Origin of the sequence: Streptomyces sp. NPDC020597, assembly GCF_044335095.1 — a bacterium.
Lineage (GTDB): Bacteria > Actinomycetota > Actinomycetes > Streptomycetales > Streptomycetaceae > Streptomyces.
The window spans coordinates 226,672-281,782 of sequence record NZ_JBIRUL010000010.1; the positions used below are offsets into that span (position 1 = coordinate 226,672).

At 73.9% G+C, this 55,111-nt stretch carries 51 protein-coding genes and 1 riboswitch (2 of these 52 running past the window's edge); of the genes, 24 read left to right on the plus strand and 27 right to left on the minus strand.

The genetic code is table 11. The features are described from left to right. The 3 genes in view from ACH4ZA_RS19995 to ACH4ZA_RS20005 are tightly spaced (at most 39 nt apart) and all read left to right on the plus strand, a layout consistent with a single transcriptional unit that may run on beyond the window. Window positions 1-281 carry the end of a GNAT family N-acetyltransferase gene (locus ACH4ZA_RS19995; protein ID WP_398430694.1) on the plus strand. It extends 502 nt beyond the left edge of the window, so 281 of the gene's 783 nt are visible here — the last part of the coding sequence; its start codon lies beyond the left edge, outside the window; it ends in the stop codon at window positions 279-281. Beyond that, a complete protein-coding gene (locus tag ACH4ZA_RS20000; protein ID WP_398430695.1) occupies window positions 278-1,237 on the plus strand; it encodes a lysophospholipid acyltransferase family protein in 960 nt (319 codons plus the stop codon). Before ACH4ZA_RS19995 ends, ACH4ZA_RS20000 begins: the two co-directional genes overlap by 4 nt. Before the next feature lie 39 nt (window positions 1,238-1,276). After that, the gene (locus ACH4ZA_RS20005) at window positions 1,277-2,362 is read left to right on the plus strand and encodes an NAD-dependent epimerase/dehydratase family protein (protein WP_398430696.1); all 1,086 of its coding nucleotides are present in this window, start codon (window positions 1,277-1,279) and stop codon (window positions 2,360-2,362) included. 6 nt (window positions 2,363-2,368) lie between these two features. Here ACH4ZA_RS20005 and ACH4ZA_RS20010 read toward each other — a convergent pair whose 3' ends face one another. After that, window positions 2,369-3,412, minus strand: a complete 1,044-nt coding sequence (locus tag ACH4ZA_RS20010; RefSeq protein WP_398430697.1) for an LLM class flavin-dependent oxidoreductase — start codon at window positions 3,410-3,412, stop codon at window positions 2,369-2,371. A 66-nt stretch (window positions 3,413-3,478) separates the two neighbouring features. Then, complete coding sequence (rpmF, locus tag ACH4ZA_RS20015; RefSeq protein WP_398430698.1) at window positions 3,479-3,649, minus strand: 50S ribosomal protein L32; 171 nt, start codon at window positions 3,647-3,649, stop codon at window positions 3,479-3,481. A 184-nt stretch (window positions 3,650-3,833) separates the two neighbouring features. Between rpmF and ACH4ZA_RS20020 the strand changes: the two genes are divergently transcribed. Then, window positions 3,834-4,325, plus strand: a complete 492-nt coding sequence (locus ACH4ZA_RS20020; protein ID WP_398430700.1) for a hypothetical protein — start codon at window positions 3,834-3,836, stop codon at window positions 4,323-4,325. Window positions 4,326-4,364: 39 nt separating this feature from the next. Here the strand turns inward: ACH4ZA_RS20020 and ACH4ZA_RS20025 are convergent, their stop codons facing one another. Then, window positions 4,365-4,580, minus strand: coding sequence for a dodecin (locus ACH4ZA_RS20025; protein WP_398430702.1), 216 nt, complete (start codon window positions 4,578-4,580; stop codon window positions 4,365-4,367). Window positions 4,581-4,808: 228 nt separating this feature from the next. Here ACH4ZA_RS20025 and ACH4ZA_RS20030 point away from each other — a divergent pair, with 228 nt between their 5' ends. Next, window positions 4,809-6,068, plus strand: a complete 1,260-nt coding sequence (locus tag ACH4ZA_RS20030) for an extracellular solute-binding protein (protein ID WP_398430703.1) — start codon at window positions 4,809-4,811, stop codon at window positions 6,066-6,068. Here the strand turns inward: ACH4ZA_RS20030 and ACH4ZA_RS20035 are convergent. Beyond that, entirely contained in the window at window positions 6,040-7,473 is a 1,434-nt protein-coding gene (locus ACH4ZA_RS20035; RefSeq protein WP_398430704.1) for a pyridoxal phosphate-dependent decarboxylase family protein, read from the minus strand. The genes ACH4ZA_RS20030 and ACH4ZA_RS20035 overlap by 29 nt on opposite strands. Before the next feature lie 125 nt (window positions 7,474-7,598). Between ACH4ZA_RS20035 and ACH4ZA_RS20040 the strand changes: the two genes are divergently transcribed. Together ACH4ZA_RS20040 and ACH4ZA_RS20045 are read left to right on the plus strand one after the other, a co-directional pair. Next, the gene (locus ACH4ZA_RS20040; RefSeq protein WP_398430705.1) at window positions 7,599-8,069 is read left to right on the plus strand and encodes an Lrp/AsnC family transcriptional regulator; all 471 of its coding nucleotides are present in this window, start codon (window positions 7,599-7,601) and stop codon (window positions 8,067-8,069) included. Window positions 8,070-8,261: 192 nt separating this feature from the next. Beyond that, window positions 8,262-8,762, plus strand: coding sequence for an Lrp/AsnC family transcriptional regulator (locus ACH4ZA_RS20045; protein ID WP_398430706.1), 501 nt, complete (start codon window positions 8,262-8,264; stop codon window positions 8,760-8,762). Window positions 8,763-8,774: 12 nt separating this feature from the next. On the opposite strand, the gene ACH4ZA_RS20050 is transcribed toward ACH4ZA_RS20045, so the two are convergent. Beyond that, the gene (locus tag ACH4ZA_RS20050) at window positions 8,775-10,478 is read right to left on the minus strand and encodes an aldehyde dehydrogenase family protein (RefSeq protein ID WP_398430707.1); all 1,704 of its coding nucleotides are present in this window, start codon (window positions 10,476-10,478) and stop codon (window positions 8,775-8,777) included. Window positions 10,479-10,947: 469 nt separating this feature from the next. Here ACH4ZA_RS20050 and ACH4ZA_RS20055 point away from each other — a divergent pair, with 469 nt between their 5' ends. Further along, the gene (locus ACH4ZA_RS20055; protein WP_398430708.1) at window positions 10,948-11,625 is read left to right on the plus strand and encodes a hypothetical protein; all 678 of its coding nucleotides are present in this window, start codon (window positions 10,948-10,950) and stop codon (window positions 11,623-11,625) included. A gap of 20 nt (window positions 11,626-11,645) precedes the next feature. Here the strand turns inward: ACH4ZA_RS20055 and egtD are convergent, their stop codons facing one another. The 4 genes from egtD to egtA are packed head-to-tail and all read right to left on the minus strand — an operon-like array spanning window position 11,646 to window position 16,088. After that, window positions 11,646-12,626 carry an L-histidine N(alpha)-methyltransferase gene (gene egtD / locus ACH4ZA_RS20060; protein WP_398430710.1) on the minus strand — a complete coding sequence of 327 codons (981 nt, stop codon included), beginning with the start codon at window positions 12,624-12,626 and terminating at the stop codon, window positions 11,646-11,648. Then, entirely contained in the window at window positions 12,623-13,417 is a 795-nt protein-coding gene (gene egtC, locus ACH4ZA_RS20065) for an ergothioneine biosynthesis protein EgtC (protein WP_398430711.1), read from the minus strand. The genes egtD and egtC overlap by 4 nt, the downstream gene beginning before the upstream one ends. After that, a complete protein-coding gene (gene egtB / locus ACH4ZA_RS20070; protein WP_398430712.1) occupies window positions 13,417-14,790 on the minus strand; it encodes an ergothioneine biosynthesis protein EgtB in 1,374 nt (457 codons plus the stop codon). The genes egtC and egtB overlap by 1 nt, the downstream gene beginning before the upstream one ends. Further along, entirely contained in the window at window positions 14,787-16,088 is a 1,302-nt protein-coding gene (egtA, locus tag ACH4ZA_RS20075; protein WP_398430713.1) for an ergothioneine biosynthesis glutamate--cysteine ligase EgtA, read from the minus strand. Before egtA ends, egtB begins: the two co-directional genes overlap by 4 nt. Before the next feature lie 386 nt (window positions 16,089-16,474). Here egtA and ACH4ZA_RS20080 point away from each other — a divergent pair, with 386 nt between their 5' ends. Continuing rightward, the gene (locus ACH4ZA_RS20080; protein WP_398430714.1) at window positions 16,475-17,401 is read left to right on the plus strand and encodes a TIGR02452 family protein; all 927 of its coding nucleotides are present in this window, start codon (window positions 16,475-16,477) and stop codon (window positions 17,399-17,401) included. On the opposite strand, the gene ACH4ZA_RS20085 is transcribed toward ACH4ZA_RS20080, so the two are convergent. The 4 genes from ACH4ZA_RS20085 to ACH4ZA_RS20100 form a co-directional block, all read right to left on the minus strand. Further along, window positions 17,386-17,832, minus strand: coding sequence for a type II toxin-antitoxin system PemK/MazF family toxin (locus ACH4ZA_RS20085; RefSeq protein WP_057581011.1), 447 nt, complete (start codon window positions 17,830-17,832; stop codon window positions 17,386-17,388). The two genes, ACH4ZA_RS20080 and ACH4ZA_RS20085, sit on opposite strands and share 16 nt — an antisense overlap. Before the next feature lie 46 nt (window positions 17,833-17,878). After that, window positions 17,879-19,360: a flotillin family protein gene (locus ACH4ZA_RS20090; protein WP_398430715.1), complete on the minus strand. Its 1,482-nt coding sequence runs from the start codon at window positions 19,358-19,360 to the stop codon at window positions 17,879-17,881. 154 nt (window positions 19,361-19,514) lie between these two features. Continuing rightward, window positions 19,515-19,733: a hypothetical protein gene (locus ACH4ZA_RS20095; RefSeq protein WP_398430716.1), complete on the minus strand. Its 219-nt coding sequence runs from the start codon at window positions 19,731-19,733 to the stop codon at window positions 19,515-19,517. A gap of 2 nt (window positions 19,734-19,735) precedes the next feature. Beyond that, window positions 19,736-21,181: an amidase gene (locus ACH4ZA_RS20100; protein WP_398430718.1), complete on the minus strand. Its 1,446-nt coding sequence runs from the start codon at window positions 21,179-21,181 to the stop codon at window positions 19,736-19,738. Between the two features lie 255 nt (window positions 21,182-21,436). Between ACH4ZA_RS20100 and ACH4ZA_RS20105 the strand changes: the two genes are divergently transcribed. From ACH4ZA_RS20105 to cobM, 3 genes are all read left to right on the plus strand, one after another. Continuing rightward, complete coding sequence (locus tag ACH4ZA_RS20105) at window positions 21,437-22,825, plus strand: glycoside hydrolase family 43 protein (RefSeq protein ID WP_398430719.1); 1,389 nt, start codon at window positions 21,437-21,439, stop codon at window positions 22,823-22,825. A 147-nt stretch (window positions 22,826-22,972) separates the two neighbouring features. Next, a complete protein-coding gene (cbiE, locus tag ACH4ZA_RS20110; RefSeq protein WP_398430721.1) occupies window positions 22,973-24,241 on the plus strand; it encodes a precorrin-6y C5,15-methyltransferase (decarboxylating) subunit CbiE in 1,269 nt (422 codons plus the stop codon). Beyond that, window positions 24,238-24,987 (plus strand): precorrin-4 C(11)-methyltransferase, encoded by a 750-nt coding sequence (cobM, locus tag ACH4ZA_RS20115; protein WP_398430723.1) that lies wholly within the window; start codon window positions 24,238-24,240, stop codon window positions 24,985-24,987. Before cbiE ends, cobM begins: the two co-directional genes overlap by 4 nt. A 137-nt stretch (window positions 24,988-25,124) precedes the next feature. Here cobM and ACH4ZA_RS20120 read toward each other — a convergent pair whose 3' ends face one another. Continuing rightward, on the minus strand, window positions 25,125-26,267 hold the full coding sequence (locus tag ACH4ZA_RS20120; RefSeq protein ID WP_398430724.1) for a cobalt-precorrin-5B (C(1))-methyltransferase: 1,143 nt from the start codon (window positions 26,265-26,267) through the stop codon (window positions 25,125-25,127). 176 nt (window positions 26,268-26,443) lie between these two features. On the opposite strand from ACH4ZA_RS20120, the gene ACH4ZA_RS20125 reads away from it, so the two are divergent. Next, entirely contained in the window at window positions 26,444-27,703 is a 1,260-nt protein-coding gene (locus ACH4ZA_RS20125; protein ID WP_398430725.1) for an RNA-guided endonuclease InsQ/TnpB family protein, read from the plus strand. Continuing rightward, complete coding sequence (locus ACH4ZA_RS20130) at window positions 27,691-28,443, plus strand: cobalt-precorrin-6A reductase (RefSeq protein ID WP_398430726.1); 753 nt, start codon at window positions 27,691-27,693, stop codon at window positions 28,441-28,443. The genes ACH4ZA_RS20125 and ACH4ZA_RS20130 overlap by 13 nt, the downstream gene beginning before the upstream one ends. A 99-nt stretch (window positions 28,444-28,542) precedes the next feature. Here ACH4ZA_RS20130 and ACH4ZA_RS20135 read toward each other — a convergent pair whose 3' ends face one another. From ACH4ZA_RS20135 to cobG, 3 genes are read right to left on the minus strand one after another with little or no spacing between them, the layout of a single operon-like run. Next, window positions 28,543-30,036 carry a precorrin-2 C(20)-methyltransferase gene (locus ACH4ZA_RS20135; RefSeq protein WP_398430729.1) on the minus strand — a complete coding sequence of 498 codons (1,494 nt, stop codon included), beginning with the start codon at window positions 30,034-30,036 and terminating at the stop codon, window positions 28,543-28,545. Beyond that, window positions 30,033-30,704, minus strand: coding sequence for a precorrin-8X methylmutase (locus tag ACH4ZA_RS20140; protein WP_398430731.1), 672 nt, complete (start codon window positions 30,702-30,704; stop codon window positions 30,033-30,035). The genes ACH4ZA_RS20135 and ACH4ZA_RS20140 overlap by 4 nt, the downstream gene beginning before the upstream one ends. Then, window positions 30,701-31,990, minus strand: coding sequence for a precorrin-3B synthase (gene cobG, locus ACH4ZA_RS20145; RefSeq protein ID WP_398430834.1), 1,290 nt, complete (start codon window positions 31,988-31,990; stop codon window positions 30,701-30,703). Before cobG ends, ACH4ZA_RS20140 begins: the two co-directional genes overlap by 4 nt. A gap of 102 nt (window positions 31,991-32,092) precedes the next feature. After that, a riboswitch (cobalamin riboswitch) is annotated at window positions 32,093-32,169 on the plus strand. A 53-nt stretch (window positions 32,170-32,222) separates the two neighbouring features. Here cobG and cobN point away from each other — a divergent pair. After that, window positions 32,223-35,819 (plus strand): cobaltochelatase subunit CobN, encoded by a 3,597-nt coding sequence (gene cobN, locus ACH4ZA_RS20150; protein WP_398430733.1) that lies wholly within the window; start codon window positions 32,223-32,225, stop codon window positions 35,817-35,819. Window positions 35,820-35,843: 24 nt separating this feature from the next. Here cobN and ACH4ZA_RS20155 read toward each other — a convergent pair whose 3' ends face one another. Then, window positions 35,844-36,965 (minus strand): PP2C family protein-serine/threonine phosphatase, encoded by a 1,122-nt coding sequence (locus ACH4ZA_RS20155; protein ID WP_398430736.1) that lies wholly within the window; start codon window positions 36,963-36,965, stop codon window positions 35,844-35,846. 378 nt (window positions 36,966-37,343) lie between these two features. On the opposite strand from ACH4ZA_RS20155, the gene ACH4ZA_RS20160 reads away from it, so the two are divergent. Beyond that, complete coding sequence (locus ACH4ZA_RS20160; protein WP_398430738.1) at window positions 37,344-37,820, plus strand: hypothetical protein; 477 nt, start codon at window positions 37,344-37,346, stop codon at window positions 37,818-37,820. A 19-nt stretch (window positions 37,821-37,839) separates the two neighbouring features. Here the strand turns inward: ACH4ZA_RS20160 and ACH4ZA_RS20165 are convergent, their stop codons facing one another. Continuing rightward, on the minus strand, window positions 37,840-38,295 hold the full coding sequence (locus tag ACH4ZA_RS20165; RefSeq protein WP_398430741.1) for a MarR family winged helix-turn-helix transcriptional regulator: 456 nt from the start codon (window positions 38,293-38,295) through the stop codon (window positions 37,840-37,842). A gap of 120 nt (window positions 38,296-38,415) precedes the next feature. Here ACH4ZA_RS20165 and ACH4ZA_RS20170 point away from each other — a divergent pair, with 120 nt between their 5' ends. Beyond that, entirely contained in the window at window positions 38,416-39,873 is a 1,458-nt protein-coding gene (locus ACH4ZA_RS20170; RefSeq protein ID WP_398430742.1) for an MFS transporter, read from the plus strand. 163 nt (window positions 39,874-40,036) lie between these two features. Here ACH4ZA_RS20170 and ACH4ZA_RS20175 read toward each other — a convergent pair whose 3' ends face one another. Then, window positions 40,037-41,035, minus strand: a complete 999-nt coding sequence (locus ACH4ZA_RS20175; protein WP_398430743.1) for a helix-turn-helix domain-containing protein — start codon at window positions 41,033-41,035, stop codon at window positions 40,037-40,039. 55 nt (window positions 41,036-41,090) lie between these two features. Further along, window positions 41,091-42,065, minus strand: a complete 975-nt coding sequence (locus ACH4ZA_RS20180; RefSeq protein WP_398430744.1) for an alpha/beta hydrolase — start codon at window positions 42,063-42,065, stop codon at window positions 41,091-41,093. Window positions 42,066-42,286: 221 nt separating this feature from the next. Between ACH4ZA_RS20180 and ACH4ZA_RS20185 the strand changes: the two genes are divergently transcribed. Next, the gene (locus ACH4ZA_RS20185; protein WP_398430746.1) at window positions 42,287-43,258 is read left to right on the plus strand and encodes a TerC family protein; all 972 of its coding nucleotides are present in this window, start codon (window positions 42,287-42,289) and stop codon (window positions 43,256-43,258) included. A 75-nt stretch (window positions 43,259-43,333) separates the two neighbouring features. Here ACH4ZA_RS20185 and ACH4ZA_RS20190 read toward each other — a convergent pair whose 3' ends face one another. After that, entirely contained in the window at window positions 43,334-44,290 is a 957-nt protein-coding gene (locus tag ACH4ZA_RS20190) for an FkbM family methyltransferase (RefSeq protein ID WP_398430748.1), read from the minus strand. Between the two features lie 316 nt (window positions 44,291-44,606). Continuing rightward, window positions 44,607-45,170 (minus strand): NAD(P)H-dependent oxidoreductase, encoded by a 564-nt coding sequence (locus ACH4ZA_RS20195; RefSeq protein WP_319194474.1) that lies wholly within the window; start codon window positions 45,168-45,170, stop codon window positions 44,607-44,609. A 99-nt stretch (window positions 45,171-45,269) separates the two neighbouring features. On the opposite strand from ACH4ZA_RS20195, the gene ACH4ZA_RS20200 reads away from it, so the two are divergent. From ACH4ZA_RS20200 to ACH4ZA_RS20215, 4 genes are all read left to right on the plus strand, one after another. Next, window positions 45,270-45,959 (plus strand): TetR/AcrR family transcriptional regulator, encoded by a 690-nt coding sequence (locus tag ACH4ZA_RS20200; protein WP_398430750.1) that lies wholly within the window; start codon window positions 45,270-45,272, stop codon window positions 45,957-45,959. Between the two features lie 125 nt (window positions 45,960-46,084). Next, on the plus strand, window positions 46,085-47,134 hold the full coding sequence (locus ACH4ZA_RS20205; protein WP_398430751.1) for a LacI family DNA-binding transcriptional regulator: 1,050 nt from the start codon (window positions 46,085-46,087) through the stop codon (window positions 47,132-47,134). 25 nt (window positions 47,135-47,159) lie between these two features. Next, window positions 47,160-48,338: a 4-hydroxybenzoate 3-monooxygenase gene (locus ACH4ZA_RS20210; RefSeq protein ID WP_398430752.1), complete on the plus strand. Its 1,179-nt coding sequence runs from the start codon at window positions 47,160-47,162 to the stop codon at window positions 48,336-48,338. A 39-nt stretch (window positions 48,339-48,377) separates the two neighbouring features. Then, window positions 48,378-49,814 carry an aldehyde dehydrogenase family protein gene (locus tag ACH4ZA_RS20215; RefSeq protein ID WP_398430753.1) on the plus strand — a complete coding sequence of 479 codons (1,437 nt, stop codon included), beginning with the start codon at window positions 48,378-48,380 and terminating at the stop codon, window positions 49,812-49,814. 40 nt (window positions 49,815-49,854) lie between these two features. On the opposite strand, the gene trxA is transcribed toward ACH4ZA_RS20215, so the two are convergent. After that, window positions 49,855-50,259, minus strand: coding sequence for a thioredoxin (gene trxA / locus ACH4ZA_RS20220; RefSeq protein ID WP_398430754.1), 405 nt, complete (start codon window positions 50,257-50,259; stop codon window positions 49,855-49,857). Between the two features lie 143 nt (window positions 50,260-50,402). Here trxA and ACH4ZA_RS20225 point away from each other — a divergent pair, with 143 nt between their 5' ends. Continuing rightward, window positions 50,403-51,821, plus strand: a complete 1,419-nt coding sequence (locus ACH4ZA_RS20225) for a dihydrolipoyl dehydrogenase family protein (RefSeq protein ID WP_398430755.1) — start codon at window positions 50,403-50,405, stop codon at window positions 51,819-51,821. 1 nt (window position 51,822) lies between these two features. Here ACH4ZA_RS20225 and ACH4ZA_RS20230 read toward each other — a convergent pair whose 3' ends face one another. Then, window positions 51,823-52,467 (minus strand): peptide deformylase, encoded by a 645-nt coding sequence (locus ACH4ZA_RS20230; protein ID WP_398430757.1) that lies wholly within the window; start codon window positions 52,465-52,467, stop codon window positions 51,823-51,825. 161 nt (window positions 52,468-52,628) lie between these two features. Between ACH4ZA_RS20230 and ACH4ZA_RS20235 the strand changes: the two genes are divergently transcribed. Then, window positions 52,629-54,029 carry a PepSY-associated TM helix domain-containing protein gene (locus tag ACH4ZA_RS20235; protein ID WP_398430759.1) on the plus strand — a complete coding sequence of 467 codons (1,401 nt, stop codon included), beginning with the start codon at window positions 52,629-52,631 and terminating at the stop codon, window positions 54,027-54,029. A gap of 107 nt (window positions 54,030-54,136) precedes the next feature. On the opposite strand, the gene ACH4ZA_RS20240 is transcribed toward ACH4ZA_RS20235, so the two are convergent. Together ACH4ZA_RS20240 and ACH4ZA_RS20245 are read right to left on the minus strand one after the other, a co-directional pair. Beyond that, window positions 54,137-54,508, minus strand: a complete 372-nt coding sequence (locus ACH4ZA_RS20240; RefSeq protein ID WP_398430760.1) for a tetratricopeptide repeat protein — start codon at window positions 54,506-54,508, stop codon at window positions 54,137-54,139. A gap of 152 nt (window positions 54,509-54,660) precedes the next feature. After that, a protein-coding gene (locus tag ACH4ZA_RS20245) for a MarR family winged helix-turn-helix transcriptional regulator (RefSeq protein ID WP_398430761.1) crosses the window boundary here: on the minus strand, window positions 54,661-55,111 show its 3' portion. Its footprint extends 29 nt past the window's final position; 451 of the gene's 480 nt are visible here — the last part of the coding sequence; its start codon lies beyond the right edge, outside the window; it ends in the stop codon at window positions 54,661-54,663.

Genomic DNA, 55,111 nt, shown 5'->3' on the forward strand with positions numbered 1-55,111 from the left:
GCGTCTGGGAGCGGGTGCGCGTGAAGCACCTGGCGCCCGAGGAGTTCCGGGTGCGGCCGCTGCGCCCGTGGACGCCTTCCCCGGCCGCGTCGGCCGCCGCGGCCGGACGCACCGAGCTGCCCGCCCTGCTGCGCGGCTACGTCCGCCTCGGCGCCTGGGTGTGCGGGGAGCCCGCCCACGACCCCGACTTCGGCGTCGCCGATCTGTACGTGCTGCTGCCGATGAACCGCGTCGACCCGCGCTACCTGCGGCACTTCCTCTCCCTCGTGCCCGCCGCGTGAGCGTCTGGCTGCCGGCGGCGCCCTGCACTCCGCGGGCGTGCGTGCGAGGGACGGCGTCCCGTACGGGCGTGGCGAGAGCCGTGCTGCGGCTCACGGCGGTCGCCGTGCTGGTGCTGGTGGGAGTGGCGCTGTCGCCGCTCGGCGGGCTGATCCCGGCGGGCGCGGTGCGACGGTGGAGCCGCACCGTCGTCCGGGCGGCCGGGGTGCGCGTCCGGGTGACCGGCGCGAGCGCGCCGGCCGCCGGGGGAGTGCTCCTCGTCGCCAACCACATCTCCTGGCTGGACGTCCCGCTGCTGGCGGGCGTCCGCCCGGCGCGGATGCTCGCCAAGGCCGAGATCCGGCGCTGGCCGGTGGCGGGCGCGCTGGCCGCGCGCGGCGGCGTGCTGTTCATCGACCGCGACCGGCTGCGCGCCCTGCCCGCCACGGTGGAACGGATCACGCAGGTGCTGCGCTCCGGCCGGGCGGTCGCCGTGTTCCCGGAGGGGAGCACCTGGTGCGGCCGGGCGCAGGGGCACTTCCGCAGGGCGGTGTTCCAGGCCGCGCTGGACGCCGGCGCCCAGGTCCAGCCGGTGCGCATCGGCTACCGCGACGACGGCGGGTCGGTCAGCACGGCGGCCGCCTTCGTCGGCGACGACTCCCTGCTCGCCTCGCTGTGGCGGGTGGCGTCCACCCGGGGTCTGGTGGCCGAGGTCGAGGTGCTGACCGCCCTCGCGGCGGACGGTCACCCGGACCGCAGGACGCTGGCCGCGGCGGCCGGGGCCGGGGTGCTGGACGCGCCACGTGAGCGGCCCCCGTCCGAACCGGCCGCCCCTGCCACCGTCCGGCACGGCCCCCGCGGCCCACGGCGGGCGGTCGCCGGCGGGGGCCGGGGAGGAGGCCGGCGGCGGACGGCCGCGCGGCGGCAGCCGGCCGTCGGGGCGATTCCCGGCAACACGGTTACGGCCGCGCCGAGTTGATGGGATCATGACGCGTCCCGACCTCCGAGGGGAGCGCGCGTGAGCACGGATCCGGCCGGCACGTCGGTGCTGGTGACGGGCGGCAGCGGCTTCGTGGCCGCGCATCTCGTCCAGCAGCTCCTGGTCCGCGGCCACCGTGTGCACACCACCGTGCGCTCCACGGCGAACGCGGCCAAGTGCGGCCCGCTGCACGCCCTCCAGGACGCCTTCCCCGGCCGCCTCGAACTCTTCGAGGCCGACCTGCTGGCCGAGGGCTCCTTCGACGCGGCGATGCGGGCCTGCTCGGTGGTGTTCCACGTCGCCTCACCGTTCCTGATGCCGGAGAAGATCAAGGACGGGCGGCGGGACGTCGTAGAGCCCGCTCTGCGCGGCACCCGCAACGTCGTGGCGTCGATCGAGCGCACGCCGACGGTCCGCCGGCTCGTCCTCACCTCCACGGTGGGCGCGATCTTCGGCGACTACGCCGACGTACGGGAGATGGACGGCGGGACGCTGTCGGAGAAGTACGTCAACACCACCAGCACGGTGGAGAACAACCCGTACCACTACGCCAAGACGGTCGCCGAGCAGGCGGCCTGGGAGGCCGAGGCCGCACAGCACCGCTGGCGCATGGTCTCCCTCAACCCCGGCCTGATCCTGGGGCCTTCGCTCACCCCGGCCTCCGACTCGGGCAGCCTGTTCCTGCTGGACGAACTGTTCAAGGGCTACTTCTTCTACGGCGCCCCGGACTTCAGTTTCACTACGGTGGACGTGCGGGACGTGGCCGCGGCCCACATCGCGGCCGCCGAACACCCGGACGCCCACGGCCGGTACATCCTCGCCGCCGAGGAGATGACCTCCTTCCACCGGATGGCGAAGATCCTCCGGGAGCAGTACCCGAGGAACCTGCGCCTGCCCCGGACGGCCCTTCCGCACTGGCCGGTCCGCGTCCTCGGCCCCGCCTTCGGCCTGTCGCAGGCCTACATCCGCAGCCACCTCGGCATCCGCTTCCGCGTCGACAACCGCAGAAGCATCGACGAACTGGGACTCGTCTACCGTCCGATCGAGGAGACCGTGACGGACCACTACCGGGCCTGGCGGGAGCAGCGCGCCCGCCGGAGCAGCGCGCCCGGCGGCGCCCGGTGAGCGGTCCTACGCGTGCGGGAGCGCGGCCGCCCGGTGCGGGGCGTCGCCGCGCTCCCGGTCGACGACCGCGGCCAGCCGCCGGTACGACTCCAGCAGCGCGGCCCGGTCGTAGGTGCTGGTCGTGACCAGCACCTCCTGCGCGCCCGTCTCCTCGAGCACGGTCTCGAGCTCCCGGGCGACCTGTTCCTCGTCGCCGACGACGCCGCCGGTGAGCCCGGCCTCGTAGTAGTCGCGTGCTTTGGCGGTCATCGGTCGCCTCTCGGCCTCCTCGGCGGGCGGCAGCGGAGGGAACGTCCCCTGGGTCCGCGAGTACGCCATGGACCAGGCCTCCGGCACCAGCAGCCGGCGCGCGGCCTGCGCGGTCTCGGCCACCGCGACCGTCCCCGAGACGACGACGTACGGCTCCGCCGCCCAGGGCGAGGGCCGAAAACCCGCGCGGTAGCGGTCGACGACGCGCCGCATCCTCGCGCGGTCGCGGAGGTCCCCGACCACCAGCGGCAGGCCCGCGCGGGCGGCGATCGCCGCGCCCTCGCCCAGCGCCAGCACGAACGGCGGCACGGTCAGGCCCTCCGACGGCCGGGCACGGACCCCCGTGGGCGAGGCGCCGGTGAACCAGTCGAGCAGTTCCCGCAGTTGCCCGGCGAAGTCGTCGGCGTCGTCCTTGTCCCGGCCCAGCGCCCTGCGCACCCCGTCGGTGAAGCCCACCGAACGCCCGAGCCCCATGTCGATGCGGCCCGGGAACAGGGACTCCAGGACGCCGAACTGCTCGGCCACGACCAGCGGGCGGTGGTTGGGCAGCATCACCCCGCCGGTGCCGACGCGGATGGTGTGGGTCGCGCCGGCAACGGCGGCCGCAAGGACGGTCGGCGCGGACCCCGCGACCCCCGGCACGCCGTGGTGCTCCGACACCCAGAACCGGTGGTAGCCGAGCCGCTCGGCCTCCTGCGCCAACGCCACGGTGTCCCGCAGCGCCTGCGCGCCGGTGTGGCCCTCGCGGATGCGCGAGCGGTCGAGGACGGAGAAGCGGGTCGAGGCGATCACGGAGCTCATACAGGGTTCAACGCCTGGCGGCCCACGGGATTCCTCGGCCCCGGCGCGCCGGATTCGGCCCGGGTGTCAGTCCGCGGGGTGCAGCAGGCCGCGCTCGTACGCCTTCAGCAGGCGCTGGGGGACGAGGTGACGCACACCGTCGACGGTGACCGGCATCAGGGCCGGTGCGGTCGCCTTCCACCGGGCCCGGCGGTGGCGGGTGTTGCTGCGGGACGTCTTCCGTTTGGGAACGGCCATGGGAACCTCCTCGGTCGGCTCGCGGTGAGCTTCGGCGAGGACGCTATATGAAAATGGTTCCCATGTGCAATTGACGATCGCGGCGTCATCGAAGGAAGACCTCGGACGGTCGTGGGTACGGTCGTGGGGCGGTCGGCGGCGACCGAAGTCCGTCCCTCGGCGGCGCCTGGCTAGGGTGGACGGCGTGAACGAGAGCAGCGGGCGGCCCCTGGCCGTGTTCGACCTGGACAACACCCTCGCCGACACGGCCCACCGGCAGCGTTTCCTGGAGCGCAGGCCGCGCGACTGGGACGCGTTCTTCGCGGCCGCGCCCAACGACCCGCCGATCCCCGAAGGCATCGCGCTGGCGCTCTCCAGCGCCGAGGAGTGCGAGGTTGTGTACCTCACCGGCCGGCCCGAGCGCTGCCGGCGCGACACGCTGGAGTGGCTCGCCGAGCACGGGCTGCCGAAGGGGCGCGTGCACATGCGCCGCAACGGCGACCGCCGGCCGGCCCGGCTCACCAAGCTGGAGATCCTGCGCGGGCTCGCCCGCGACCGGACCGTGCGCGTCCTGGTGGACGACGACGAACTGGTCTGCGCGGACGCCGAACGGGCCGGGTTCACCGTCGTGCGGGCGCGCTGGGCCGCTCCTTCGGGCGAGCTGCGCCAGGCGCAGGAGGGTGAGGGCCGCACCTGAGCGGCCCGGCCGCCCGGTCCGTCCCGTCCGCCGCGCCGCTCAGTCCGTCTCGTCCAGGCGGAAGCCGACCTTCAGGCCCACCTGCCAGTGCGCGATGTCGCCCTCCTCGATCTGACCGCGCACCTGGGTCACCTCGAACCAGTCCAGGTTGCGCAACGTCTGCGAGGCGCGGGCGAGTCCGTTGCGGACGGCCTGGTCGACGCCGTCCGGCGACGTGCCGACGATCTCCGTGACCCGGTAGGTGTGGTTCGACATCGGGGCGCTCCTCTCGATCGTGACGGCGTCGTCACGTGTGTCACGCGTCACTCCACCGTGCCCCAAGCTGCGGCGGAGCGCGAGGCGTCGGCGCGGACGGGCGGGTTCCGGGTGGATCCTCTTGACCCCCGCATTGGTCCATACCAAAATCCGGGACACCCGTTCGAGCGCTGCGCTCGTCCCCCATGTCGGGCCCCCGCCCTGTCCGCCAGACAGAACAGGACCCCCGTGCGACGTCGCCTCTTCGTCCCCCTCTGCGTGTCCGCCGCCCTCCTGACCGCCTGCGGGGTGCTGCCCGGCACGGGCGGACCCGACCGGAGCACCGTCACGGTGTGGCTGATGAAGGACAGCGCCTCGCAGGAGTTCCTGGACCGGTTCACCGCGGACTTCGAACACGACCATCCCGACCTCGACCTCGACGTCCGCATCCAGGAGTGGACCGGCATCGGCGACAAGGTGGAGGCCGCCCTGGAATCCGACGGCGAGAACGGGCCGGACGTCATCGAGGTGGGCAACACCCAGGTCCCCCGGTACGTCGTCGGGCGCGGGCTGCTCGATCTCACTCTGGAATCGGCGGCGAAGTGGGGCAGGGACGACTGGCTGCCCGGTCTCGCCGAACCGGGGCAGCAGCGCTTCCACCAGTACGGCATCCCCTGGTACGCGGCCAACCGGGTGGTGATCTACCGCAAGGACCTCTTCGAGCAGGCCGGCGTCACCGTCCTGCCCCGCACCCGCGCCGAGTGGCTCGACGCCACCGAGAAACTGAACGCGGACGGCCGGCAGGGCATCTACCTCGCCGGTCAGGACTGGTACACCCTCTCCGGGTTCATCTGGGACGAGGGCGGCGACCTCGCCACCGAGGACGGTGGGCGCTGGCAGGGCGCCCTCGACACGAAGGCCGCCCTGCGCGGCATGGACTTCTACCGGCGCCTGCAGTCGCTCGGCAGGGGCCCGGTCGCCGCCGACGAGGAACATCCGCCCCAGGCAGGGGTGTTCGCAGCGGGAAGGGTGGCGCAGATCGTGGCCGTGCCCGGACTGGCGCGCGCCGTGCTGGAGCAGAACCCGGCCCTGGAGGGCGAGTTGGGCTTCTTCCCGGTGCCCGGCAAGAGCGCGGCACGGCCCGGCGCCGTCTTCACCGGCGGATCCGATCTCGTCGTCCCCCGCAACACCGGCGACCGCGAGGGCGCCGTCGCCGTGGTCGCCGCGCTGACCGGCGCCGCATGGGACACCGAGCTGGCCCGCACCATGAACTACGTGCCCAACAAGGCCAAGCTGGCCGGAGCCGTCGCAGGGGAGGAGGGCGTCGCGGCCATGGCGGCCGGGGCCGCGCAGGGCCGCGCGACCCCCAGCACGCCCGAGTGGGCCGCCGTCGAGGCGGACAACCCGATCAAGGGCTACATGACGAAGGTGCTCACCGGAGCCGACCCGGCGACCGAGGCGCGCCGCGCCTCCGGCCGGATCACCCGGGCCCTGTCGACGAGCTCCTGACCGCGTCTCCACCAGGTCCGTGCGCCCCCTGCCCGAAGCGGTCGCCGCGGAGCGTCTGGAGCACCTCGATCACGTCGTGCGCACGGGTGTCGGGGTTCACGAAGGCCATGCGCAGGACGGTCCTGCCGTTCCACCGGGTCGGCACGCACAGCGTGGCGCCCGTCCGGGCGGCCTGCGCGGACCACGCCGCGTAGTCCCGCGCGCCCCATCCCGGTCGCTCGAAGAGGACGACGGACAGGTCGGGCTCGGCCACCAGACGCAGGTGGTCGCTCGCCCGGACGGCGTCGGCGACCTGCCGGCTGACGGTCAGAGTCCGCTCGACGGCCGCCGCGTAGCGGTCGGTGCCGTGGACGGCCAGGCTGAACCAGAACGGCAGGCCGCGGGCGCGGCGGCTGAGGTGGAGCGCCAGGTCCGACGGGTTGTGGACATCGCGGTCGATGGCGTCGAGGTAGTGCGCCGACTGGCTGTGCGCGGCGCGAGCCGGGGCGGGGTCGCGGTAGAGCAGCGCGCAGCAGTCGTACGGCGCGAACAGCCACTTGTGGGGATCGACGATGAAGCTGTCGGCGCGTTCGATGCCGGCGTAGCGGTGGCGGACGCTGTCAGCGGCCAGCCCGGCTCCGCCGTAGGCGCCGTCGACGTGCAGCCACACGCCATGGCGTTCACACGCGTCGGCGACGGCGTCGAGCTCGTCGACCAGGCCGGCGTTCGTGGTCCCCGCGGTCGCCACGACGGCGAACACCCCGTCGGCGGCGTCGAGGGCGGCGCTCACGGCGGCTCCGGTGAGGCGCCCGTGCCGGTCCACGGGCGCGGTGACCACCTCCACGTCCATGGTGCGAGCCGCGGACCCGATCGAGGAGTGCGCGCTGTCGGCGCACACGATCTTCCAGCCACCGGCCGGGCGGGGCCGCTCGCAGGCGGCGCGGGCCGCGACGAGCGCGGAGAGGTTGCCCATGGTGCCGCCGCTGACGAAGCATCCCGCAGCGGTGGCGGGCCAGCCGAGGAGCCGGGTGAGCCACGCGAGCGCCTCGTTCTCGGCGTGGATGGCTCCGGCCCCGGCCTCCCAGGTGCCCGCGAAGATGTTCGTCGCGCCGGTGACGGCTTCGAAGGCGAGCGCGGCCCGGGTGGGGGCGGCGGGGATGTAGGCCAGGTTCGTGGGCCCGTTCTGGGCGCGGGTGGCCGGCGCCAACACGCGGTCGAACAGCCCGAGCGCGGCGGCGGCGCCGATGCCGGGGGCGGTGACGGTGCCGCCTGCGGCCTCGGCCAGGTCGGCTGCGGGGCGGGCGCCCGTCACCGGATCCGGGTCCTGCTTCAGACGGTTCCAGGCGTACCGCACGGCAGCCGAGACCACCTCGTCCTCGTCACCCCACACCCGGTCCGAGGCCGGGGGGACGCTCTTCACTGACATGCCATCGCATGGTGCTTTCTGCATGGCAGAAACCTAGAAACGGTCATCAGTATGCGCAATACGCGGCAAATGTATTGAGCATAATGCTCAATGCCTTCCCTTCGGGTCATGGCATACTGGGCATCATGCGAAACGTGGACGCCGTCGACGCCCGCATCCTCCTCGCGCTCGACGCGGACCCGCAGGCGACCACGGTCGCCCTGGCCGACCGGCTCGGCCTCGCCCGCAACACGGTGCAGAGCCGGCTGAAGCGACTCGAGGAGAGCGGCCACCTCAAGGAACCCAGCCGCCGCGTCGACCCCGCCGCGCTGGGCTACCCCCTGCTCGCCCTGATCACCCTGTCGATCAGCCAGAGGGTCGGACGGCCCACCCGCGAGGGCATCCTGCGCATCCCCGAGGTCGTCGAACTCCTCGTCACCACCGGCGACGCGGACCTCCTCGCCAGGGTCGTCGCCCGTGACACGACAGACCTCCACCGCATCACCAACCACCTCCTCGAGGTCCCCGGGGTCGTCCGCTCCAACACCGCCATCGTGCTGATGGAACTGCAGCCCCTCAGCGTGCGCCCGCTCCTGCAACGCCACACCGGTCCGTGATCCACGCCGGAGCCCCCCGGCCCCCCGGCCCCCCGGCCCCTCCGGCCTCTGCGGGCCCCCTTCCGGCGCGCGGAACGCAGGCGGCCTTATCTGGACACTTGACAGGAGAAGGGCGGCGATCCCTCAATATGTGTTCAGCAGCGCCACCGAACCGGTGATGAACTGCCGGAACCGATGGCCCGGGAGGACAAGATGTCCGAGGGAATCTCGCCGCCGACGGCAGCGGCCGCACGGGACGCCGTCCCGCTCGACGACATCGACCGCCAGATCATCGGCCGGCTCCTCCGGGACGGCCGGATCTCGGTCCGCTCACTCGCCGAGCAGGTGCACATCTCCCGGGCCAACGCCTACACCCGCATCGGCCGACTCGTCGCCGAGGACGTCATCACGGGCTTCACCGCGCAGCTCGACGCCCAGCGAGCGGGCCTGGGCACGAGCGCCTACATCACGATGGGCATCGACCAGAACGCCTGGCGTGACATCTCGCGCGAACTGCGCCGCATCCCCTACGTGGAGCATGTCGCCCTCGTCACCGGCGACTTCGACGTCCTGGTGCTGGTGCGCGCCCCGGACAACCTCGCCCTGCGCAAGGTCGTGCTGGAGAGCATCCAGGGGGTGCCGGGCGTGCGCTCCACCCGCACCTGGCTCGTCTTCGACGAGGTGCGGGGACGCGGCGCCGCCTGGACCGACTGAGGACCCGCGGCTTCACCGGTCCACCAGCCCGGCGGCGGCCTCGGCGCGCCTCACGGGCGCCGGGACGGGACCCGTCGGCGCGGCGTGCCTGCGAGAGCGCACCACGCGGAACCGCCCGGTGACGAAGTGGGCTCCCCCGCCCGGCAGATCCGCGAGAGCCGAGGACGGGTCGGCCGGCAGATCGTCCAGGTTCTCCACCAGCGGCACCCCGGCGTCGAGCGCCGCCGTCTCGGCCGCCGCGAGGACCAGCGTGTCGGTGGAGTGCACCGAGGCGTAGAGCGCGCCGTGCCGCGCCACCGTGCGCCGCAGGAGCGCCAGGCTGTGCGAGGTGGATTCGGTGCCGACCAGGAAGGAGATCGGTCCGGGCCACTCCCGCGTGTAGACCTGCTCGTCCGAGGCGCGCAGCCGCACCAGCAGCGGGCTGCGCAGCTCGGCGCCCGGATGACGCGGATGGGGCACCGGGCCGGAGGCGTGCACGACCGGGCCGTACCGCGCGGCCTCGGTCAGCGCGGCGCGCACCTCGTCGGCGGTGGTCGCGCCCAGCACCCCCGCCGCGCGCGTGGGGTGTCCGAGCAGCCGGTCCACGGCCTCCCCGAGGTCGGCGCCCAGGTCGCGCAGCGTCTTGTGGCCCTCCTCGGTGCCGAAGCCGTGCTCCGGCACCAGGATGTTCTGCGGGGTGGTGCGCACCGTCCCGTTGCACAGACAGCAGGAGAGGGCGAGCCCCCGGACCAGGCCCGGGTAGTCGTCGGTCGAGTCCACGACCACGGTGTTCAGCCCGGTCCGGCTGGCGAACACGGTGGCCTGCGCGGCGTGCCGCTCCAGCCAGTCCGCGACGCGCGCGGAGCCGGTGAAGTCGACGATCCGTACGGCCGGATCGGTGGCCAGCCGGAGGTGCACCCGCCGCTCAGGCTCGGCCACGGCGAGCGTGACGAGGTTCGGGTCGTGACCGGCCTCCTCCAGCACCTGCCGGGCGACCCGCACGGTGATCGCCAGCGGCAGCACCGAACGCGGATGCGGGGCGACGACGACGGGGTTGCCGGTGACCAGGCTGGCGAACAGGCCCGGGTAACCGTTCCAGAGCGGGAAGTCGGGGCAGCCGATGAGCAGCGACACGCCGCGGGGCACCAGGGTGCAGGTGCCCCGCAGTGCGAGCGGTGGCCCGCCGCGTCGTCCCGCGCTCTCCCAGTGCAGACCGGACGGGACCCGCTCGGACTCGGCGAGGGCCTGGGCCACCACCTCGAGCGCACGGTCCTGCGCGCGCGGCCCGGCGGCGTGCAGTGCGGCCCCCAGAGGCTGACCGGTGGTGTGGTGCACCGCGAGGGCCAGCTCGTGACTGCGGGTGTTGAGCCGCCGCAGGATCTCCACGGCGAGCCCGGCACGCCGACGAGGACCCGCGGCCCGCCAGCCGGCCGCCGCCCGCGCGGCGGCCGCGACCAGCTCCGGGGGTTCACAGCGGGGATAGGCGATGGCCAGGCCGAGCCCGTACGGCGACGACTCCGTGCGCACCCGGGCGACTTCGCCGGGCTGCACCAGGTCGAAGGGCCGCCCCAGCAGCGAGCCGAACACCTTTCCCGCGGTACGGGTCGACCGCATGCCCGCGTCGGCCGCGTCCTGGACGGTCGCCTCGGCGAAGGGGCGGTGGCACTCACCGGCGGCGAGGGCGCTGACGGCGCTGTGCAGCAGCTCGCGGTGACGCTCGTAGGGGCCGGGGCGCACGGCCGTCAGCCTCGCCGGCTCGCTGCGAGCGCGCCGGCGCCGAACCGCACCGGCGTCCGGCGCACCAGGGGCTGTTCGCGGCCCGGCACACGGGCGGGCGGCTGGGACAGGGACGCACGGACACGCACCATGCTCGACTCGCTTCTGCAGCGCTGGGGCCCGAGGTCTGCCGTCGGGCGTTCGACAGGGAAATCGTGATGACGGGAAGCCGATTGCTCAACCGCTGGGCGATTTCGGCTACAGATCGCCGAAAAGAGGGGTCCGAGCGGCAAACCGTCTCCCGGGGAATCCCCCGGGACCTCCGCCGCGAGACGAACGGCACGCCGTTCGCGGCACACCGGGGAACCCTCGTGATCACGAAGCGGACACAGCGGCCTTCCCGCGTCCTCGCCGGGGCCGGGGCCGGGCAGACTGCTCGCCGCCCGCACCGTGGGACGTCCGCGGGCCGGCCGTGACGAACGAGGAAACCATGCACACCACCGCGACCCGACTCCGCCGCGGGGCGATGACGGCCTGCGCAGCGGCGGCCCTCGCCCTGCTCTGCGCCGGCTGCTCGAAGGCGTCCGAGTCCACGCAGACGGCAGGCTGCCGTGCCGACGACGCATGGCAGGGACGGCAGAAGGCGGCCTGGTTGCGCGGCGCGGTCTCCTTCCGGACGGCCGGGGGCGCTGCCACGCCGTCCGCGAGGATGTCGGTCGTCGTGGGCGCACCGCGGACGGCCGACGCCCGGCGGCTGTGCCTTCCGCTCGACGTGCAGGTCGAGTTCTGGACCCTGACGACCACGACCACGCCCGGGACCGCGACGACGCGGACCGAGTGGTCGTCCGTCAGGCGCTACCGCCTCTTCGCGGACGGTGGCAGGACCTGGACCGTCGGCTTCCCCGGTGACCTTCCCGCCGGCCGGGACGGCGTGTGCGTCGGGGTGCTCGCGGCCGTGTACGCGGGTGACCCCCTGACCGGACGAGAACTGCCCCGGGTGACACCGGCCCCGTCGGACGACGAGGACACGCCGGTACGGTTCGTCACCGACCGGGTCGGCGCGTACCGGCTGTTCCCGCCGCCCGATCCCGCCCGGTGCGCCCCGGGCCCGTCCACCGTCGGCCCCTCGCCCACCGGGGGACCGGGCTGGGACCCCTTCCATCCGTGACCGGCGGTGTGCGGGCCGACTCAGTGGGCGGTGGCGAGGGCGAGCATGAAGCCCGCGGTCGGGTCGGACCAGAGCTCACGGGTGTGGAGGCCCGCCGCCGTCATCTCCTCCTGCAGTCCGGACACGGTGAACTTGGCGCTGCGCTCGGTGATCCATTCCTCTCCGCGCTCGAACTGCACCGCCAGGTCGAGCTCCCGGATCTTCACCAGCTGCTCGGCTCGACTGCGCAGCCTCATCTCGATGAGGCTCTCGGCGCTGTTCCACACCGATACGTGGTCGAAGGCGTCCGGGTCGAAGTCGGCGTCCAGTTCGTGGTTCAGGACGTGCAGCAGGTTCTTGTCGAACTCGGCCGTGACGCCCTGTGCGTCGTCATAGGCGGCGATCATCTCGTCCTCCGGCTTGACCAGGTCGGCGCCGAGCAGAAGGAAGTCCTCGGGCCGCATGATGTCCCGGAGCCCGCGGAGGAAGGGGCCGCGGGCCGGGCGCCGGAAGTTCCCCAGCGTGCTGCCGAGGAAGGCGATGAGCCGTGGGCCCTCCTCGGGCAGCGCCGGCAGCACGAGCGGAGCCGTGAAGTCGGCACGGAGGGCGTGCAGACGGATCCCCGGGTAGTCCTCGACGAGTTGGGCGCCGGCCTGCTGGAGTGCGTCCGCGCTGACGTCGACGGGCACGTAGTTCAGGCCGGCCGGGCCCAGCGCCTCGATGACCAGCTTGGACTTCGTCGAACTCCCGGACCCGAGCTCGATCATGCTGCGTGCCCCGGTCTGCGCCGCCACGTCCTGGGCGTGGAGCTGGAGCAGTCCCAGTTCCGCCCTCCACAAGGGGTACTCCGGGAGCTGGGTGATCTCCTCGAAGAGCTCGCTGCCCCGGGCGTCGTAGAACCAGGTGGGCGCCGTGGACTTGGGGGTGCTGGTCAGTCCGCCGCGGATGTCGGCGCGCAGAGCCCTGGCGTAGTGCTCGGCGTCGAGGGTGTCGGTGTAGCCGTAGGCGCGGGTGCCGGTCATGACTGCCTTTCCTCGGATGGTGCGGACGCCGTGTCCGCGCTCGGGTCCTTGAGGGGGGTGAGCGCGACGTCGGCGCTGCTCGCCACGAGCAGGGTCCGGTCCGGGACCTCCTGCCAGCGCGGATCGTCGTCGTACGGTTCGGAGGCCACGACGGCCGTGCCCCTGCCTGGGTCCGCCAGGTACCAGAGGGTGTCGCCCCAGGCGGTGGCGGTGACCGTCGACCCGTCGGTGAGGAGCAGGTTGAGCCGGGAGCCGGGGGCCGCGACGGCGACCTCGAGGACGGTGTCGGTCAGCGCCTGGCCCGCCGGGTCCCCTGCGCGCAGCCGGGCGAGGAGCAGCGCCCACACGAACGCGGAGTCGTTGCGCGCCTCCATCGACAGCAGGTCGGCGGCGGGCAGGGTCCGGGTCAGCGGCTCCAGCGAGCGGGGCCAGCCCGCGACCGCCCCGTTGTGACTGAACAGCCAGGGGCCCGCCGCGTACGGGGCGGCCGCGGCCTCCGCGTCGGCCCCGGCCAGGGTGGCGTCGCGGACGGCGGCCAGCACGGCCCGGCTGCGTACGACCCGGGCCAGGTCGGCGAAGGACAGGTCCGCCCAGATGGGCCCGGCCCTGCGGTAGCGGGCCGGCGCCGGGTCGCCCTCGGCGTACCAGCCCACCCCGAAGCCGTCGGCGTTGACCGTGCCGTGGCGCTGCCGTCGCGGCGCCCACGACTGGCGGTACAGCGCGTGCGGCGGATCGACCAGGAGCCTGCCGAGCGCCTCCTCGGGCCCCAGGTAGGCGAGGTGACGGCACATCAGACGGCCCCCGGGCGGGCCGTGCGGAAGCCGGAGAAGATCTGCCGCCGGATCGGGTAGTCCCAGTTGCGGAAGGTGCCCCGGCAGGCGACCGGGTCCACCGCGAACGAACCGCCGCGCAGCACCTTGTGGTCGGGCCCGAAGAACACCTCCGAGTACTCCTTGTACGGGAACGCCCGGAAGCCCGGGTAGGGAAGGAAGTCGCTGGACGTCCACTCCCAGACGTCGCCGATCAACTGCCGTACGCCGAGCGGGGAGGCGCCGGCCGGATAGCTGCCCGCCGGGGCCGGACGCAGATGGCGCTGGCCCAGATTGGCGTGTTCCGGCGCGGGGTCGGCGTCGCCCCACGGGTAGCGCATCGAGCCGCCGGTCGCCGGGTCGAAGCGGGCCGCCTTCTCCCACTCGGTCTCGGTGGGCAGCCGGCGTCCGGCCCAGCGGGCGTAGGCGTCGGCCTCGTACCAGCACACGTGCAGGACCGGCTCGTCGGGCGGCACGACCTCGGTGACGCCGAACCGGCGGCGCAGCCACTGCCCGCCGTCACGGTGCCAGAACAGCGGCGCGTGGATGCCGTGCCCGCGGATGTGCGCCCAGCCCTCCCTCGTCCACCAGCGTTCCTCGTCGTAACCGCCGTCCTCGATGAACGCCTGGTAGGCCGCGTTCGTCACGGGGGTCGTGTCGATGTGGAAGGGCGCCACCTCGCGCCGGTGGGCGGGGCGCTCGTTGTCCAGGGCCCAGGGCTCGCCGGACGTGCCCATGGTGAACGGGCCGCCGGGGACCAGCACTTCGGCCGGGCCGGTGAACAGCGGGACGGGGTCGGGGTCGGGGGCGGTGAGCACCGGCGGCCCCGTGCGGAGCTGATGGGTGATCAGCATGGTCTCGTCGTGCTGCTGTTCGTGCTGCGCGATCATCCCGAAGGCGAAGCCGGACTCGGTGAGCCGGGTGCCGTGGAAGTCGGCCGACTCCAGCACGTCGGTGACCCGGCCGCGCACCTCCGCCGCGTACCGCCGGGCCTCGGCGGGCGGCAGCAGGGGCAGCGTGGGGCGCTCGGCGCGCGAGTGCTCGAAGGCGTCGTACAGGCCGTCTATCTCGGGGCGCATCGCCTCCCGGCCGGCCACCGCGCGCAGCAGCCACAGTTCCTCCTGGTTGCCGATGTGGGCGAGGTCCCACACCAGCGGGGACATCAGCGGGGAGTGCTGGGCGGTGAGGTCGGGTTCCTCCACGCAGGTGGTCAGCAGCGTCGTGCGGGCGCGGGCCGTCGTGAGCGAGGCGAGTGCGCGGGCGCGCAGCACGTCCGGGTCCGGGGCGGCCGTGTCCGAGGCGGGCGCGGCGGCCGCGTCGGTTGCGCGCTCCGCGTCCAGGGCGGGCTCGGTCATGGGCGGAGGTCCTTCCCGTGCGCGCGGGCGTCCGTGCCGCGCAGGCGGTCGAGCTGGTCGTCGGCGGGGGTGCGCCCCTTGAGGACGTAGCGGTCCCGGTAGGCCGTCACGGCCTCCAGCACGGTGTCGTCGACGCCGAGACGGGGCAGGGCCCGCAGGGCGGCGGCGAAGCAGGCGATCGCCGTCTCGTGCAGTTCGGGGTCGGTCAGCGCGTGCCGGGCCGCGTCGATCCACAGCGGATTGTGCGGGGCCGGCAGCGGCCGGGCCCGCTCGGCCAGCGGCTTGACCGCGCGGTAGGCGAACTCGGCGGCCTCCGGGTCCTCGAACAGGGCCGTCGTCACGGCGAGCGGCACGAGCCAGCCGTCGTCGCCGGGCTGTGCGTCGATCATGCGCAGTTCCAGGTGGCCGCGCGGTCTGACCGGGGGGAACAAGGTGGTGAGGTGGTAGTCGAGATCCTCCCGGGTCGGTTCGCCCGTTCGGGTCCACTGCCGGAAGGTGAGGCGGTCGGGCACCTCCCAGGCGCCCTCGTTCCGCCGCACGCACATCACCGGCGCGTCCAGCACGTGCCGCGCCCAGGCCTCGCGCGGATCGCCGTTCATGGCGGGCCCGCCCGCGCGGCCGGCGCCGATCTCCATCCACAGCAGCTGCCGCGTGGAGCGCCAGCCGGTGGGGACGCCGCCGAGCAGCGGTGAGTTGGCGAACGCCGCCACGAGCACCGCGCCCAGGGTGTGCGACAGCCACCAGCGCCGGCCGTGCCCGAGCGGGCCCGGCTCCTCGTAGCCGGCGTCCAGGCAGACCTGCACGGACGCGGAGGTGCACATCATGGCGCGGCCCGCCGGACCCGTGCGGTCCAGGCAGGCCTCCATGGCGTCGTAGCGCGGCTCGTGCAGGAACCGGCGCGGGGTGTGCCAGGGGTCGGTGCCCATGCCGGCGAGGGCGAGCCCCTGCTCGCGCAGGGTCGCGCGGACCGCGGCCAGATCGGCGGAGACGGTGTGCACGCACTCCATGAGGGAGGCGGCGGGCGGCGAGCTCAGCTCCAGCTGGCCGCCGGGTTCGACGGTGAGCGGAGAGCCGAGGGGCACGTCCCGCAGGGCGGCGTAGGCCGCTTCCAGTCGTTCGGGTGTGACGGGGAGCCGCGGCGCGCGCAGATCGTGGACGAGCCATTCCAGCTCGACCCCGACGGTGCGGGGTGGGCCGGTCTTGAAGCAGATTCCCCTGACCAGCGCCTCCACCTCGGCTTCGGTGAGGGCGCTGCGCGGCTCCGCTCCGTTCGTACAGTCGCTGACCGAGTCGGACATGTCGGGATCCTCCTGAGATTCCACCATGCCACCGGTCCGTCCTCGGTGCGGCCGGACCGGCAGAGCTTGTTCCACCCAAGACCCTGGATTCGATTCGCACAAGGGTGCACATCGGCACTTTCAGGACAGTGAAGCCCGGGTTCCGTGGCGATTCCCCACCGGTTCACCGCCGGTTTCCCGCTGCCTCGGAGCTGCTTCCCCGGCGGGCCCGGAGCATGCGCCACCCGGGCGAGGCGCCGAAAAATCTTGTTGCACACGATGTCCGGGATCGCTCACGATGCGTGCATGAACTCGACGGGGGAGACGCGCGGCATGAGGCGCGAGGTCGGGTGCGGGGCGGGCGTGACCGCGCGGCGCGCGCTCATGGAGTCCACGGGGGTGGCGCCATGAGCACGCGACTGCGCGGCATCGCCCGGGAGACGGAGCGGATCGTGGCCGCCGGCGGCTACCGCGCGTCCGACGGGCGCGAGGTGTCCCTCACCGCGGCGGTCGAGGCCGCTCGGGCCGGCACGCGCACAGTGGGACCGGAACCGGTCCACGTGCCCGCGGCCCCGCCGGCGGACCTGCGCGTCGAGGTCACCGGCGAGAGCAGCCTGGAGGCCGCCCGCCGACTGGTCGGCGCGTCCGTACACGGAGAGCCGGCTCTCGGGCTCGGGGGCGGGCCGGTCGCCGACGGGACGGCGGACCTCGGGGGAGGGGCGGACCTCGGGGGAGAGCCGGTTGCCGTCCTCAACTTCGCGTCCGCGCGCAATCCCGGCGGCGGCTTCCTCAACGGGGCCCAGGCGCAAGAAGAGGCGCTGTGCCGGGCCTCCGCGCTGTACACGTGCCTGCTGGAGGCCCGGGGGTTCTACGACCACCACCGCGCCCACCGCGACCCGCTCTACACGGACCGAGTGATCCACTCACCGGCCGTGCCCGTCTTCCGCGACGACCGGGGCCGCCTGCTGGACGAGCCCTACGCCGTCGGCTTCCTGACGGCCGCCGCGCCGAACGCGGGCGTGGTGCTGCGCACGACGCCGCGACGGGCCGGCGAGCTGCCGCCCGCCCTGTCCGCCCGCGCCGAACGGGTCCTGGAGACGGCCGCCGCGCACGGCTACCGCCGCCTGGTGCTGGGCGCGTGGGGCTGCGGGGTGTTCCGCAACGACCCCGCACAGGTGGCGGAGGCCTTCCGGGCGCTGCTGGCGGCCGGCGGACGCTTCGAGCACCGGTTCGCCCACGTCGTCTTCGGGGTGCTGGACCGGACGCCGGGCGGCACGGTCCGCGCCGCCTTCGAGCACGCGTTCGGCCGAACGGGTGATCAGGTCCAGCCGTAGCGCTCGTGGAGACGCTGCCGCACCAGGTTGAACCGCATCCGGTCCAGCGCGCAGGCCTCACGGCGCATGCCGTCCTCGTGCAGCCGCAGCACACGGTCGACGTCCACCCAGGAGTCGCGGCCGGTCCGGTCCCACGGTCCGCTGCCGATGGCCACCCACTCCCGGTCGCCGTCGTGCCGCTTGCTGGAGAGCTGCACGGCCAGGAAGGTGCCGCCCGGCTCCCGGGCGACGACGAGCACCGGACGGTCCTTGCCCCGGCCGTCGTTCTCCTCGAACGGCACCCAGGTCCACACGATCTCGCCGGGGTCCGGGTCGCCGTCGTGCGCGGGGGAGTACTCGGTGCGCACCCGGCCGACCTCACGCGGGTCGGCCTCGACGGTGGCGGTGGGGCCGGAACGGCCCGGGACGTCTGCATCGGTAAACGCGGTCACGGGGGCACCTTAAGCGGTGCCCCCGTGACCGTGCCTCACCGGTGTGTCAGCTCTCCTCGACCGGGACCTTCTGCGAGGACGGTCCCTTCGACCCGTTCAGCGACGGAGTCCCGCCGGCCGGCTGGCCGTTCTGGTTCATCGAGGCGAGCAGCTGCCGGGCCAGCCCGAGTCCCGTCCCGCCCATGGTGAGCGCCTTGGCGAACACGTCCGCCATGCCGTCGGCGCCGTTGAGCAGCACCATGTTGTCGACGTTGCCGAAGGCGGACGCGCCCGCCTTCACGATCTCCGGCCAGTTCTCGGCGAGTTGCTGGGCGACGACCGCTTCCTGGTTCTCGGCGAGCGCGGCGGCCCGGGCCTTGATCGCCTCCGCCTCCGCGAGACCCTGTGCCCTCGCCGCCTCGGCCGCCGCCAGACCTCGGGCCTGCGCGGACGCCGCCTCGGCCTCACCGGTGGCCCGGGTGGCGGCCGCGGAGGCCTCACCCCGGGTCCTGGTCGCCTCGGCCTCGGCGCCCGCGGCCTGCTTGACGCGGTTCGCCTCGGCGATCGCCGCGAGCTCCGTCTCCTTGGCCTTGGCCTGGGCCGCGGAGATCCGTGCGTCGCGTTCGGCCTCGGCCAGCGTGCGCTTCTCGTACGCCTGGGCGTCCGCGGGCTTGCGGACGTCCGCCTGGAGTTGCTGCTCCCGCCGGTGCGCCTCGAGTTCGGCGACCCGGGTCTCCTGGACGACGACCTCCTGCCGGGCGGCGGCGTCGGCGAGCGGTCCGGCCTGACGGGCCTTGGCGCCCGCCTTGTCGCGCTCGGCCTGGTAGCCGGCCTGGAGGATCTCGCTGTCCCGGGTGGCCTCCGCCATCCGGGCGAACGAGGCCTGCTCCGCCTCGGTGGCGAGCCGGTTCGCCTCCGCCTGGGCGATGCGCGCGTCCCGTTGCACGGCCGCCGCGTGCGGCATCGCCATGTTCTTGATGTACCCGGTCGGGTCCTCGATCTCGTGGATCTGCAGCGAGTCCACGATCAGGCCCAGCTTCTCCATCTCCGTGCCGCATGCGGCACGGGTCTGCCCGGTGAGCTTGTCCCGGTCGCGGATCATGTCCTCGACCGTCAACCCGCCCACGATGGAACGCAGATGACCGGCGAACACGTTGTGCACCCGCTCCGACATCAGCTTCTGCTGGTCGAGGAAGCGCCGGGCCGCGTTGGCGATCGACACGAAGTCGTCGCCCACCTTGAAGATGACCACGCCCCGCACCCGGAGCGGAATGCCCTGGTGCGTCACGCAGTCCACCTGCAGTTCGGTCTCGTTCAGGTCGAGCGACAGCTTGCGCACCACCTGCACGCCGGGCATCACCAGTGTTCCGCGCCCGGTGACGATGCGGAAACCCATGCCCGCCTCGAGGCCTTCGGTGCGGTGGTTGGAGCCGGAGATGACGAGAGCCTCGTTGGGCTCCGCGACCCGCCACATCATCTTGAACAGACCGATCAGCGCGAGGACGGCGACAACCGCCACCCCCGCAACGACGCCGACAACCATCGGCATACGCCCCCTTGTGATGGTGCCCTTTCGGCACCGAACGAAGGGAGTCTGCGCCTCGCCGGCCCCGGGTTGAAGTCATCGGCGCATCCTTGTTGCAATCTTGACGCTTACGTTCCCGAAGCCGCACGAAACGGCTCTCACCTGGGGCGCGATGGGCTCAACTGTCGTACGCGCGGGTGACGTAGACCGATCGCGGCGGCAGGTGCTCCACCACCATCACGACGGTGCCGCACTCGATGCGAGCCGTGCCGTCCGCCGCGTAGGCGAGGAAGTGCTCGGCCCCGCCGCGCACCCGGACCATGACCTCGCCGACGAGCCCCGGACCGATCGTCCCGGTGACCCGCCCCATGAGCCCGACCATCGCCGCGTCGTCCATGGTCACAGGGTACGGGGGGAAGAGGGCCGTCCGGCCGGGGAGTCGGCGGCCGCCTCGTGCGGCCATTGCTCGTGCCAGCGCAGCCTCGCCTCCAGCTGGGCGGCGAGCGAGAGCAGCAGCGGCTCGCTGTGCGCCGGTCCGAGCAGCTGCGCCCCGACCGGCAGGCCGCCGGGCGTGAAGCCCGCGGGGACGTTGACGCCGGGCCAGCCCAGCACGTTCCACGGCCAGGCGTACGGACAGGCGGCGATCATGGCGCGGTCGGTGGCGATCCCGCTCAGCTCCAGCATGGCCCCGATGCGCGGCGGGGGAGCGGCCGTCGTCGGCGCGAGGACCACGTCGTAACCGTCGAAGAAGGCGCCGACGCGGCGGTGCAGGACCGCCTCGGCGCGCCGGGCCGCCCGCAGCGGCGCCCCGCCGAGCAGCCTGCCGAGCCGGGCGGCCCCGCGGGTGCGCCGGTCCAGGAGCGCGGGGAAGGGCGCGTCGGCGACCCACTCGGCGATGCCCGCGGTCGCCCGGGGCACGAAGGTGAGGCCGATCTGCCCGTACGGCGGGTCGGCCTCCTCGACCGTGTGGCCCAATGCGGCCAGCTCGTCGGCGAGTTCGAGGACCCGGGCGCGCACCTCGGGCCGCAGCCGGGCCGCCACGGCGGTGAACGGCGGTTTCAGCGACAGCGCGATCCGCAGCCTGCCGGGGTCGCGGCGCACCGCCGCCGAGGCGTCGACGGCCGGCGGCCGGTGCGGGTCGCGTGCGTGGTTGCCCGCTGCCGCGTCGAGCAGCAGGGCCGCGTCGGCGACGGTCCTGGCCAGGGTGCCGTTGACGGTGATGCCCTGGAAGGACTCGCCGCGTGGCCATGTCGAGATGCGGCCCCGCTGCGGTTTGACGCCGATCAGGTGCGTCCAGGAGGCGGGGATGCGGACGGAGCCGGCCCCGTCCGAACCGAGTGCGGCCGGCACCAGTCCCGCCGCCACCGCCGCGGCCGAACCGCCCGAGGATCCGCCGGGCGTGTGCCCGGGATTCCACGGGTTGCGGGTGGCGCCGAAGGCCGGGCCCTCGGTGAACGGCCACTGCCCGAGCTCGCAGGTGTTGGTCTTGCCCACGACGACGGCTCCGGCCGCCCGCAGCCGGCGGACCGCCTCGCCGTCCTCGGCGACGGGAGGGTGGTCGCCGGCGCAGCCGAACGCGGTCGGCTCGCCCGCCACGTCCATGTCGTCCTTGACGGCGACCGGGACCCCGAGCAGCGGGCGGCGCACGCCGGACGCCAGCTCCCGGTCGGCGGCCTCGGCCTCGGCGAGCGCGGCCTCGGCCCGCACCACCCGGAAGGCGTTGAGGACGCCCTGGCTCGCCTCGATCCGGGCGAGGGTCTGCTCGACGAGCGTGCGCGACGACACCTCGCCTGCGGCCAGGGCGTGTGCGGTGTCCGTCAGACCTGCGGCACGGTCGGGCGTCATACGGGGGGCACCTCCGGGACGACGTTGTCTACCGCACGGTAACGTGCGGCCGCCGGAGAGCGGAACGGCGCACACGGCATGGAGTCGGGCGTCCCGGTCGGAGCGGGCGGACCTTCCGCGACGACACAGCCGCCTCACAGGCGCCGCGCGTTCCTGCGCAAGGGATTGACGTGTTCCTGCCCCACCCCTAGCTTCTGATCGACTTTCCGGACCTTGTTCGGGATGTCGAACTCTGAGCCGTAGGAGAGCCGCACCATGACGACACGTCCCCCCGCCCCGTCCCGCCGTGCCCTGCTGCGAGCGATGGCCGTCCTGCCCGCCGCCGCGTTCGTGCTCGGCGAGACCCCCGGCCTGCTCGGCACGGCTCTCGCGGCCGCGCCCGCCGCCGGATCGGCCACCCGCTACACCATCGTGCCGTTCCTCGACAGCAACGACGGGACGGTGAACGTCTACCAGTCCGACGACGCCACCGACTTCCGGCTGGTGCAGGCCTCCGCGTACACCCCGCCCAGCAACCGCATCCGCGACGCGAGCGTCTTCAAGCACACCAACGGCTACTACTACATCACCTACACCACCCACACCTGGCAGGACGCCAGCACCACCATCGGCTTCGCCCGCAGCTCCGACCGGGTCAACTGGTCGTTCCTGTACGACTACACGGTCCCGATCGCGGGCCTCTCCCGCGCCTGGGCGCCGGAGTTCTTCGTCGACAGCGACGGCAGCGTCAACGTCATCGTGTCCTGCTCGACGACCAACGACGAGTGGATCTTCACGCCGTACCTGCTCAAGGCCACCAACTCCGCGCTCACCGCCTGGAGTTCACCGGTCGCCCTGTCCGGCATCGGCGCCAACCACATCGACACGTACATCGTGAAGACCGGGTCCACCTACCACGCGTTCACCAAGAACGAGACGGCGAAGTACATCGAGTACGCCACGGCGTCCAACCTCACCGGCCCCTACACGATCAAGAAGACCGGCGACTGGGCCGGCTGGGGCAGCTACCGCGAGGGCCCGACCGTCATCCAGCTCGACAACGGCGCCTGGCGGATCTTCTTCGACGGCTACGGCGACCACAAGTACTACTACAGCGACAGCTACGACTCCTTCGCGACCTGGAGCGCCCCCAAGGCGCTGCCCGGCATCTCGGGCACGGCGCGCCACTTCACGGTCATCAAGGAGACGGTGGCCGGTGGCCCGGCCCTGACCAGGAACGCCACGCGCTCCCTGCGCTCGGGCAACTACACCACCCGCTACTGGCAGGAGCAGTCGGCCCTGCTCAACCTGCCGGTGGTGACCGGCTCCAGCACCACCGCCGAGAAGCAGGCGGCCACCTTCACCGTCGTCGCCGGGCTCGCCGACGCGAACGCCTACTCACTGCGCGACGCGGCCGGCAACTACCTGCGCCACTACTCCTTCCGCGGACGCTTCGACGCCAACGACGGCACGTCGACCTTCGCCAAGGACGCCACCTTCATCGCCCGCACCGGCACGGTCGCGGGCTCCGTCCGCTTCGAGTCGTACAACTATCCCGGCTACTACCTCCGCCACTACAACTACGAGCTGCGCGTGGAGCCCTCCGACGGCACGGACCTCTTCCGGCAGGACAGCTCCTTCGTGCCGGTGACAGCCTGGTCCTGACGGTGACAGTCGGGTCCTGAGCTGCACCGCCGCGGCCGCGCGGCAGGAGGCGGGCGGTGGCACCCGGGCGGGAACGCCCGGGCCACCGCCCAGTAGAGTGCGCCCCTGTCGTCCCCGAGCCGTCCACGAACCCCGAGGTAGCGCGCAGTGACCCCCGCACGACCAGGACCGTCGCCCGCCGTCACCGTCGTCGGGATCGGAGCGGACGGCTGGGCGGGCCTCCCGGACGCCTCCCGCGACGCGCTCGGCGCGGCCGAGGTCCTCATCGGCGGCCCGCGCCAGCTCGACCTCCTGCCGCCCGGCTGCGCCGGACTGCGCGTCCGCTGGCCCTCGCCGCTGCGACCCGCCGTCCCCGGCCTCCTCGCCGCGCACGCCGGCCGCCGCATCGCCGTCCTCGCCAGCGGCGACCCCATGTTCCACGGCATCGGACGCGCCCTCGCCGAGGAACTCGGCCCCGCGGGGCTGCACGTGCTGCCGCACCCCTCCTCGGTCTCCCTCGCCGCCGCCCGGCTCGGCTGGCCGCTCGAGGACGCCGAGGTCGTCACCCTCGTCGGCCGCCCCACCGCCCGCCTCGCCGCCGCCCTGCACACCGGCCGGCGGCTCCTCGTCCTCGGCGCCGACGCCGCCGCCCCCGCGGAGATCGCCGCCCTGCTGCGCGACCGGGGATTCGGGCCGAGCCCGATGCGGGTCCTGGAGCAACTCGGCGGCGCGAGGGAACACACGACCGCTCCGCGCACGGCCGACGACTGGCCCGTCGACGGACCGCCCGGCGACCCGCTCAACATCGTCGCCGTCGAGTGCCGCCGCGCCCCCGACGCCCTCCGGCTCGGCGCGGGTCCCGGGCTGCCGGACGAGGCGTACGAGCACGACGGACAGCTCACCAAGCGGCACGTCCGCGCGGCCACGCTCGGCGCCCTCGCCCCCGCCCCCGGCGAGCTGCTGTGGGACGTCGGCGGCGGATCGGGGTCCATCGCGATCGAGTGGATGCGCACGCACCCCTCGTGCCGCGCGGTCACCGTCGAACGCGACCCGGCGAGGGCCGCGCGCATCGTCCGCAACGCCGACCGGCTCGGAGTGCCCGGCCTGCGCGTGGCGACCGGCGCGGCGCCCGCGGCCCTCGCCGAACTGCCGCAGCCCGACGCGGTGTTCGTCGGCGGCGGGCTCACCGCGCCCGGCCTCCTCGACGCGTGCTGGCAAGCGCTGCCGGCCGGCGGGCGACTGGTCGCCAACACCGTGACGCTGGAATCGGAGGCGCTGCTCGCCGAGGCCCACCGGCGTCACGGAGGCGAGCTGGTGCGGCTCGCGGTGGCGCACGCCGTCCCCGTCGGCGCATTCACCGGCTGGCGGCAGGCGATGCCGGTGACCCAGTGGGCCGTCCACAAGACCCTCGACACCTCCGCGGGAGAAGACCGATGACCGTGTACTTCATCGGCGCCGGGCCCGGCGCCGCCGACCTGATCACGGTGCGTGGCGCACGCACGCTGGCCGCCTGCCGGGTCTGTCTGTACGCGGGCAGCCTGGTCCCGCGCGAGCTGCTCGCCGAATGCCCGCCGGACGCGCGGCTGGTGGACACCGCCGAGCTGGACCTCGACCGGATCACCGCCGAGCTGGTACGCGCCCACGAGGAGGGGCACGACGTGGCGCGGCTGCACTCCGGGGACCCCTCGGTGTTCAGCGCCGTCGCCGAGCAGATGCGGCGGCTGGACGCGGCCGGCGTGCCCTACGAGGTCGTCCCCGGCGTGCCGGCCTTCGCCGCCGCGGCCGCCGCCCTCAAACGCGAGCTGACCGTGCCGACCGTCGGCCAGACCGTCATCCTCACCCGGATCGCCCACCGCGCCACCGCCATGCCCGAGGGCGAGGACCTGGCCACCCTCGGGCGCAGCGGCGCGCTGATCGTGCTGCACCTCGCGGCCCGGTACGTGGACCGGGTGGTCGGCGAGCTCCTTCCGCACTACGGCGCCGACTGCCCCGCCGCCGTCGTCGCCTACGCCTCCCGTCCCGAGGAGCTGATCATCCGCGGCACGCTCGACGAGATCGCCGGCAAGGTGAAGGAGGCCGGGGTGCTGCGCACGGCCGTCATCATGGTGGGCCGGACGCTCGGAGCGGAGCAGTTCCGCGACAGCCACCTCTACTCCCCGGACCGCGACCGCCACGCCTGCTGAACGCCCGCCGCCCGAAAGCGCGCGGCGCGGCGCGAAGGTATGCGGCGTGCGGCGAGGCGCACGCGCCGGCCGTGGCGCACGCGTCGGCCGTGGCGTCGGCTGAGTTTACGGATGCGTGGGTGCGCGGGCCCGCGGGTCTACGGTCCGGCCACCGTGCTGCGGCCCACCACCGCCCCCGCGCGGTCGATGCAGATGACGTCGACCGCGACCGGGGCCCCGCGCAGCACGGCCAGCGCCTCGTCGCGGGCGGTCGTCGCGACCAGGTCGCCGAGCGGTACGCCGGCCGCGGCGCACAGCTGGAGCGCGGCGAGCCCCGTGTTGGCGTCGGCCACCTCCGCGGCGAGCGCCGGGTCCGCGCCGCCGCGCCGGGCCAGTTCGGCGAGGAAGGCCTTGTCGACCTGGGAGCGGGCGGAGTGCAGGTCGAGGTGACCCGCGGCGAGCTTGGAGAGCTTGGCGAAGCCGCCGCAGATCGTCAGCCGGTCCACGGGGTGGCGGCGGACGTACTTCAGGACCGCGCCGGCGAAGTCGCCCATGTCGAGCAGGGCGTCCTCGGGCAGCGGGTACTCGGCGAGGACCGTCCGCTCCGACGTCGACCCCGTGCACCCGGCGACGTGCGTGCGGCCCGACGCCCGCGCCACGTCCACGCCCCGCCGGATGGAGTCGATCCACGCCGAGCAGGAGTACGGCACGACGATCCCGGTCGTGCCGAGGATGGACAGCCCGCCGAGGATGCCCAGCCGGGGGTTCCAGGTGGAGCGGGCGATCTCCTCGCCGTGGTCCACGGAGAGCGTGATCTCGACGTCCCCGGCGCCGCCGTGCCGGGCCGCCGTCTCGGCCACGTGGTCGCGCATCATCTCGCGGGGGACCGGGTTGACGGCGGGTTCCCCGACCGGCAGGGGCAGTCCTGGGCGGGTGACCGTGCCCACGCCGGGCCCCGCCCGGAACACCACCCCGGCCCCGGCCGGCAGCAGCCGCACCGTGGCCCGTACCAGCGCCCCGTGCGTGACGTCCGGATCGTCGCCGGCGTCCTTCACGATGCCGGCCATCGCGTACTCGGCCGTCAGCTCCTCGGCCGCCAGCGCGAACGCCGGCGTCTGCCCCTTCGGCAGCGTGATGGTCACCGGGTCGGGGAACCCGCCGGTCAGCAGAGCGGTGTAGGCGGCCGTGGTGGCCGCCGTCGCGCAGGCGCCGGTCGTCCAGCCGGGCCGCAGACCGGTGTGCTTGAGTTGGGCGCCGCGGCCGCCCTTCGGGCCGCCCGCGCCTGCCACGTCACTGCTCATCGGGGCTCTCCTTCCTGGATACCCCCGGCTTCAGCCGCGGGCGGGGGTACCTTCCGCTGGGGAGAACCGAAGCTCCTGCGGAGCAGGGCAGGAAGAGCCCGTTCGCTGCCAGGGCGGACCGACGTTCGCCGGCTACCCCACCCGGGGCTCACACGGGAGGTGATAGAATGTGAGGCATGGCGCAGCAGGTCAAGCGGGCTTTCAAGTACCGCTTCTACCCCACGGGCGAGCAGGCGGCCGAGCTGTCGCGCACGTTCGGCTGCGCCCGGCTCGTCTACAACAAGGCGCTGGAGGAACGCACTCGCGCGTGGTACGGCGAGCAGCGCCGTGTCTCCTACGTGCAGTCCTCCGCCGCGCTCACGGAGTGGAAGAAGACCGAGGAACTCGCCTTCCTGACCGAGGTGTCCTCCGTCCCGCTCCAGCAGGCGCTGCGCCATCTCCAGACGGCGTTCGCCCACTTCTTCGCCAAGCGGGCGAAGTACCCCCGGTTCAAGAGCCGGAAGAAGTCCCGGGCGTCGGCCGAGTACACCCGCAGCGCCTTCACGTGGCGCGACGGGCGACTGACCCTGGCGAAGATGGCGGAGCCCCTGGACGTCCGCTGGTCGCGTCCGCTCCCGCACGGCTCTGCGCCGACCACGGTGACGGTGTCCCGCGACGCTGCGGGACGCTGGTTCGTGTCGCTGCTGTGCGAGGACGTCGTCGCCGCGGCCCCCGCGACCACGGCGGCGGTCGGAGTCGACGCCGGGATCACGTCGCTGGTGACCCTGTCCACCGGGGAGAAGATCGCCAACCCCCGGCACGAGCGCCGCGACCGCGCCCGCCTGGCCCGCGCGCAGCGGGAGGTGTCGCGCAAGGCGAAGGGCTCGGCGAACCGGGACAAGGCCCGGCGCAAGGCTGCCAAGGTCCATGCGCGGATCGCCGACCGGCGCCGCGACTTCCTGCACAAGCTGTCGACTCGACTCGTCCGTGAGAACCAAACGGTCGTGATCGAGGACCTCACCGTCCGCAACCTGCTGAACAACGGCAGGCTCGCGCGCGCCGTCTCGGACGCGGCCTGGACGGACCTGCGCTCCATGCTGGAGTACAAGTGCGCCTGGTACGGGCGTGAACTCGTCGTGATCGACCGCTGGTTCCCCAGCTCGAAGCTGTGCGGGGCCTGCGGCACGGTCGCGGCGAGACTGCCGCTGAACGTCCGCGCGTGGACGTGCGAGCACTGCGGCGCCGTGCACGACCGCGACGTGAACGCGGCGCGCAACATCCTGGCCGCCGGGCTGGCGGCGTCTGCCTGTGGAGACGGTGTAAGACCTCAACGGGAGTCCTCCCGGACGGGGCGGTCGTCGGTGAAGCAGGAACCCCAGCGGGCGACCGCTGGAATCCCCCGCCTTCAGGCGGGGGAGGAAGTCAAGATCGGATCCGGACTCTCGTGCACGTACTGATTCTCGGCGGAACCACGGAGGCCCGCCGCCTCGCCGAGCTGCTGCACGGCACGCCCGGCCTGGAGCTGACCAGCTCCCTGGCCGGACGGGTGGCCAGTCCCCGGCTGCCGCCGGGCGAGGTCCGCGTCGGTGGCTTCGGCGGGACCGAAGGGCTGACGGCCTGGTTGCGCGAGCGGGCCGTCGACGCGCTCATCGACGCCACCCACCCCTTCGCCGGGACCATCAGCTTCCACGCGGCGCGGGCCGCCGCCACCGCCCATGTTCCCCTGCTCGCCCTGCGCCGCCCCGGCTGGGTCCCCGTGGAGGGCGACCGCTGGCACGAGGCGGACTCGCTGGAGCACGCGGCGCGGCTGCTGCCCGCGCTCGGCCGCCGTGTGTTCCTCACGACGGGACGGATGGGCCTGCCCGCGTTCGCCGCCCTGGACGGACCGTGGTTCCTCGTGCGGTCCGTCGACCCGCCCGAGGCCCCGCACCCGCCGCACTGCGAGATCGTGCTCGACCGCGGCCCCTTCAGCCTGGACGGGGAGCGTGAGCTGCTGCGCCGCCACCGCATCGACGTCGTGGTGACGAAGGACAGCGGAGGAGCGGCGACCGCGCCGAAGCTGACCGCGGCCCGTGAGGCCGGGCTGCCCGTGGTCGTGGTCCGGCGGCCGGCCGTCCCGGAGGGCGTGCCCGAGGTCGGGGTGCCCGAGCAGGCGGCCCGCTGGGTGGCGGAGCGCATCGCCGCCACCCGCCCCTGACATCCCGCCCTGCTCACGCCCCACCCCTGCCGTCCACGCGGGAGACGTGCTCGCGCAGGGTGGGCGCCGCGGCGCCGGTCGCCCGGCGCCGCCGCGCTCTCACGCCTCGGGGTACCGGCGAGGGGTCCAGACGATCTGCTCGCCGTCCCCCCGCCGCACGGCCCGGGTCTGCGAGGAGCCCACCAGCAGGATCGTCCGCATGTCGACCACGGCGGGGTCCAGATCGGCCAGCCGCACGATCCGCACCCGCTCCCCGGGGCCGCCGACGTCCCGCGCGACCACGACCGGGGTGTCCGGCGCCCGGTGCTCCAGCAGCAGCTCGCGTGCCTTGCCCACCTGCCAGGTGCGGCTGTGCGAGCCCGGGTTGTACAGGGCCAGCACCAGGTCCGCCGAGGCCGCCGCGCGCAGCCGCTCGGCGATCACCTCCCACGGCTTGAGCCGGTCGGAGAGGGAGATCGTGGCGTAGTCGTGGCCGAGCGGGGCGCCCGCTCGGGCGGCGGCCGCGTTGGCGGCGGTCACCCCCGGCAGCACCCGCACCGGCACGTCCGCGTACTCGGGCTGCGAGGCGACCTCCAGGACGGCGGTCGCCATCGCGAACACCCCGGGGTCGCCGCCGGAGACGACGGCCACCCGTCGTCCGCGCTCCGCCAGCTGCAGGGCGAACTCCGCGCGCTCGGACTCCACCCGGTTGTCGCTGCCGTGCCGCAGCTGCCCGGGCCGCGCGGGCACCCGGTCGAGGTACGTGGTGTAGCCGACCAGATCGTCGGCGGCGGCCAGCGCGGCCCGGGTCTCGGGAGTCAGCCACAACGGGCCCGCGGGCCCGGTGCCGACCACCACGACGTCTCCCCGGGGCCGCACGGGACGCTCGGCGTCGACCCGGCTGGGCAGCACGGCCACCGAGAAGTACGGCACCGACTCCGGGTCCACGTCCGCCAGTTCGCCGGTCCGCTCCCCGCTCATCGTGGCCCGCTCCACGTACCGCGCCTCGTCCAGCCGCCCCGCGGCCTCCAGCGCGCGCCGCACCTTGGGGAAGGTGCGGCCCAGCTTCATCACGACCGCCACGTCGGTGGCGGCGAGCCGCGCCGTCAGCTCCTCCTCGGGCAGCGTGCCGGGCAGGATCGTCAGCACCTCCTCGCCCTCGGCGAGCGGGGCGCCCAGCCGGGCGGCGGCGGCGGACACCGATGTGACACCGGGGACGACCTCGGTCTCGTAGCGGTCGGCGAGCCGCTTGTGCATGTGCATGTAGGAGCCGTAGAACAGCGGATCGCCCTCGGCGAGCACCGCGACCGTGCGCCCCGCGTCGAGATGCGCGGCGAGCCGGGCGGCCGCCTCGGCGTAGAACTCGTCCATGGCGCCCTGGTAGCCGCCCGGGTGGTCGGTGGTCTCCGTGGTGACCGGGTAGACCAGCCGCTCCTCGACGTGGTCGGCGCGCAGGTGCTTCGCCGCGATCGAGCGGGCGATGGACCGGCCGTGCCGGGCGCTGTGATAGGCGATCACGTCCGCCTCGCCGATCACCTCGACGGCCCGCACGGTCATCAGGGACGGGTCGCCCGGGCCGAGCCCGACGCCGTACAGCTTGCCCTTGCCGCTCATTCTTCCTCGCTCGCGATCGCGTTGAGCGCGGCGGCCGCGATGGCGCTGCCGCCACGGCGCCCGCGCACCACCAGGTACTCAAGGCCGAGCGTGCTCGCCGCCAGCGCGTCCTTGGACTCGGCCGCGCCGATGAACCCGACCGGCGCGCCGATCACGGCGGCGGGCCGAGGCGCGCCCTCCTCGATCATCTCCAGCAGCCGGAAGAGGGCGGTGGGCGCGTTGCCGACGGCGACCACCGAGCCCTCGAGCCGGTCCCGCCACAGCTCCAGCGCGGCGGCGGTGCGCGTGGTGCCCAGCCGCGCGGCCAGGTCCGGCACGCTCGGGTCGGACAGTGTGCACAGCACGTCGTTGGCGGCGGGCAGCCGCCGTCGGGTCACGCCGCTGGCCACCATCTGCACATCGGTGAAGACGGGCGCGCCGGCCCGCAGGGCCTCGCGGGCGCGGGCCACGACGGACGGCGTGTACGCCAGGTCCCGTACGAGGTCGACCATCCCGCAGGCGTGGATCATCCGGACCGCGACCTGGCTGACGTCGGCGGGCAGCCCTTCGAGGTCGGACTCCGCGCGGATGGTGGCGAAGGACCGGCGGTAGATGGCCGCACCGTCCTTCTCGTAGTCGTAGCTGCTCACGGTGTTCGTCTCGCTGCTCTCGATGGTGGTACGGCTCATGAGGTGATCGCCGCCAGGGCGGCGGCGAGGTGGTCGGGGTCGGTCATCGCTGCGGTGCGCGTCGGACGGCCCGACCGCACGGCCGTCAGCCGGTAGCCGCCGTCCGCGCAGGCGACCACGTCGATCCGGTCGCCGTGCGGGTGTCCGCAACGCCGTTCGCAGCCGGACCAGTACAGCGGGAGGGGGCAGGCGCCGGCCGCGTCGACAGTGTCGGCCGCGTCGGCCCGGACGTCGGCGTGGGATTTGCCACATCCGGGCCGCCCGACGCACGCGCCGACGCGCGGCCACGGCGACGCCGGATCGGTGACGAGTCCGGCGGCGGCGAGCCGTGCGAGCGACTCCGCCCGCCTGCGCGGGGTCAGGCCAGGCACCGGGACGACCACTCCGCGCCACGGGGTCAGCCGCAGCTCGGTTCCGGCGACCCGCGTCAACTCCCGCCACTGGCGGGCGGAGAGCCGCCCGAGGGGCACGTGCGCGGACAGGGCGTCGCCGACGACGCCGGGCGCGGGCCCCTGCGCGACCGGGACGGGCGCGACGTCCGTCAGGGACGCCCGGCCGATGCCTTCGGCGGCCAGGCGGTGGCGGACCCGCTCGGCCAGCACGCCCTCGGGCAGGGTGAGTTCGGCCACCCGCCAGACTCCGCCGCCGGACTCCCGTACGGCCTGCAGGAACGTCTCGGCCGCCAGCAGCGCGGCCCGTGGCGCGTCCCGCGCGGACACCCGCACCGCACCCGGATCGAGCACCGCGCCGCCGTCGCCCGCCGCCCGCAGCGTCACGTCGGCGCCGAGCCCGGCCACGTCCCCGCGCCCGTCGTCCAGGGCGAACAGGAACCGGCCCGACAACTCCCGCGCCGGCCCGCTCGCGCACAGTGCCGCGTCGAGCTCCGACAGCCAGGGCCGTACGTCGTGCAGGCCCTGTCCGTCGAGGCCGGACAGCGGCGAGGCGACGACGTTGCGCACTCGCTCGTGCCCGGGTGAGGGAAGCAGTCCCGCCGCGTCCAGCACGGCGGCGAGCTCCGCGCCGCAGCCGTCCGCGAGGCCCCGCACCTGCACGTTGCCGCGCGAGGTCAGATGGATCTCCCCGTCGCCCAGCCGCGCTGCCGCCTCGCCCAGCACCTCGGCCTGACGGACGCTCAGCACCCCGCCGGGCACCCGGATCCGGGCAAGTGCCCCGTCGTCCGCCGCATGCAGCCGCAACGCCCCGGGGCAGGCGTCACCGCGGTCCCGTGAGACCGCTGTGGCCTGGGATGTTGGACGGACGTCAGCCGAGGACATGGCGGCGAGCATACCCACGTCCACCTGGGAGGTATGCCTGTGCCCTCTTCCCCCGCCCCTTACTATGCTCTGCGGTGGATCATCCGGTCCGCCATCGCCACGACGGCGACAGGGGAGGAAGCCCGGTGCGAATCCGGCGCGGTCCCGCCACTGTGAACCCGGCCCTCCCAGGCCGGGCGAGCCAGGAACTCCCGCCGTCCGACACCGCCCGGGGCGCGGACACCCCGAGGAAGGCCGACGCCCCATGATCCTGCTGCTGTCGACGTCCGACACCGACCTGCTGAGCGCCCGCGCCGCCGCCGGCCCGGTCCCGTACCGCTTCGCCAACCCGGCCCGGCTCGTCCTCGACGACCTCCCCGCGCTCCTCGACGGCGCCGACCTCGTCGTCGTACGCCTCCTCGGCGGAGTGCGCGCCTGGCAGGACGGCCTCGACCTGCTGCTCGCCGACGGCCGCCCGGTCGTCGTCCTGACCGGTGAACAGGCCCCCGACGCCCAGCTGATGGCCGCCTCCACGGTTCCCGTCGGCATCGCCGCCGAGGCCCACGCCTATCTCGCCCACGGCGGCCCCGCCAACCTGGAGCAGCTCGCCCGTTTCCTCTCCGACACGGTCCTGCTCACCGGCCACGGCTTCGACTCCCCGGCGTCCGCCCCCACCTGGGGTCCGCTGGAGCGGCCGGCGCCGGCCGTCGCCCCCGAGGCCCCGACCGTCGCCGTGCTCTACTACCGGGCCCACCACATGAGCGGCAACACCGCCTTCGTGCACGCCCTGTGCGATGCCGTCGAGGCGTCCGGCGCCCGGGCGCTCCCGCTGTACGTCGCCTCCCTGCGCGCCCCCGAGCCGGAGCTGATCGAGGAACTGCGGGCCGCCGACGCCATCGTCACCACGGTGCTCGCCGCGGGCGGCACCCGCCCCGCCGACGCCTCGGCGGGCGGCGACGACGAGTCCTGGGACGCGGGCGCGCTGACCTCCCTGGACGTCCCGATCCTCCAGGCGCTGTGCCTGACCTCCTCGCGGAGCGACTGGGAGACGAGCGACGAGGGCGTCTCCCCGCTGGACGCGGCCGGCCAGATCGCCGTCCCGGAGTTCGACGGCCGGCTGATCACCGTGCCGTTCTCCTTCAAGGAGATCGACGCCGACGGCCTGCCCGCGTACGTCGCCGACCCCGAGCGGGCCGCCCGCGTCGCCGGCATCGCCGTACGCCACGCCCGGCTGCGCCACATCCCGTCCGGCGACAAGCGCCTCGCGCTGGTGCTCTCCGCCTATCCGACCAAGCACTCCCGCATCGGCAACGCGGTCGGCCTGGACACCCCCGCCAGCGCGGTCGCCCTGCTGCGCCGGCTGCGCGAGGAGGGCTACGACTTCGGGACGGACGCCGAGGTGCCGGGGCTGGCCTCCGGCGACGGCGACGAGCTGATCCGGGCGCTCATCGAGGCGGGCGGCCACGACCAGGACTGGCTCACCGAGGAGCAGCTGGCGCGCAACCCGGTGCGGATCCCGGCGGCCGACTACCGCCGCTGGTTCGCCGCCCTGCCCGAGGAGCTGCGTTCGGCCGTCGAGGAGCACTGGGGCCCGCCGCCCGGCGAGATGTTCGTCGACCGCAGCCGCAACCCGGAGGGCGACATCGTCCTCGCGGCCCTGCGCTTCGGGAACCTGCTGATCCTGATCCAGCCCCCGCGCGGCTTCGGCGAGAACCCGATCGCCATCTACCACGACCCGGACCTGCCGCCGTCGCACCACTACCTGGCCGCCTACCGCTGGATCGCCGCACGGACCGAGGACGGCGGCTTCGGCGCGGACGCGATGATCCACCTCGGCAAGCACGGCAACCTGGAGTGGCTGCCCGGCAAGAACGCCGGTCTGTCCGCCGCCTGCGGCCCCGACGCCGCCCTCGGCGACCTCCCCCTGATCTACCCCTTCCTGGTCAACGACCCGGGCGAGGGCACCCAGGCCAAGCGCCGCGCGCACGCCACCCTCGTCGACCACCTCGTCCCGCCGATGGCCCGCGCCGACTCCTACGGCGACATCGCGCGGCTGGAGCAACTCCTCGACGAGTACGCCCAGATCTCCTCCATGGACCCGGCGAAGCTGCCGGCGATCCGCGCACAGATCTGGACCCTCATCCAGGCCGCCAAGCTCGACCACGACCTCGGCCTCGCCGACCGCCCGGACGACGACGGCTTCGACGACTTCCTGCTGCACGTCGACGGCTGGCTCTGCGAGGTCAAGGACGCCCAGATCCGCGACGGCCTGCACGTCCTCGGCAACCCGCCGGCCGGCGCCGACCGCGTCAACCTCGTCCTCGCGATCCTGCGCGCCCGCCAGATCTGGGGCGGCGCGACGGCCCTGCCCGGTCTGCGCGAGGCGCTCGGCCTCGACGAGTCCGCCGCGACCCGTGTCGCCGCCGACGAGGCGGAGGCCAAGGCCCGCGCCCTGGTCGAGCGGATGGAGGAGCTGGGCTGGGACCCGGACTCCGTGCCCGGCGAGCACGGCGAACAGGTCGCGGCCGTCCTGGAGTTCGCCGCCCGAGAGGTCGTCCCGCGACTGAGCGCGACCACCGCCGAACTCCACCACGTCGTCCACGCCCTGAACGGCGGCTTCGTCCCGGCCGGCCCGTCGGGCTCCCCGCTGCGGGGCCTGGTCAACGTCCTGCCGACCGGCCGCAACTTCTACTCGGTCGACCCCAAGGCCGTCCCCTCCCGCCTCGCCTGGGAGACCGGCCAGGCCCTCGCCGACTCGCTCCTGGAGCGCTACCGCACCGACAACGGCGAGTGGCCCACCTCCGTCGGCCTCTCGCTGTGGGGCACCAGCGCCATGCGCACGGCCGGCGACGACGTGGCCGAGGCCCTCGCACTGCTCGGCGTCCGCCCCGTCTGGGACGACGCCTCGCGCCGGGTGACCGGCGTGGAGGCCGTCCCGTACGAGGAGCTGGGCCGCCCGCGCATCGACGTCACCCTGCGCATCTCGGGCTTCTTCCGGGACGCCTTCCCGCACACGATCGCCCTGCTGGACGACGCCGTCCGTCTCGCGGCCTCGCTCGACGAGCCCGCCGAGGTCAACCACGTGCGCGCGCACGTCAGCGCCGACCTGGCGGCGCACGGGGACGAACGCCGGGCCACCACCCGCATCTTCGGCTCCCGTCCGGGCACCTACGGCGCCGGTCTGCTCCAGCTCATCGACTCCCGCGACTGGCGCACCGACGCCGACCTCGCCGAGGTCTACACGGTGTGGGGCGGCTACGCCTACGGCCGCGAGCTGGACGGCCGTCCGGCCCGCGAGGAGATGGAGACGGCCTACCGGCGGATCGCGGTCGCCGCGAAGAACACCGACACCCGCGAACACGACATCGCCGACTCCGACGACTACTTCCAGTACCACGGCGGCATGGTCGCCACCGTCCGAGCCCTGCGCGGCACCGCCCCGGAGGCGTACATCGGCGACTCGACCCGCCCCGAGACGGTCCGCACCCGCACCCTCGTCGAGGAGACCTCCCGCGTCTTCCGCGCCCGCGTCGTCAACCCCAAGTGGATCGAGGCGATGCGGCGGCACGGCTACAAGGGCGCCTTCGAACTCGCCGCCACCGTGGACTACCTGTTCGGCTACGACGCCACCACCGGCGTGGTCGCCGACTGGATGTACGACAAGCTCACCGAGACCTACGTCCTGGACCCGGCGAACCGCGAGTTCCTCCAGCAGGCCAACCCGTGGGCGCTGCACGGCATCGCCGAGCGGCTGCTGGAGGCCCAGTCGCGCGGGATGTGGGAGAAGCCCGATCCGGCGGTGCTGGAGCAGCTGCGTCAGGTGTACCTGGAGACGGAGGGCGACCTCGAGGGCGAGGACTGACCGACCGGCGCATCGCCGCCGGACTCATTGCCGCGGCGCCCGCCGCACGGTCAGGACGGCGACGTCGTCGTGTCGGCGGCCGTCCGCCGCGAAGCCGCGGGCGTCCTCGTGCAGGGCTCCGGGCAGTTCGGTGGGGGAGCGGTCCAGGTGTTTCATCAGGCGCTCGTCGAGCGGATAGAACGTGCCGTCGGCGGCACGGGTCTCGGTGAGTCCGTCGGTGGTCAGCACCAGCGTGGCGCCGGCCGGGAACGCGAACCAGTCCACGGTCGTGGGCTCGGCGGCCAGCTCGGCGAGGCCCAGCGGCACGCCCGGGTCCACCGCCGCCGTGGTGACCGCGCCCTCGTGCACCAGACGCGGGGGTATGTGGCCGCAGTTGACGATCTGTGCCTCGTCGTCCGCGTCGACGCAGACGATGAGGGCGGTCACGAACCGTTCGTCGTCGCCGGTCTGTTCGGCGTAGGAGTTGTGCCGGACGACCGAGGCGTCCAGGGCGTCGACGAGTGCGGTGAGCGTGGGTTCCCGGTAGGCCGCTTCCCGGAAGGCGCCGATGACGGCGAACGCGGCGCCCACCGCGGCCAGGCCCTTGCCCTGGACGTCCCCGATCAGCACCCGCGTGCCCCATGGCGAGTCGACCACGTCGTAGATGTCACCGCCGACGAGCCGGTCCTCCTGCACGGGCTCGTAGACGCCGTTGACGAGGACGTCGTCGGTGAGCAGGGGGAGGGGATGCAGGATGTGCCGCTGCATGGCGGCGGCCGTCGAGCGCAGGCGCAGCATCTCCCGCTCACGCGCGATGCGCCGGTGGCAGGCGTACACGGAGACGACCCCGAGGACCAGGGTGAGCAGCACCAGCAGACTGCGGTCCAGCCACCTGGCCCCGTCGCCGGCCCGCAGGAACAGGGTGAGGGAGACGAACAGGGTGGTCCACGCGGCGACGAACCTGGTCTGCTGCACGGTGCACAGCGCCGACGCCGTCCCCGGCAGGAAGACCAGGAGCCCGAGCAGCCACACCTCGGACCCGGACAGCACGCCCAGCACCTCGACCAGCACCGTCACGGTGAGCACGCCGACGACCGTCTCGGCGTTGCCCGGGGGCTCGATGGCGTCGAGGGCGCCGGCAGGTCTCTTGCGACGGATACCGATCATGGGGGCTCCCGGGCGCGTGGCGATCCTCTCCACCTTAGACAGACCGGCGGCGCCCGCGGCGGCCGACCCGGAGGGCCGGGGGCACGGGGGCAGGGGGCAGGGTGACGGCGGCCGGCCGCGGAGGACGTCGGCGACCGGGCGGCCGACCGCCGCGCTCGGCCGGCGATCCGCAGCAGGAGCCTCCGGGGCGACGTGCCGCCGTCCGGCGGCTCGTGGAGGCGACGCCGGGGACCGGCCGGCTCGCCGTCGGGCCCGGCCGGCTGCCGGGCGGTGAACGCCCGAGGGGGCGCTGCCGTACCCCTCGACGTGTGCCCGTCGACCTGTGCCGGTAGGCGGGCGCGCACGGAACAACGCCGCCACGCAGATACGGAGTCGCACGTGCCTCAGCAGCCCCCGGCCCGCCTCCCGCGCGCCGCCGCCCTGTCCTGCGGCCTGACCCTGCTCCTGTTCGCCACCGCGTGCGGCGGCGGAGCGGACGGCGCCGCCGGGAAGGACGAGCCGACGCCGACCACGGTGACCGCCGCGGCGGCGGCCGGGGTCGTGGCGCCGGCGAAGGTCGAGGTCATCGCGGGACTGACCGGCTGCAAGGCGACCATCCGCATCGAGGCGGAGGAACTGCGTCAGGGGGTCTGTCGCTCCGAGGGGGCCGACTACCTCATCACCACGTTCCCCGAGGAGCGGCACAAGGAGACCTGGCTCGACGCCGCGGCGATCTACGGCGGGCGATACCTGGTCGGCTCCCGTTGGGTGGTCAGTGCGCAGCCCGAGGCGCTGACCCGGTTCCAGCCCAAACTCGGCGGGGAGATACGGCAGTTGGGCGCGGCCGGACCGTCCGTCGCGCCGAGCGCCTCCTGACGCGTGGGTCCCGTGCGGGCTACGGGCGCGGCCAGGGGCGTCCGCCGATGGCCTCGATGCCGTTGTTGAAGCGCCGCAGGTAACCCGCGAAGGCGGCGACGTCGTCGTCGGACCAGTCGTGCATCACCTGGTCCAGGATCTGGACGATCCCTTCCCGCTCCGCGTCGAGCAGGCGCAGTCCCTCGTCCGTGAGCCGGAACTTGCGGGCCATCCCGCCCTCCGGATCGGGGATGCGCTCGATCAGCCGCGCGCGGACCGCAGCCGCCGTCTGCCGGTTGAGGGTGGACACGTCCAGGCCGAAGGCGTCGCTGAGCTCGCCGATCGACATGGGTCCCTGCACCCGGATCCGGCTCAACAGGACGTAGGCGCTGCGCTCCAGGACGCTGTTCTTGCGGCGGCCGCCCCGCTGGTTCAGGAGCGTGTGACGGCTCAGCAGCATCTGCTCGTACTCGACCTCGTGGGCGGGCGTCTCCATGCCCCCATCCTGACATATCGATGTGTATGTGCCACATCACGTGGCCGATGCATGCTGTATGTATGGTGCACATCGCATGTACGATGCACATCGTCGCGCACCCCTTCCCGAGGAGTCCTCATGGGCGCCCCCGCCCCTCAGTCCACGGCCCGCCCCGGCGCCGTGATCGCCACGCTGGCCTTCGCCGGCACCACGGCGGCGATCATGCAGACGCTGGTCACGCCCCTGATCGCCGAACTGCCGCAGATCCTGCACACCTCGTCCTCGAACGCGGCCTGGGTGATCACGGTCACGCTGCTGGTGGCGGCCGTGTGCGTGCCCGTCGTCGGCCGCCTCGGCGACCTCGTGGGCAAACGCCGGATGCTGCTGGCCTGCTCGGCGCCGCTCATCGTCGGCTCCGTGGTCTGCGCGTTCGCCTCCGACGTGGTGACGATGATCGTGGGCCGCGGTCTGCAGGGCATGGGCATGGGCATGGTGCCCCTGGGCATCGCGCTGCTGCGGGACGTCGTGCCCGCCGAGAGGCTCAGCGGCTCCATCGCTCTGGTCAGCGCCTCCATGGGCATCGGCGGCGCGATCGGCCTGCCGCTGGCCGCCGCGGTCGCCCAGTACGCGAACTGGCGTGTGCTCTTCTGGGGCTCCGCCGCACTGGCCGCCGTCGTCGCCGTCCTGATCTACACGCTCGTCCCGGACGTCCCGGCCGGCGCCGCTGGCCGGCGCTTCGACCTGCCCGGCGCGATCGGCCTCGGCATCGGCCTGGTCTGCCTGCTGCTCGGCGTCTCCAAGGGCGCCGACTGGGGATGGGCCTCCGGCACCACGCTCGCTCTGTTCGCCGCCGCCGTCGTGGCGCTGGCCGGCTGGGGTCGGTGGGAGGTGCGCACGACCGACCCGCTGATCGACCTGCGCACCACGGCACGCCCCCGGGTGCTGCTCACCAACCTCGCCTCCGTCTTCATCGGCTTCGGCATGTACGCGAGCATGCTCGTCATGCCGCAGCTGCTCCAGTTCCCGGAGGCCACCGGCTACGGCCTCGGCCGGTCGATGCTCGAGGCGGGTCTGTGGATGGCGCCCGGCGGCCTGACGATGATGCTGGTCTCCCCGCTCGGCGGGAAGCTCACCAACGCCCGCGGGCCGAAGGCCACGCTGGTCTGCGGCGCCCTGGTGCTGGCGGCCGGCTACTTCGTCTCGCCGGCGCTGATGGGATCCGCCTGGGGCGTCATGGTGGTCACGCTCGTCACCAGCGGCGGCGTGGGCCTCGCGTACGGGGCGATGCCCGCCCTGATCATGAGCTCGGTCCCGCAGACCGAGACCGCCGCCGCCAACGGATTCAACACCCTGATGCGCTCGCTCGGCACCTCGATCGGTTCCGCCGTCATCGGTGTGATCCTCTCCCAGATGACCACCACCAGGGGCGGTCACACCTTCGCCTCCGAGGACGGTTTCCGCACCGCGCTCCTCGTCGGCGGCGGCCTCGCGCTGGTCTCCGCGGCCATCGCGGCCGTCATCCCCGCCGAGCGTCCCGCCGCCGCGGACGAGGACGTGGCCGACCCGGCGGGCGAGCCCGAGCAGGCCAAGGTCTGAGCGGACCGGGGTGCGGGACGTCGGGGGCCGTGGGACGTCCGGATCGTGGGACGTCCGGATCGGGGGACGTCCGGGGTGCGGGACGTCCCGACCGCGGGACGTGCGGGGCGCGGGGCGGACGGGCGACCGCGTAGGTCGGCCCCGCCCCACCCCGCCCGCGTCCCTACGGCCGGGTCAGCCTTCGCGTCGTCAGCGCCAGGTGCAGTCGCAGCCGGCCCTGCGGGGTGCGCACCGGCCAGCCCAGCAGGTGTTCGGCGTGCAGCAGCCTGCTCTGGAGCGTGGAATGGTGAACGTGGGCCTCCGTCGCGGCCGCCCGCAGGCTCGCCGTCGCCGTGACGGCGTACAGCGTGCTCAGCAGCCAGGGCGCGTCCGCGGCGGCCGTGTCCAGCGCCCTTACGTCCGGCGGCGGTTCGGCGCCCGGAGCGATGAGGTCGGCCAGCAGCGCGATCCCGCCCAGCTCCTCGGCGTACACCACCCTGGGCCCGGGATCCAGGGCTCCCCCTTCCGCGGTGAACCGCAGCGCGGTCCTGGCGGCCTCCCACGACCCCGGAAGCTCCAGCACGGACACGGCCGGGCCGACACCGGTGCGGACGGCGGCCGGCTCGGCGCCGCCGGGTGCGGCGGAGGCGGGGACCACCCTGGGCCGGCCCGCCGCGGTGGCGAGCGCGCGGGCCGGCGTGCGCAGGTCGAGGCCGAGACCGCGGGCGGCGTGCAGCCGGGCCGATTCGGCGGCGCCGGCGTCCACCAGCGTCTCGACGAGGGCGGGATCGTCCAGCGGGACCCGGCCGCGGGTGCGGTCCAGGACGAGCCGGGCCGCACTCGCGGCCCGCTCCAGGATCACGGCGTCGACCACGCTCGGCCTCGCGTCGGCGCGTTCCAGCCAGAACGCGGGCGCGCCGTCCGGGGTCAGCGCGGCGGACGGCCAGGCGGGGTCCGGCGGCGGGCCGGAGTCCCGCCGGACGCCGTCGGCCTCGATCCGGATCCGCACCCCCCGGTCGGCGTCGACGAGCCGCGCCGGCACCCCCGCGAGCACCGCGGCCCCGCGCACCAGCGCCTCGACCCCGGCGCGGCCCTCCGTCAGCCGGTCGAAGTAGGCGATGACGCGCACGGCGGCGCCGGCGTCCGGGTCCAGCGCCGTCAGGCGCCCCGCCAGCTCTTTCATGCGCTCATCATGCGCCACGCGCCCCTCGCCGACGAGAGCCGGAGCCGTGCCACGGTTACTCGGCGAGCAGTCTGCGCAGCCAGTCCAGCTGGGCCGCCCGGGCCGACTTCGACAGCGTGGCCTGCGGCGCGAAACCGTCGAACCCGTGGAAGCCGCCCGGCCACACATGCAGTTCGGCGACACCGCCGACCTGCCAGATCCGGGACGCGTAGTCGACGACCTCGTCCCGGAAGGTCTCGGCGGAGCCCACGTCAAGGAAGGCGGGCGGCAGCCCGGACAGGTCCTCGGCGCGGGCGGGCGCCGCGTACGGCGACACGTCCGGGCCGCCGCGTGCCGCTCCGAGCAGCGCCGTCCAGCCGGTGTCGTTGGCGGTGCGGTCCCATATGCCGAGGCCCGCCATCTGGTGGGAGGAGGCGGTGTCGTTGCGGTCGTCCAGCATCGGACACATCAGCAGCTGGCCGACGGGCCGCGGACCGCCCCGGTCGCGCAGCAGCAGGGCGAGCGCCGCGGTCAGCCCGCCGCCCGCGCTGGCGCCGGCGATCACGATGCGGTCCGGGTCCGCGCCGAGCTCCTCGGCGTGCTCCGCCGTCCACAGCAGCCCGGCGTACACGTCCTCCACGGGCGCCGGGTGCGGGTGCTCGGGCGCGAGACGGTACTCCACCGACACGACGACCAGGTCCAGCGCCCGCGCCCAGTCCAGTGCCACGTCCACCCCGGACCGGTTGTCGCCGAGGACCATGCCGCCGCCGTGCACGTGGTAGACGACGGGACGCGGACGGTCGGGAGCCGGCGAGGCGGGGCGGCAGATCAGCAGGGAGATCTCCGGGGAGGCCTCGGGCCCCGGCACGGTGCGGTTCTCGACCGTGAAGGCGCCGCCCGCCGTCAGGTCCAGCTGGGACAGCATCGCCGCGGCCGGGCCCTGACGGGCGGCCTCGATGTCCTCCATGGCCAGGCCGGGCTGGATGAAGTCCTTGATCAGTTCCAGGGCGGCGGCGAGTTCGGGGTCGAACGGCGGCGGGACGGATGTCATGGCGTCTCCTCGGCGGGGCGGCTCGTGCGGCCATGATCCGTGCACGGGCGCCGCCACGGAGCACCGCCGTTCGGCGGAAGCTCCCCGCCGTTCGGCGGGCGCGTCCGGGTGCACACCGCACCTTGCCAGGACATGACCTTCTGTTCATCTGAGAGGGGTGGAAACTCGGCGGTTTGTGCGACAACGATTTTCACCCCCACATCTGCGCCAGGAGTACCCCTGTGAACGTCTCGCCCTCCGTCTGGCTGCTGACCGTCGCGGCGCTGTGCGCGCTGGTCGCCGCCGACTTCTTCATCGGCCGCAAACCGCACGACGTCTCCGTCAAGGAGGCCGGGACCTGGACCGTCGTCTGGGTCGTGCTGGCCTGTCTGTTCGGTGTCGGCGTGTTCGTCTTCGGCGGCGGCAGACCGACGGGGGAGTTCTTCGCCGGGTACATCACCGAGAAGTCGCTGAGCGTGGACAACCTCTTCGTGTTCGTCCTGATCATGGGCAAGTTCGCGGTGCCCTCGCAGTACCAGCAGCGGGTCCTCATGGTGGGCGTGCTGGTCGCCCTCGTGCTGCGCGCGCTGTTCATCGCGGCCGGCGCGGCGATCATCTCGACGTTCTCCTGGGTCTTCTACCTGTTCGGCGCGTTCCTGATCTGGACGGCGTGGAAGCTGATCCAGGACGCCCGGAAGGGCGCGCACGAGTCGGAGTTCGAGGAGAACAAGCTGCTCAAGGCCGTGGAGAGGCGTTTCGGCGTGGCGGACCGCTACCACGGCACCAAGTTGTGGATCGAGCAGAACGGCAAGCGGGTCATGACCCCGATGCTGGTCGTGATGCTGGCGATCGGCTCCACGGACGTGCTCTTCGCCCTCGACTCCATCCCCGCGATCTACGGCCTGACCGAGGACCCGTACATCGTCTTCACCGCCAACGCCTTCGCCCTGATGGGGCTGCGCCAGCTGTACTTCCTCATCGGCGGTCTGCTGAAGAAACTGGTCCACCTCAGCTACGGCCTGTCGATCATCCTCGGCTTCATCGGCGTCAAGCTGCTGCTGCACGCCCTGCACGAGTCCGGGGTCCACGTGCCCGAGATCGGCATCCCGTTCTCCCTGGGCTTCATCGTGCTCGTCCTCGCCGCGACGACGTTCACCAGCCTGCGGGCGGCCCGGCGTCAGGAGGAGGCCGCACCGGACGCGTCCGCGGTGTGACGGATCCGCGGCGCGGCCTCCGCGAGGCGGCCCCCGCCGGGCAGGACCGCCGGGAACCGTCACACCGGTCGGGTCCTAGGCGGGGGGCGCGGCGGCCGCCCGCATCAGGACGCAGTCGAACTCGATCACGCGCCCGGTCGTCGCCTCGCGCGTCACCGGGTACATGCCGGTGATGCCGAACCCGGCCGCCTCGTAACGCGCGAGGGCCTCGCCCATCCCCGGGCTGCCCTCGTACAGCTTCAGCAGGGCCACCTCGGACTGCATCCCGACGAACTCCGCGATGCGTTCCCCGGCCCCGCCGAACACCTCGAGGTCATAGCCCTGGGTGTCCATCTTCAGGTAGGGGCGCGGGTCGTCGAGGCCGGCCAGCGCCTCGTCCATGACGTCGTCCAGCCGGCGGACGCGGATCTCCTCCGTGTCGTCCTTCGCGAAGCGGCTGTAGCGGCCCTTGCCGTACTCGCTCGCGGACAGCAGGGAGTTCATGGTCTTCCAGCCGGTGTGGATCCGCGCGGTCGTCTCCTCGCGGCCCAGTCCGCACCGGTGCACCTGCCACTGCGGGTCGTGTTCGGCCGCCTTCGCCAGCCGGGCGAACGTCGCCGACGTGGGCTCGAACGACACGATCCGCCCCGTGTAACCGGCCTTGCGCAGGCCCTTGGCGTACTGGCCGGTGTTGGCGCCGACGTCGAACACGCAGTTCACGCCGTAGAGCTCGAGCATCGCGGCCACATGCTGTGTGCAGAGGTACGCGGCGGCGGCCAGCTGCGTCGCGCGCTCGTCCCGGCGGGCGGAGGGGTCCATGAGAAGCACGGCGCCGGTGTCGCCCAGCCGCACGGCCACGTCCTCGGCGGCCTCGGCGGCCTCGGAACGTGCCGCGTCGCCCGTCGGCCGCAGGAGCCAGGTGTCCTTGCCGGCGCCGGTCACCCGGTACGGGCCGCCGCGTCGGGAGACCACCGCCTTCCCCGGCCCGAGGTCGGTCACCTGCACGCCGATGTGCGGCATCAGATCGAGCAGTCGTCGATAAAGGGTGCTCATCTCCCCAGCCCTATCAGACGGGACGGCCCGCGGTCTGCGGCTTGACCGACATTCGCCGCTCCTCTCACCCGACCCGGATCCGACCCGGGCCCGACCCGGATCCGACCCGGGCTCGACCAGGATCCGACCCGGGCTCGACCCGGACCCGGCCTGGACCCGACCCGGACCCGGCCGGGAAGCGTGCGCACGCCGAAGGGGCCCGGAACGGATTCCGGACCCCTGTGGTGTGCTGCCGGCTCGCCGGCCGCTCCCGTGCCGGCGTGCCGCCGGTCGGGCTGCCGTCGCTCGGCGCCGGTCGGCACCGTGCCGTCGGGCGTCAGGCGGCGGCGGCCTCGCCGGCGTGGCCGTGCAGACGGGCGACGACCTCGGTCAGCTGGGCGGCGACCTCGGCGTCGTCGACCGGGTGGGTCTCGGCGAAGCGGGTCAGCGAGCCCGGGATGGAGAGCTTGAGGTCCTCGATGACCTTGCCGCCGGCGATGCCCACGGCCTTGCGGGCCTCGTCCTGCGCCCACACGCCGCCGAACTGGCCGAACGCGGTGCCGACCACGGCGACCGGCTTGCCGCCGAAGGCGCCGGCGCCGTAGGGACGCGACAGCCAGTCGATGGCGTTCTTCAGGACGGCCGGGATGGTGCCGTTGTACTCGGGGGAGAAGAGCAGGAACGCGTCGGCGGCCAGGGCGGCCTCGCGCAGCCGGGCGGCGGCGGCCGGGACGCTGCCTTCGACGTCGAGGTCCTCGTTGTAGAACGGGATCTCGGCCAGGCCCTCGAACAGGTCGACCTCGGCGCCCTCGGGAGCGACCTTGACGGCCGCCTCGGCGAGCTGGCGGTTGGTCGAGCCGGCGCGAAGGCTGCCGACGAGCGCGAGGATGCGGACAGACATGGGTACTCCCAGAGGCTGAAACACTGCGGCAATAATCCGGACCGGGGTCCGTTTATGTTTCTAGCACCCTAACCGGACCGCGGTCCAGTTTCATTCCCGATGCTTTACGCTGACGTCATGTCCGCCGTACTGCCCCCCTGCCCCGAGCCCTCGGAGAGCGCCGCCGAGCCGGAGCTGCTGCAACTCGGTCCGGCGGGCGACGAGCCGTGTCTGCGCGCCGACGCGGCCCGCAACCGGGCCAGGCTGCTGGACGCCGCCGCCCGTCTGATCGCCGAGCACGGCGCGGCCGGGGTCACGATGGAGGCGGTGGCGAGCGCGGCGCACGTCGGCAAGGGGACCGTCTTCCGCCGCTTCGGCGACCGCACGGGTCTGCTGAACGCCCTGCTGGACCACTCGGAGAAGCAGTTCCAGGCGGCCTTTCTGAGCGGCGCCCCGCCGCTGGGGCCGGGCGCGCCGCCGGTGGAGCGGCTGCGGGCGTTCGGTCTGGCGCTCCTCGCCCGTTCCGTCGACCAGCTGGATCTGCAGCTCGCGGCGGAGCCGGGGCCGGACCGCCGGCACTCGGTCCCGGTGCGCCGGGTGCATCACCATCACCTGGCGGTGCTGCTGCGGCAGGCGCTGCCCGACGCGGACGGCGAACTCCTCGCGCACACGCTGATGGGGTACCTCAACCCCGTCCTCGTCCACCATCTCACCCGGCAGTGCGGCATGCCGCCGGAGCGTCTGGAGGCGGGCTGGAACGACCTGGTCGACCGGGTCACGGGGGAGCCCCGCCGAGCGCACGCCGGGTGACGTGCCCCGGCGCGCCGTGACGCGACGCCCCGCGGCCCTTCGCGGACTCGCCGTGAGCATGATCGCTGACGGATCATCGGATTCGGCGTCCCCCGCCCGGGACCCGGCGCACGGCTTCTGCCAAGATGCGGTACGTCATGGTGCAGATACCGAACACGCCCGCGCCGACGATGTCGCCGGCGCCCCGCCCCGTGCCCACGAGCGCAGACGTGGCCCGCCTGGCCGGCGTCTCGCGCGCGACCGTCTCCTACGTCCTGAACAACACCAACGCCGTACGCATCAGCGAGCCCACCCGCCGCCGGGTCCGCGAGGCCGCGAAGGAACTCGGGTACGTGCCGCACGCGGCCGCCCGCACGCTGCGCGCCGGGCACAGCCGGATGGTTCTGATGCCCACCCTGCCGGTGCCGGCGGGGCCGCTCTACAGCCGGTTCGTGCACGACTTCCAGGGTGCGATGAGCCGCCTCGACTACACGGTCGTCCAGTACGGCGCGAGCGGCCTGAGCGGTGACGACGCCGCCCGCGCGTGGGCCGAGCTGAGACCCGTCGCCGTGCTGGTGCCCGGCACCGGCATCGGACCCGAAGGGGTGGCGATCCTCAAGCGGTCCGGCGCCCGGGCCGTGGTGACCCTCAGCCCCGGCGCCGTCGAGGGCGCCCACGCGATGCTCCTGGACCAGGCCGAGGTCGGCCGGGGCGCCGCCGGGCACCTGTACGCCCGCGGACGCCGCCGGATCGGGGTGGTGGTCCCCGAGGAGCGCGGCATGGAGATGTTCTCCGCGCCCCGGCTCACCGGCGCCCGCGAGGCCCTTCAGGGCGTGGACGCCACCGTCACCGAGCTGCCGCTCGCCTACGCGGAGGAGGACGCGAACGCCCTCGCCGCGCGCTGGCGCGGCCTCGGCCTCGACGCCGTGTTCGCCTACAACGACGAGTACGCCATGCTGCTGCTGCGTGCCCTGCGCGACGCCGGCCTGCGCGTTCCCGAGGACGTGGCGGTCATCGGAGCCGACGACCTGCTGCTCGGCCGGCTGCTGCGGCCCAGGCTCAGCACCGTGCGGATCGCGCTGCCCTCCGGCCGTGACCTCGCCTCACTGGTGGACCGCGCGGTCCGCAACCCCGCGGCCGCTCCCGAGTCGCACGCGTTGTTCTCGGTCACCGTGGTGCAGCGCGACTCCAGCTGAACTACCGTCCAGGTGGAGGCATGCCATGCGCACCACGGTCGGCATCATCGGCGGCGGCCCCGCGGGGCTGCTGCTGGCCCGTCTGCTGCACCGGGCGGGAATCGCCTGTGTCGTGCTGGAGAGCAGGACGCGCGCCCACGCGGAGGGGCGCCAGCGCGCCGGAATGCTGGAGCAGGGCACGGTCGACGCGCTGCGCGCGGCCGGAGCCGCCGACCGGCTCGACGTCGAGGGCCTGGTGCACCACGGGATCGAGCTGCGCTTCGACGGCGAACGCCATCGCCTCGACTTCCCCGCCCTCACCGGTGGCCGCACGGTCACGATCTACGCCCAGACGGAGATCGTGAAGGATCTCATCGCTCTCCAACTGGCCGACGGACCACCCCTGTTGTTCGAGGCGGAGGCGCTCGCCGTCGAGCATCCGCAGAGCGGGGCGCCGGTCGTGCGGTTCCGGCACGAAGGCCTGGAACGCACCCTGCACTGCGCGTGGGTGGCGGGCTGCGACGGTTCGCACGGTGTCGCCCGGAACGCCTTTCCGGCGGCCGCGGGCCGCGCGTACGCCCACGACTACCCGTACTCCTGGCTCGGCGTCACCGCCGAAGTGCCGCCCTCCTGCCATGAGTTGATCTACGCGCGCCACGCACGCGGCTTCGCCCTGCACAGCATGCGCTCGCCGCGGGTCTCCCGGCTCTATCTCCAGGTCCCCCGCGGCACGAGCGTGCGGGACTGGCCCGACGAGCGCATCTGGGACGAACTCGCCGCGCGGTTCGCCGTCGACGCCGACTGGACGCTGTGTCCCGGCCCGATCACCGCCAGGTCCGTGACGGACATGCGCAGTCTCGTCCGCGAACCGATGCGGCACGGCCGGCTGGTGCTCGCCGGGGACGCCGCCCACATCGTCCCGCCCACCGGCGCCAAGGGACTCAACCTCGCCGTCTCCGACGTCCGGATCCTGGCCAGGGCCTTCGTCGAACTGCACGCCCAGGGGTCCACACGACTCCTGGACGGGTACTCGGACCTGTGCCTGCGCCGTGTGTGGCAGGCCACCCGATTCTCCTACGACATGACTAGGATGTTGCACGCTCAACCAGATGGGGATGCGTTCGACCACCGGATGCAGCTCGCCCGGCTGCGCCGGATCACCGCATCCCGCCACGCGGCCGCCGAACTGGCGGCGAACTACACGGGACTTCCGCTCTCCCCGTGAGAGCGACGAAGCCCGCGGGTCACCGATCGGAGAGCCCCCATGCCGTTGCTCGACCCCACCAACTGGCAGCCCCGCACCTTGTCGGGTCCCCGGTACACCGTCACCGAGCCCGCCACCGGCGAGCAGCTGGGCACCGTCGTCCTGGCGGCGGGCGCGGACGTCGCGCCGGCCGCGGAGGCGGCCCGCGCCGCGCAGACCGAGTGGGCCCGCGTCCCGCACTTCGTCCGCGCCGGAGTGCTCCGCCGGGCGGGCGACCTCTTCGCCGCGCACGCCGACGAGCTGCGCGAGTGGATCGTCCGTGAGTCGGGCTCCATCGCGGGCAAGGCCGACTTCGAACTGCACGTCGCGGCCCAGGAGTGCTACGAGGCAGCCGCCCTCGCCTCCCGCCCGGCCGGCCAGGTCCTGCCCAGCGAGGCGCCCCGGCTGTCGTACACCCGGCGGGTCCCCGTCGGCGTCGTGGGCGTGATCTCCCCCTTCAACGCCCCGCTGATCCTGTCGATCCGCTCCGTCGCGCCCGCCCTCGCGCTCGGCAACGCCGTCGTCCTCAAGCCGGACCCGCGCACCGCCGTCTGCGGCGGGCTGGCGCTCGCCGCGGTGTTCGCGGAGGCGGGCCTGCCCGAGGGCCTGCTGCACATCCTCCCGGGCGGCGCGGAGACCGGCGAGGCCCTGGTCGCCGACCCGCGCGTGCCGGTGATCTCGTTCACCGGCTCCACTGCGGCCGGCCGGGCCGTGGGCGAGGCGGCCGGACGCCACCTCAAGCGCGCGCACCTCGAGCTCGGCGGCAACTCCGCCCTGATCGTGCTGGAGGACGCAGACCTCGACGCGGTGATCTCCACGGCGGCCTGGGGCTCGTTCTTCCACCAGGGCCAGATCTGCATGACCACCGGCCGTCACCTGGTGCACGCCTCCCTCTACGAGGAGTACGTGGAACGTCTCGCGGCGAAGGCGGACGCGCTCGCCGTCGGCGACCCGCACCGCGCGCAGGTGCACCTCGGCCCGCTCATCGACGACGGCCAACTCGCCAAGGTGCACGGCCTGGTGGAGGCCAGCACGGCAGCCGGGGCGAAGCTCGCCGCGGGCGGCACGCACCAGGACCGCTTCTACCGGCCGACCGTCCTCGCGGGCGTCGGCGACGACACCCCCGCCTACGCGGAGGAGGTCTTCGGCCCGGTGGCCCCCGTGCGCCCCTTCAGCACGCCGGACGAGGCGGCGGCACTGGCCGCGCGCAGCTCCTACGGGCTCTCGCTCGGCATCGTCACCCGTGACGCCGCCCGCGGCCTCGACCTGGCCGAGCGCGTTCCGACCGGCATCGTGCACATCAACGACCAGACCGTGAACGACGAGGCCGTGGCGCCCTTCGGCGGGGTGGCCGCCTCGGGCACCGGCGCCCGGTTCGGCGGCGAGGCCAACCTGGAGGCGTTCACCGACGTCCGATGGACGACGGTGCGCGCCGACGTGGCGCCCTACCCGTTCTAGGACGCCGCGCAGGAATGCGCAGACCCCGCCGCCCGGACGGTCACTCGCCCCGGGCGGCCGGGGACTCGCCCGCCTCCGCCTTCGCCCGCTGCTCCTCGATCGACCTGCGCACCTCGTCCATGTCCAGCCGCCGCGCCTGTCCGATGACGTCCGTCAGGGCGGCCTCGGGCAGCGCGCCCGGCTCGGCGTACACGGCGACCCGGTCGCGCACGATCATCAGCGTCGGGATCGACTGGATGCCGAAGGCCTGCGCCAGCTCCGGCTGGGCCTCGGTGTCCACCTTGCCGAACACCAGGTCGGGGTTCTCCTCGGCCGCCTTGTCGTAGACCGGGGCGAACTGACGGCACGGCCCGCACCAGGACGCCCAGAAGTCGATCAGGACGAAGTCGTTCTCGGTGACCGTCTGGTCGAAGTTCTCCTTGGTGAGCTCCACGGTGCTGCTCATGACCTGATTCCTTCTTCCCGGAGTTCCCGTCGGGTGCGTCCCGACACGGGGTGAAGCCGCCCGTCACAACACGGGCGGCCGGACGCGTATTCCGCGCCCCTACCCCTGTGGCCACCCCGCACACCACCCACCAGACTGACCCCATGACGGAAACGGAAACCAACGCTTACGACGTCGTGGTGCTCGGGGCCGGGCCCGTGGGGGAGAACGTCGCCGACCGCACCCGCGCGGCCGGTCTCACCACTGCGGTCGTGGAGAGCGAACTCGTCGGCGGCGAGTGCTCGTACTGGGCCTGCATGCCCAGCAAGGCCCTGTTGCGCCCGGTCATCGCCCGCGCCGACGCCCGCCGGCTGCCCGGCCTGCGTCAGGCCGTGCAGGGCCCCCTCGACGCGGAAGCGGTGCTCGCCCGCCGCAACTGGTACACCGGCGACTGGACGGACGACGGCCAGGCCGACTGGCTCAAGAACATCGGCGCGGACCTCCACCGCGGCCACGGCAGACTGACCGGCCCCCGCACGGTGACGGTGGGAAACACCGTGCTCACGGCCCGCCACGCGGTGGTCGTCGCCACAGGCACCCGCGCCGCCCTGCCCGACCTGCCCGGCCTCGCCGAGGTGCGCCCCTGGACGAGCCGGGAGGCCACCGCCGCCCAGGCCGCGCCCGGCCGGCTCGTCGTGGTCGGCGGGGGAGTCGTCGCCACCGAGATGGCCACCGCCTGGCAGGCCCTCGGCTCGCAGGTCACCCTCCTGGTGCGGGGCAAGTCCCTGCTCGACCGCATGGAGCCGTTCGCCGGCGCGCTCGTCGCCGAGGCGCTGACCGAGGCCGGCGCGGACGTGCGCACCGGCGTCTCGGTGGCGTCCGTGACCCGCACGGACGGGGTCGTCGTGGTCGTCACCGACACCGGGGAGCGCATCGAGGCCGACGAGATCCTCTTCGCCGTCGGCCGTGCCCCGCGCACCGACGACATCGGCCTCGAGACGGTCGGCCTGGAGCCCGGCTCCTGGCTCGGCGTCGACGACAGCCTGCTGGTCACCGGCACCGACTGGCTCTACGGGGTGGGCGACGTCAACCACCGTGCCCTCCTCACCCACCAGGGCAAGTACCAGGCCCGGATCGCGGGCGCGGCCATCGCCGCCCGCGCCGCCGGAGCGTCCCCGGCGCAGAACGACCCGTGGGGCGTCCACTCCGCCACCGCCGACCACGAGTGCGTCCCGCAGGTGGTGTTCACCGACCCCGAGGCGGCCTCGGTCGGCCTGTCGCTCGCGGAGGCCGAACGGGCCGGACACCGGGTACGGGCCGTCGACGTCGACATGTCGTCGGTGGCGGGAGCCGGGCTGTACGCCGAGGGCTACCGGGGCCGCGCCCGGATGGTCGTCGACCTGGAGCGGGAGATCCTGCGCGGCGTCACCTTCGTCGGTCCCGGCGTCGGCGAGCTGATCCACTCCGCGACCGTCGCCGTCGTCGGCCAGGTGCCGATCGCCCGCCTCTGGCACGCCGTCCCGTCCTACCCCACGATCAGCGAGGTGTGGCTGCGCCTGCTGGAGGCGTACCGGGACAACTGACCTACGGCAGAGGGAAGTGCAGCGCCCGCGCCGCCTCGGCCGGGGTCGGCTGCGCCCACCGCTCCAGGACCGTCCGGTCGGCGGCCAGCGAGCGCGGCTCGGCCCGGTCGAGGTACAGCAGGCCGTCGAGGTGGTCCGTCTCGTGCTGGACGATCCGGGCGGGCCAGCCGCCGACCACCTCGTCCAGCGGCCTGCCGTGCTCGTCCTCGCCGGTCAGCCGGACCTCGGCGGGCCGGGCCACGACCGCCTGGTAGCCCGGCACGCTCAGACAGCCCTCGAAGAACGCGGCCCGTGCCGAACCCACCGGCTCGTAGGCCGGGTTGACCAGCACCCGGAACGGCTGGGGCACCCTGCCGCGGGCCTGCCGCACCTCCTCCGGCACCGTCGCCGGATCCTCGACGACCGCGATCCGCAGTCCCACGCCGACCTGCGGCGCCGCGAGACCGACGCCGGGCGCCGCGTGCATCGTGCGGCGCAGCGCCTCGACGAACCGGGCCAGCAGCACCGGGTCGAGCTGGCCGTCGTAACGCGCAGTGCCCGCCCGCAGAACGGGGTCTCCGGCCATGACGAGGGGCAACGGGCCGCCGGGCGCGAGGAGTTCCTCGATCCGTTCGGCAAGGGGCGGGAGGGGACGGGGAGATGCCATCGAGCCAGCATGCCACGGCCGGCGAGTGTGATGCAGGTCACTTGAAGTGGCGGGAACTCGGAGGCGGAGTCCCCCGACTACCGGAGCGCACGGGCTGAGAACAGCCCCGTCCCGCTCCGATCCACGCCCCGTTCGCTCACCCGTCCCCGGAGAAGCCGCCGATGTCCACCGCTCCCTCCCTCGCCGCGGAAGAGGCCCCGCAGCCGGCGGCCCCCGAGCCGCAGACCCGCGGCCCGTGGGCCGCGCTGCGCCCCCTGGTCCTGCGTCTGCACTTCTACGCCGGCGTGTTCGTGGCGCCGTTCCTGCTGGTCGCCGCCGTCACCGGGCTTCTGTACGCCGCCTCGTTCCAGGCCGAGAAGCTCATGTACGCACACGAGACGACCGTGCCCGTCGGCGACGCGAAGCTGCCGATTTCCCAGCAGGTCGACGCCGCCCGCAGGGCCCACCCGGAGGGGACGGTCTCGGCGGTGCGCCCCTCGCCCGAGGACGACGCCTCCACCCGCGTGATGCTGTCCGGCGTCGAGGGGGTCGGCGCGACACACACCCTCGCGGTCTTCGTCGACCCGTACACGGGCGAGGTGCGCGGTGCGCTGGAGCAGTACGGCTCCACGGGCGCGCTGCCGCTGCGCACCTGGATCGACGAGTTCCACCGCGATCTGCACCTCGGTGAGAACGGCCGCCTCTACAGCGAACTCGCCGCGAGCTGGCTGTGGGTGATCGCGGCCGGCGGAGTCGCGCTGTGGTTCTCCCGCCGGCGCGCACAGCGCAAGGTCCGCGGGGTCACCGGACGGCGGCGCACACTCGGGCTGCACGGCGCCGTCGGCGTCTGGGCCGCGGCCGGCTTCTTCTTCCTGTCCGCGACCGGTCTGACCTGGTCGGCCTACGCGGGCGCCAACATCGACGAGCTGCGCACCTCGCTCGGCCAGGCCACCCCGTCGGTGTCGGCGGCCGCGGGCGGCGGCGATCACGCCGGCCACGACGCGGCCTCCAAGGCCGGCGGGAGCGGCGAACACGGCGTGGGTCTGGACAGGATCCTGGCCGCCGCGCGCGCCGAGGGTCTCGGTGACCCGGTCGAGATCGTCCCGCCGGCCGATGCCTCGTCCGCCTACGTCGTCAAGCAGGTGCAGCGCAGCTGGCCCGAGAAGCAGGACGCGGTCGCGGTGGACCCGGCCTCCGGGAAGGTCACCGACACCGTGCGGTTCGCCGACTACCCGCTGCTGGCCAAGCTGACCCGGTACGGGATCGACCTGCACACCGGCGTCCTCTTCGGTCTGGTCAACCAGATCGCGCTGATGCTCCTCGCGCTCGCTCTGATCCTGCTGATCGTGTGGGGCTACCGGATGTGGTGGCAGCGCGGCCGGGGCAACGCCTTCGGCCGGCCGATCCCGCGCGGCGCCTGGGCGCAGGTGCCCCCGTACGTCCTGGTCCCGCTGATGGCGCTGGTCGCGGTGGTCGGCTACTTCGTCCCGCTCCTCGGCATCCCGCTGGCTGGGTTCCTCGTGGTGGACGTCGTCCTCGGCGAGATCGCGCACCGGCGCAAGCGGCGGGCGGTCGCCGCCTGACTCGCCGCGGACGACCTATGCGGCCCGGCGGTGACCGGTCGTCACCGCCGGGCCGCTCGCCGTCGGGCCGTCCTGGACGTGACGGTCCTGGTGCGACCGCCCGGCCGTCAGTCCTGCGGGAAGTCGCCCGTGAGCGCCGAGGCGATCCGCAGGTGCCCTCCGGCCTCCGCGTGCCGGCCCTGCCGCTCGAGGGTGCGGCCCAGCATCAGCCGGGCGTAGTGCTCGACCGGGTCGCGTTCGACGATGACGCGCAACTCGGTCTCGGCGCGGTGCAGTTGGGCCGAGTGGTAGTAGGCGCGGGCCAGCAGCAGGCGCGGACCGGTCTGCTCCGGCGTCTCCTCGACCAGGCCGGCCAGCACCCGGGCCGCGGCGCTGTACTCCCGGGCCCCGAAGAACAGTTGCGCCCGCTCCCAGCGTTCGGCCGGAGTCCCGTGGGAGTAGTACTCCTCGGTCCCGCCGTGTGCCCTCTCGTACTTCATGTCCACTGCTGACCTCCTTCGAGGCCGTCAACCGGACCGTGTAGTTGAATATTCCACTACACCGGGCGGCGGCCGCCGCCCGGCGACGCGGTGGCTGCGGTGCAGGTGGCGGCCGTGACGGCCGCGGCGGCCGTGCCGCGGCCTGCTGCGCGTCACGACGGCTCCGGCCGGCTTTCGCCGGGCCCGAGCGGGACGTCGAGGAGGGTCGTCAGCTCCGCCGTGAACGCCCGCGTCCGGTCGCCGTCCAGACCGCCGAGCGGCTCCAGCAGCCGCTCCAGCAGTCCCTGCACGACCGTGATCGCCCGCACTGTGACGTCCCGCCCCCGTCCGGTGAGGGACAGCTGCACGGCACGGGGGTCGCGCGGGTCCCGGACGCGTTCGATCAGCCCGGCGGACTCCAGGGCGCGGGCGAGCTTGGAGACGTAGAGCGGCTCCAGGCCGGTGTGGTCGGCGAGCCTGCGCTGGCTGGGGCGTTCGCCGTCGCGCTGCATTCCGTACAGCGACGCGACCAACGAGTACTGCGCGTGGGTGAGTTCGAGCGGGGCCAGCGCCCGGTCGACCGCCACACGCCACTTCGTCGACAGCCGCCACACCAGGTAGCCG

Coding starts and splice junctions, on each gene's coding strand:
- ACH4ZA_RS20010 (WP_398430697.1), bottom strand. CDS start 3,412: ATGAGCTCCGTGATCGCCTCGACCCGCTTCTCCGTCCTCGACCGCTCG.
- rpmF (WP_398430698.1), bottom strand. CDS start 3,649: ATGGCCGTTCCCAAACGGAAGACGTCCCGCAGCAACACCCGCCACCGC.
- ACH4ZA_RS20025 (WP_398430702.1), bottom strand. CDS start 4,580: ATGTCGAACCACACCTACCGGGTCACGGAGATCGTCGGCACGTCGCCG.
- ACH4ZA_RS20035 (WP_398430704.1), bottom strand. CDS start 7,473: ATGTCAGTGAAGAGCGTCCCCCCGGCCTCGGACCGGGTGTGGGGTGAC.
- ACH4ZA_RS20040 (WP_398430705.1), top strand. CDS start 7,599: ATGCGAAACGTGGACGCCGTCGACGCCCGCATCCTCCTCGCGCTCGAC.
- ACH4ZA_RS20045 (WP_398430706.1), top strand. CDS start 8,262: ATGTCCGAGGGAATCTCGCCGCCGACGGCAGCGGCCGCACGGGACGCC.
- ACH4ZA_RS20055 (WP_398430708.1), top strand. CDS start 10,948: ATGCACACCACCGCGACCCGACTCCGCCGCGGGGCGATGACGGCCTGC.
- egtD (WP_398430710.1), bottom strand. CDS start 12,626: ATGACCGGCACCCGCGCCTACGGCTACACCGACACCCTCGACGCCGAG.
- egtC (WP_398430711.1), bottom strand. CDS start 13,417: ATGTGCCGTCACCTCGCCTACCTGGGGCCCGAGGAGGCGCTCGGCAGG.
- egtB (WP_398430712.1), bottom strand. CDS start 14,790: ATGACCGAGCCCGCCCTGGACGCGGAGCGCGCAACCGACGCGGCCGCC.
- egtA (WP_398430713.1), bottom strand. CDS start 16,088: ATGTCCGACTCGGTCAGCGACTGTACGAACGGAGCGGAGCCGCGCAGC.
- ACH4ZA_RS20080 (WP_398430714.1), top strand. CDS start 16,475: ATGAGCACGCGACTGCGCGGCATCGCCCGGGAGACGGAGCGGATCGTG.
- ACH4ZA_RS20090 (WP_398430715.1), bottom strand. CDS start 19,360: ATGCCGATGGTTGTCGGCGTCGTTGCGGGGGTGGCGGTTGTCGCCGTC.
- ACH4ZA_RS20095 (WP_398430716.1), bottom strand. CDS start 19,733: ATGGACGACGCGGCGATGGTCGGGCTCATGGGGCGGGTCACCGGGACG.
- ACH4ZA_RS20100 (WP_398430718.1), bottom strand. CDS start 21,181: ATGACGCCCGACCGTGCCGCAGGTCTGACGGACACCGCACACGCCCTG.
- ACH4ZA_RS20105 (WP_398430719.1), top strand. CDS start 21,437: ATGACGACACGTCCCCCCGCCCCGTCCCGCCGTGCCCTGCTGCGAGCG.
- cobM (WP_398430723.1), top strand. CDS start 24,238: ATGACCGTGTACTTCATCGGCGCCGGGCCCGGCGCCGCCGACCTGATC.
- ACH4ZA_RS20120 (WP_398430724.1), bottom strand. CDS start 26,267: ATGAGCAGTGACGTGGCAGGCGCGGGCGGCCCGAAGGGCGGCCGCGGC.
- ACH4ZA_RS20125 (WP_398430725.1), top strand. CDS start 26,444: ATGGCGCAGCAGGTCAAGCGGGCTTTCAAGTACCGCTTCTACCCCACG.
- ACH4ZA_RS20135 (WP_398430729.1), bottom strand. CDS start 30,036: ATGAGCGGCAAGGGCAAGCTGTACGGCGTCGGGCTCGGCCCGGGCGAC.
- ACH4ZA_RS20140 (WP_398430731.1), bottom strand. CDS start 30,704: ATGAGCCGTACCACCATCGAGAGCAGCGAGACGAACACCGTGAGCAGC.
- cobG (WP_398430834.1), bottom strand. CDS start 31,990: ATGCTCGCCGCCATGTCCTCGGCTGACGTCCGTCCAACATCCCAGGCC.
- cobN (WP_398430733.1), top strand. CDS start 32,223: ATGATCCTGCTGCTGTCGACGTCCGACACCGACCTGCTGAGCGCCCGC.
- ACH4ZA_RS20155 (WP_398430736.1), bottom strand. CDS start 36,965: ATGATCGGTATCCGTCGCAAGAGACCTGCCGGCGCCCTCGACGCCATC.
- ACH4ZA_RS20165 (WP_398430741.1), bottom strand. CDS start 38,295: ATGGAGACGCCCGCCCACGAGGTCGAGTACGAGCAGATGCTGCTGAGC.
- ACH4ZA_RS20170 (WP_398430742.1), top strand. CDS start 38,416: ATGGGCGCCCCCGCCCCTCAGTCCACGGCCCGCCCCGGCGCCGTGATC.
- ACH4ZA_RS20175 (WP_398430743.1), bottom strand. CDS start 41,035: ATGAAAGAGCTGGCGGGGCGCCTGACGGCGCTGGACCCGGACGCCGGC.
- ACH4ZA_RS20180 (WP_398430744.1), bottom strand. CDS start 42,065: ATGACATCCGTCCCGCCGCCGTTCGACCCCGAACTCGCCGCCGCCCTG.
- ACH4ZA_RS20190 (WP_398430748.1), bottom strand. CDS start 44,290: ATGAGCACCCTTTATCGACGACTGCTCGATCTGATGCCGCACATCGGC.
- ACH4ZA_RS20195 (WP_319194474.1), bottom strand. CDS start 45,170: ATGTCTGTCCGCATCCTCGCGCTCGTCGGCAGCCTTCGCGCCGGCTCG.
- ACH4ZA_RS20200 (WP_398430750.1), top strand. CDS start 45,270: ATGCTTTACGCTGACGTCATGTCCGCCGTACTGCCCCCCTGCCCCGAG.
- ACH4ZA_RS20205 (WP_398430751.1), top strand. CDS start 46,085: ATGCGGTACGTCATGGTGCAGATACCGAACACGCCCGCGCCGACGATG.
- ACH4ZA_RS20210 (WP_398430752.1), top strand. CDS start 47,160: ATGCGCACCACGGTCGGCATCATCGGCGGCGGCCCCGCGGGGCTGCTG.
- ACH4ZA_RS20215 (WP_398430753.1), top strand. CDS start 48,378: ATGCCGTTGCTCGACCCCACCAACTGGCAGCCCCGCACCTTGTCGGGT.
- trxA (WP_398430754.1), bottom strand. CDS start 50,259: ATGAGCAGCACCGTGGAGCTCACCAAGGAGAACTTCGACCAGACGGTC.
- ACH4ZA_RS20225 (WP_398430755.1), top strand. CDS start 50,403: ATGACGGAAACGGAAACCAACGCTTACGACGTCGTGGTGCTCGGGGCC.
- ACH4ZA_RS20230 (WP_398430757.1), bottom strand. CDS start 52,467: ATGGCATCTCCCCGTCCCCTCCCGCCCCTTGCCGAACGGATCGAGGAA.
- ACH4ZA_RS20235 (WP_398430759.1), top strand. CDS start 52,629: ATGTCCACCGCTCCCTCCCTCGCCGCGGAAGAGGCCCCGCAGCCGGCG.
- ACH4ZA_RS20240 (WP_398430760.1), bottom strand. CDS start 54,508: ATGAAGTACGAGAGGGCACACGGCGGGACCGAGGAGTACTACTCCCAC.